Annotated in this window: 42 protein-coding genes (2 of these 42 running past the window's edge); 30 read left to right on the plus strand and 12 right to left on the minus strand. The window is 34.4% G+C overall.

Annotated features, from left to right (window positions below; all coding sequences use genetic code 11):
- Positions 1-786 carry the 3' portion of a hypothetical protein gene (locus OLM51_RS17360; protein ID WP_264551857.1) on the plus strand. 198 nt of this gene lie to the left of the window's left edge, so the window shows 786 of its 984 coding nt (coding positions 199-984); its start codon lies beyond the left edge, outside the window; its stop codon occupies positions 784-786.
- Positions 787-907: 121 nt separating this feature from the next.
- Positions 908-1,402, plus strand: a complete 495-nt coding sequence (locus OLM51_RS17365) for a DinB family protein (protein ID WP_264551858.1) — start codon at positions 908-910, stop codon at positions 1,400-1,402.
- Here OLM51_RS17365 and OLM51_RS17370 read toward each other — a convergent pair.
- On the minus strand, positions 1,399-1,833 hold the full coding sequence (locus tag OLM51_RS17370) for a hypothetical protein (protein WP_264551859.1): 435 nt from the start codon (positions 1,831-1,833) through the stop codon (positions 1,399-1,401). The two genes, OLM51_RS17365 and OLM51_RS17370, sit on opposite strands and share 4 nt — an antisense overlap.
- Positions 1,834-1,856: 23 nt before the next feature.
- Positions 1,857-2,483 carry a hypothetical protein gene (locus OLM51_RS17375; RefSeq protein WP_264551860.1) on the minus strand — a complete coding sequence of 209 codons (627 nt, stop codon included), beginning with the start codon at positions 2,481-2,483 and terminating at the stop codon, positions 1,857-1,859.
- 318 nt (positions 2,484-2,801) lie between these two features.
- On the opposite strand from OLM51_RS17375, the gene OLM51_RS17380 reads away from it, so the two are divergent.
- From OLM51_RS17380 to OLM51_RS17415, 8 genes are all read left to right on the plus strand, one after another.
- Positions 2,802-3,989 carry a hypothetical protein gene (locus OLM51_RS17380; RefSeq protein ID WP_264551861.1) on the plus strand — a complete coding sequence of 396 codons (1,188 nt, stop codon included), beginning with the start codon at positions 2,802-2,804 and terminating at the stop codon, positions 3,987-3,989.
- Between the two features lie 175 nt (positions 3,990-4,164).
- Positions 4,165-4,491 (plus strand): ArsR/SmtB family transcription factor, encoded by a 327-nt coding sequence (locus tag OLM51_RS17385; RefSeq protein WP_213259259.1) that lies wholly within the window; start codon positions 4,165-4,167, stop codon positions 4,489-4,491.
- Complete coding sequence (locus OLM51_RS17390; protein WP_264551862.1) at positions 4,481-4,981, plus strand: SRPBCC family protein; 501 nt, start codon at positions 4,481-4,483, stop codon at positions 4,979-4,981. Before OLM51_RS17385 ends, OLM51_RS17390 begins: the two co-directional genes overlap by 11 nt.
- A gap of 50 nt (positions 4,982-5,031) precedes the next feature.
- Positions 5,032-5,529 carry an SRPBCC family protein gene (locus OLM51_RS17395; RefSeq protein ID WP_264551863.1) on the plus strand — a complete coding sequence of 166 codons (498 nt, stop codon included), beginning with the start codon at positions 5,032-5,034 and terminating at the stop codon, positions 5,527-5,529.
- Between the two features lie 118 nt (positions 5,530-5,647).
- Complete coding sequence (locus OLM51_RS17400; RefSeq protein ID WP_264551864.1) at positions 5,648-6,685, plus strand: serine hydrolase domain-containing protein; 1,038 nt, start codon at positions 5,648-5,650, stop codon at positions 6,683-6,685.
- A gap of 108 nt (positions 6,686-6,793) precedes the next feature.
- Complete coding sequence (locus OLM51_RS17405) at positions 6,794-7,663, plus strand: alpha/beta hydrolase (RefSeq protein WP_264551865.1); 870 nt, start codon at positions 6,794-6,796, stop codon at positions 7,661-7,663.
- A gap of 3 nt (positions 7,664-7,666) precedes the next feature.
- Positions 7,667-8,104 carry a hypothetical protein gene (locus OLM51_RS17410; RefSeq protein ID WP_264551866.1) on the plus strand — a complete coding sequence of 146 codons (438 nt, stop codon included), beginning with the start codon at positions 7,667-7,669 and terminating at the stop codon, positions 8,102-8,104.
- 201 nt (positions 8,105-8,305) lie between these two features.
- Positions 8,306-9,895, plus strand: a complete 1,590-nt coding sequence (locus OLM51_RS17415; protein WP_264551867.1) for an ABC-F family ATP-binding cassette domain-containing protein — start codon at positions 8,306-8,308, stop codon at positions 9,893-9,895.
- Between the two features lie 177 nt (positions 9,896-10,072).
- Here the strand turns inward: OLM51_RS17415 and OLM51_RS17420 are convergent, their stop codons facing one another.
- A complete protein-coding gene (locus tag OLM51_RS17420; RefSeq protein ID WP_264551868.1) occupies positions 10,073-11,608 on the minus strand; it encodes a YifB family Mg chelatase-like AAA ATPase in 1,536 nt (511 codons plus the stop codon).
- A gap of 460 nt (positions 11,609-12,068) precedes the next feature.
- Here OLM51_RS17420 and OLM51_RS17425 point away from each other — a divergent pair, with 460 nt between their 5' ends.
- The gene (locus OLM51_RS17425) at positions 12,069-13,394 is read left to right on the plus strand and encodes an ammonium transporter (protein ID WP_264551869.1); all 1,326 of its coding nucleotides are present in this window, start codon (positions 12,069-12,071) and stop codon (positions 13,392-13,394) included.
- Between the two features lie 184 nt (positions 13,395-13,578).
- On the opposite strand, the gene OLM51_RS17430 is transcribed toward OLM51_RS17425, so the two are convergent.
- The 3 genes from OLM51_RS17430 to OLM51_RS17440 form a co-directional block, all read right to left on the minus strand.
- A complete protein-coding gene (locus tag OLM51_RS17430) occupies positions 13,579-15,675 on the minus strand; it encodes a protein-disulfide reductase DsbD family protein (protein WP_264551870.1) in 2,097 nt (698 codons plus the stop codon).
- Positions 15,675-16,985, minus strand: coding sequence for a tRNA lysidine(34) synthetase TilS (tilS, locus tag OLM51_RS17435; RefSeq protein ID WP_264551871.1), 1,311 nt, complete (start codon positions 16,983-16,985; stop codon positions 15,675-15,677). Before tilS ends, OLM51_RS17430 begins: the two co-directional genes overlap by 1 nt.
- Before the next feature lie 208 nt (positions 16,986-17,193).
- Positions 17,194-18,492, minus strand: coding sequence for an anthranilate synthase component I family protein (locus OLM51_RS17440; RefSeq protein ID WP_264551872.1), 1,299 nt, complete (start codon positions 18,490-18,492; stop codon positions 17,194-17,196).
- Between the two features lie 184 nt (positions 18,493-18,676).
- On the opposite strand from OLM51_RS17440, the gene OLM51_RS17445 reads away from it, so the two are divergent.
- Together OLM51_RS17445 and OLM51_RS17450 are read left to right on the plus strand one after the other, a co-directional pair.
- Positions 18,677-19,570 (plus strand): DUF4349 domain-containing protein, encoded by an 894-nt coding sequence (locus OLM51_RS17445; RefSeq protein ID WP_264551873.1) that lies wholly within the window; start codon positions 18,677-18,679, stop codon positions 19,568-19,570.
- Between the two features lie 212 nt (positions 19,571-19,782).
- Positions 19,783-20,160, plus strand: coding sequence for a DoxX family membrane protein (locus tag OLM51_RS17450; RefSeq protein WP_264551874.1), 378 nt, complete (start codon positions 19,783-19,785; stop codon positions 20,158-20,160).
- Between the two features lie 58 nt (positions 20,161-20,218).
- On the opposite strand, the gene OLM51_RS17455 is transcribed toward OLM51_RS17450, so the two are convergent.
- Both OLM51_RS17455 and lpdA read right to left on the minus strand, forming a co-directional pair.
- Complete coding sequence (locus OLM51_RS17455) at positions 20,219-20,761, minus strand: lipocalin family protein (protein WP_264551875.1); 543 nt, start codon at positions 20,759-20,761, stop codon at positions 20,219-20,221.
- Between the two features lie 174 nt (positions 20,762-20,935).
- Positions 20,936-22,339, minus strand: coding sequence for a dihydrolipoyl dehydrogenase (gene lpdA / locus OLM51_RS17460; RefSeq protein ID WP_264551876.1), 1,404 nt, complete (start codon positions 22,337-22,339; stop codon positions 20,936-20,938).
- A 302-nt stretch (positions 22,340-22,641) separates the two neighbouring features.
- Here lpdA and OLM51_RS17465 point away from each other — a divergent pair, with 302 nt between their 5' ends.
- The 6 genes from OLM51_RS17465 to OLM51_RS17490 all read left to right on the plus strand — a co-directional run bounded on the left by OLM51_RS17465 (position 22,642) and on the right by OLM51_RS17490 (position 26,920).
- Positions 22,642-23,394: a hypothetical protein gene (locus tag OLM51_RS17465; protein ID WP_264551877.1), complete on the plus strand. Its 753-nt coding sequence runs from the start codon at positions 22,642-22,644 to the stop codon at positions 23,392-23,394.
- A gap of 187 nt (positions 23,395-23,581) precedes the next feature.
- The gene (locus tag OLM51_RS17470) at positions 23,582-24,052 is read left to right on the plus strand and encodes a hypothetical protein (RefSeq protein ID WP_264551878.1); all 471 of its coding nucleotides are present in this window, start codon (positions 23,582-23,584) and stop codon (positions 24,050-24,052) included.
- 203 nt (positions 24,053-24,255) lie between these two features.
- Positions 24,256-24,834: a hypothetical protein gene (locus OLM51_RS17475; protein WP_264551879.1), complete on the plus strand. Its 579-nt coding sequence runs from the start codon at positions 24,256-24,258 to the stop codon at positions 24,832-24,834.
- 192 nt (positions 24,835-25,026) lie between these two features.
- A complete protein-coding gene (locus OLM51_RS17480; protein ID WP_264551880.1) occupies positions 25,027-25,749 on the plus strand; it encodes a hypothetical protein in 723 nt (240 codons plus the stop codon).
- Between the two features lie 35 nt (positions 25,750-25,784).
- Complete coding sequence (locus tag OLM51_RS17485; protein ID WP_264551881.1) at positions 25,785-26,348, plus strand: hypothetical protein; 564 nt, start codon at positions 25,785-25,787, stop codon at positions 26,346-26,348.
- A 125-nt stretch (positions 26,349-26,473) separates the two neighbouring features.
- Entirely contained in the window at positions 26,474-26,920 is a 447-nt protein-coding gene (locus OLM51_RS17490; RefSeq protein ID WP_264551882.1) for a hypothetical protein, read from the plus strand.
- A 176-nt stretch (positions 26,921-27,096) separates the two neighbouring features.
- Here OLM51_RS17490 and OLM51_RS17495 read toward each other — a convergent pair whose 3' ends face one another.
- Entirely contained in the window at positions 27,097-27,555 is a 459-nt protein-coding gene (locus OLM51_RS17495; RefSeq protein WP_264551883.1) for an Lrp/AsnC family transcriptional regulator, read from the minus strand.
- A gap of 257 nt (positions 27,556-27,812) precedes the next feature.
- On the opposite strand from OLM51_RS17495, the gene OLM51_RS17500 reads away from it, so the two are divergent.
- Both OLM51_RS17500 and OLM51_RS17505 read left to right on the plus strand, forming a co-directional pair.
- Entirely contained in the window at positions 27,813-29,015 is a 1,203-nt protein-coding gene (locus OLM51_RS17500) for an aminotransferase class I/II-fold pyridoxal phosphate-dependent enzyme (RefSeq protein WP_264551884.1), read from the plus strand.
- Between the two features lie 534 nt (positions 29,016-29,549).
- Positions 29,550-33,473, plus strand: coding sequence for a starch-binding protein (locus tag OLM51_RS17505; RefSeq protein WP_264551885.1), 3,924 nt, complete (start codon positions 29,550-29,552; stop codon positions 33,471-33,473).
- Positions 33,474-33,687: 214 nt separating this feature from the next.
- Here the strand turns inward: OLM51_RS17505 and OLM51_RS17510 are convergent, their stop codons facing one another.
- Positions 33,688-35,619, minus strand: coding sequence for an amino acid permease (locus tag OLM51_RS17510; protein ID WP_264551886.1), 1,932 nt, complete (start codon positions 35,617-35,619; stop codon positions 33,688-33,690).
- A 397-nt stretch (positions 35,620-36,016) separates the two neighbouring features.
- On the minus strand, positions 36,017-38,923 hold the full coding sequence (locus OLM51_RS17515; RefSeq protein WP_264551887.1) for an FAD-binding and (Fe-S)-binding domain-containing protein: 2,907 nt from the start codon (positions 38,921-38,923) through the stop codon (positions 36,017-36,019).
- A 700-nt stretch (positions 38,924-39,623) separates the two neighbouring features.
- Here OLM51_RS17515 and OLM51_RS17520 point away from each other — a divergent pair.
- From OLM51_RS17520 to OLM51_RS17550, 7 genes are all read left to right on the plus strand, one after another.
- A complete protein-coding gene (locus tag OLM51_RS17520; protein ID WP_264551888.1) occupies positions 39,624-42,704 on the plus strand; it encodes a SusC/RagA family TonB-linked outer membrane protein in 3,081 nt (1,026 codons plus the stop codon).
- A gap of 10 nt (positions 42,705-42,714) precedes the next feature.
- Positions 42,715-44,328, plus strand: a complete 1,614-nt coding sequence (locus tag OLM51_RS17525) for a SusD/RagB family nutrient-binding outer membrane lipoprotein (RefSeq protein ID WP_264551889.1) — start codon at positions 42,715-42,717, stop codon at positions 44,326-44,328.
- Between the two features lie 28 nt (positions 44,329-44,356).
- Positions 44,357-45,286, plus strand: a complete 930-nt coding sequence (locus OLM51_RS17530) for a hypothetical protein (protein WP_264551890.1) — start codon at positions 44,357-44,359, stop codon at positions 45,284-45,286.
- Between the two features lie 111 nt (positions 45,287-45,397).
- The gene (locus OLM51_RS17535) at positions 45,398-46,594 is read left to right on the plus strand and encodes a DUF1343 domain-containing protein (RefSeq protein ID WP_264551891.1); all 1,197 of its coding nucleotides are present in this window, start codon (positions 45,398-45,400) and stop codon (positions 46,592-46,594) included.
- A gap of 132 nt (positions 46,595-46,726) precedes the next feature.
- Positions 46,727-47,548: an N-acetylmuramic acid 6-phosphate etherase gene (gene murQ / locus OLM51_RS17540; protein ID WP_264551892.1), complete on the plus strand. Its 822-nt coding sequence runs from the start codon at positions 46,727-46,729 to the stop codon at positions 47,546-47,548.
- Between the two features lie 23 nt (positions 47,549-47,571).
- A complete protein-coding gene (locus tag OLM51_RS17545) occupies positions 47,572-49,077 on the plus strand; it encodes a sodium:solute symporter (RefSeq protein WP_264551893.1) in 1,506 nt (501 codons plus the stop codon).
- 19 nt (positions 49,078-49,096) lie between these two features.
- Complete coding sequence (locus OLM51_RS17550) at positions 49,097-52,096, plus strand: glycoside hydrolase family 3 N-terminal domain-containing protein (protein WP_264551894.1); 3,000 nt, start codon at positions 49,097-49,099, stop codon at positions 52,094-52,096.
- Between the two features lie 445 nt (positions 52,097-52,541).
- Here the strand turns inward: OLM51_RS17550 and OLM51_RS17555 are convergent, their stop codons facing one another.
- The gene (locus tag OLM51_RS17555) at positions 52,542-53,291 is read right to left on the minus strand and encodes a DeoR/GlpR family DNA-binding transcription regulator (protein WP_264551895.1); all 750 of its coding nucleotides are present in this window, start codon (positions 53,289-53,291) and stop codon (positions 52,542-52,544) included.
- 220 nt (positions 53,292-53,511) lie between these two features.
- Here OLM51_RS17555 and OLM51_RS17560 point away from each other — a divergent pair, with 220 nt between their 5' ends.
- The gene (locus OLM51_RS17560; RefSeq protein ID WP_264551896.1) at positions 53,512-56,574 is read left to right on the plus strand and encodes a SusC/RagA family TonB-linked outer membrane protein; all 3,063 of its coding nucleotides are present in this window, start codon (positions 53,512-53,514) and stop codon (positions 56,572-56,574) included.
- A gap of 15 nt (positions 56,575-56,589) precedes the next feature.
- Positions 56,590-57,671: the 5' portion of a RagB/SusD family nutrient uptake outer membrane protein gene (locus OLM51_RS17565; RefSeq protein WP_264551897.1), read on the plus strand. It continues 196 nt past the right edge of the window; the window shows 1,082 of its 1,278 coding nt (coding positions 1-1,082); the start codon lies at positions 56,590-56,592; its stop codon lies off the right edge, out of view.

Below are 57,671 nucleotides of genomic sequence, written 5' to 3' on the forward strand. Positions count from 1 at the left end.
TTTAGTCCTGCAAAAGATAAAGACACAGACAGTATTTATTCCGGTCTGGATTTATCGCTACATAAAGCAAGAATTAAAGAACTGGAAAACACCAATTTGTTTTCAAAAGATTTTATTGCAAACTATAATAAAATAGCGCTAAAACTTGAAAGCGAATTTAAAAATGGAACTTTGGTATGGAATGTTGGCGAACTCCCTCCATTTGGTTCAGACTCTAGTCCGTGGTGCAATTGTCAGGATACACCCAATAATTTTTTGAATAAAATCTGGATCATGCACCTTACCATACAAAACAATACAGCAAGCTATAATTGGAGCTGGGGCGATGGTGTAGTATATAACGTAAAAGCCATAAAAGAAAACAACGTTTGGAAAATCTCTTATCTCGAAGGTTTTGATTATGACAGTTATCTGGGAAGCTTTGCAAAAAACAATGATTTTACAGGAAAATGGCAAAATGGTATGGTTTCGCTTAATATTGGAGATCGTTCTTTAGCATTTGAATATCACGGACAGTGCGTTTACTTTTATCCGGTACGCAAAATAAGTGATACTGAGTTTGAAATGATCTGGTCCAGAGAAATGGATTGCAAATTTGATAATGGTACAGATAATACCTTTGGATTAAAAAATGTTCCTCAAATTGGAAAACCATTTTCAAAAATCACACTTAAGAACAACACTTTGCATGTTCAGTATTATTACAAAGAATGGGTAGAAAAATATAGTGCACAAATAGAAGATGTTTTTACCACCGAATATACAAGAGTAAGAGAAAGTTATTAAAGTAAACTATAAATTCTCAGTCTCATTTGACTAAACGAATACTTCTTTATCGATTGCCAATAGAGTTTAGAAAATTTAGTATTTTAGATTTCCGAAAAATAAAAATAATTTGTCACAAAACATGAGTAAAACATACCGACAAGGCGCAATTGGAGCTTTAATTGACGAATACGAAAGAGCCATTTTAGATTTAAGTCAAACCATTTCGGATTTTAATGAAGTTGAAATTACAACAATAGTTAGCGATCAGGTTCCAGGTTCAAAAACTGAATCGGTACAGGCAGTGCTTTCACATGTTGTACGTGCCGGATATTTTTATGCATCTTACATTCGGGAATTATCGGGTGAGCAGGTTTATTTTCCTGAGCTTATCTTAAGAAACACGATATCTGAATATCAAAAGGATATGACCGATTTTTTAATCTTCACAGAAAATACTTTTAAAAACCTTACAGATCAACAACTGGAAGAAAACGACAACCAGAAAAAAATATTGACCTCATGGGGACAAGTCTATGATTTTGAGCAAATAATGGAGCATGCTATAGTACACATTTTGCGCCATAGAAGACAAATTGAAAAATTTAAAATACTATTGCGCAACAATAAAACTTAATCGTTAAAATTTGATCTCTCTTCAAATTTCATAATATATCCCAATGTATTTTGAGTACTTTCGGTTAAACCATATTTAAACTGAATTTCAAGGTAAACTCCTGCGGTGTTAACATCTAGCTTTATTTTTCCTAAACCTTTTTCTATACCAACTATGGTAAATTCTTCATTTTTTTCAGGAATCTGAATATCGTACCATGTACTTGGTTTCAGAAGTTCTGTTTTGCAGGAAACGCCATTTGTATTGCAGGAATAATCAATCACTTCTACAAAAACAGAAACCAATTTTTGTGTATCGATTAAACGTGCAGACGAAATATAATTCGCATTGGCTATAATCTTTATTCCGTTATTAGCCAGTTTGTTGCCATTGCCATTGTTATTATAATTCCAATCACCAGAATGCCATATAAACTCCTTATAATTTTTCATTATTACTTCTTTTTTAAAACAAATTAAAGCCGATTAATGTTTTCTAATGCAACACTAAACGGCACTGATGCAGAACCTGTTCCGCCACCTTTCAATACAATATCAGCACTTGTAACACCAAACAAATTAATTTGTGAATTAATCTGAGTAATACTATTAGCGTACAAAATATCTCCTTGTTTGATGCCCGAAGCAACGCCAACAAATAATTGCGGCTTAAATTCAAAAAAAGCTTTTTCTCCCGGATTTATATTAGTTCTTGTAGCTAGCAAACTACCATCTCTGTAACAGTTTACACTAATTTCACCTGTTTTTAAAGAATTTCTTATTTCGATTTCTTCAGGATTATCTGCTGGTATTGATGAAATTTGAGGCATGATCCCATATCCGCCTTCAATTACATCATAAGTTGCTCCGTTGGAAGCTGGAATTTGTGGCGTATAATTTCTAAATGAATCAGCTATTGCAACACTATATCTTGTTGAATACTTAAATGATTCCTGATCCAGTCTCTCAGAGTTTTGGATTACTTTCCATGCTACAGCAATTTCACCAAATTCAATAGCAAAATTTCGCTGATAAAAAACCACGTCGATTTTATTCGCATAATCATCAGTTTTATTGATAAAATTTAAGTAAATATTTTTCATGATTTAATGATTAAAAATTATTGTAATGTCTTTACCAATCTAATCTCAGCACTCTTTTTCAGCTAATCAGAAATATCAAATTTGAAGTAAAAAAGAGGAATCAAATTCATCGAACAATTTAGTGCGAAAAACTAATTCCTATTAGCGTATTTATACCCTTTCTGAAATCTGGTAAAGGGGAAGTATCACAATAAGAAATAAAGATAAAAACGATACAATCTCTTTTTTAAAAACCTTTTCTGCTTCTAAAAAATCTTAAAAAAGGCATAGTTGTTGAAAGTTAAAAGAGATATATTTACACCCTCAAAAGGAATACCTATGCAAAAAATTACTATACTCTTTTCTATCTTATTTTTAACCCTTTCGTCTTGTGGCGTAAAAACAACACAATCACTTATTAGTGACGGTAATTATGATGCTGCAATAGATCGCGCCGTTGAAGCTTTGAGAACCAAAAAAGATTCTAAAGGAAAACAGGATTATGTTTTTTTACTTGAAGAAGCATTTGCAAAAGCCAAAGACCGTGATTTGCGCAATCTGGAAATGATGTCAAAAGAAGCCAATCCGTCAAACGCAGAACGCATTTATAATACTTATCTGCAATTAAATAACCGTCAGGAAAAAATTCGCCCTTTGTTGCCTTTGCCTTTATTAAAACTGGGAAAAAATGCAACTTTTCAGTTTGACAATTATTCAGATGCGATTGTAAACAGCAAAAATGCACTTTCAAAATATTTATATGAAAATGCTTCTGCCCTCTTGAAATCAAACAATAAAATGGATTTCAGAAAGGCTTATGATGATTTCTTTTATCTGGAAAGCATTAATCCCGGATATAAAAATGCAAAAAAACTAATGGACGATGCTCAGTTTAAAGGAACTGATTTTGTAGATGTTTATGCCAAGAATCAAACCAATATGGTGATCCCGAAAATGCTTCAGGATGATTTACTGGATTTTAAAACCTACGGACTAAATGATAAATGGACGGTTTACCATAATGCAAGACAAAAAAGCGTAATTTATGATTATAGTTTGATCATCAATTTTAGACAAATAAATATCTCGCCTGAACAAATTAAAGAGAAAGAATTCATCAAAGAAAGACAAATTAAAGATGGTGTAAAAACCCTTTTGGACAGTCGCGGAAGACCAGTCAAAGATAGTTTGGGCAGAGAAATTAAAGTAGATAATTATAAAATGCTCCGTGCAAATATTTATGAATTTAGACAATTTAAATCCTGCCAGGTTACTGCAGTGGTAGATTATGTCGATGTGAGAACAAATCAATTGTTACAGTCATTTCCTGTTACAAGCGAGTATATTTTTGAGAATATATATTCAACTTACAAAGGCGACCGCAATGCCTGCGAGGACAGTTATATTAATTATTTTACAAAACGTGCCGTTCCTTTTCCAAACAATGAGCAAATGGTCTATGACACAGGCGAGGATTTAAAAGCAAAAATTAAAGATATTATTGTTAGAAATAAATTTCGAGGATAAAACATCTTATTTCAGACGTACAACTGTACGTCTCTATACTATATAAAGACGCATTTTAATGCGTCTTTTTTATTTTCAATTCACTCACTTTCAAAAAAAATATCACTTTTTTTATTGCGCAACCAAAAAGTTGCGTATATTTGCAACTGATTAGTTGCTTAATTATAATAAAAAAATGAAACGAGATATTTTTCAGGCCATTGCCGATCCGACGCGAAGAGCAATTTTAGTTTTAATTTCCTCAACTGCATTAACACCAAATGCACTTGCAGAACAATTTAAAACCACAAGACAAGCTGTATCTAAACACATTAAAATTCTGAATGAATGTGATTTACTGGAAGAAAAAAAAATGGGAAGAGAAATTTATTATCAACTTAAAATTGACAAAATGAAAGAAATTGATCATTGGCTGGAACAATTCAAAGCCATTTGGGAAAATCGCTTTGATCAATTAGATCAGGTATTAATGAACTTAAAATCTAAAGAAAATGAAATCTAATCTTTTAATGAATTTTTCCGTAGATAAGGAAAATAAAATGGTAAGTGTAAAACGCGAATTCGATGCGTCATTGCCAAACGTTTGGGCCGCCTGGACTGAGGCTGATATTCTGGATCAATGGTGGGCTCCTGCTCCATATAAATCCAGAACCAAAAGCATGGAATTTAAAGAAGGCGGAAGAAGACTTTATGCAATGGTAGGGCCTGAAGGCGAAGAGCGATGGAGTACTTTTGATTATACTTCGATCTCTCCAAAAACCAATTTCAAACATACTGCTACCTTTTCTGATGCTGAGGGAAATCCGAATTCAGAATTTGGAAGCTCGTACTGGGATATCACTTTTTCTGAAGAAGGTGGCTTGACAGTTGTTGACATCGCCATAAAACGCGACAGTTTTGCCGAACTGGAAAAAATAATCGAAATGGGCTTTAAGACCGGATTTACAGCTGCAATGGAAAGTCTGGATAAAATCTTTGAAGCGCAAAAATAAAACCATTTCTATAAACCGAATTAAATCATACTAACTAAAAAATAAAAAAAATGAAATCCACACTTTTAATGAATTTTACAGTAAATAAAGAAAATAATACCGTTAATGTAAAACGCGAATTTAACGCACCATTGTCTAACGTTTGGTCTGCGTGGACAGAAGCTGAAATTCTGGATAAATGGTGGGCACCAGCTCCATGGAAATCCAAAACAAAAAATATGAATTTTAAAGAAGGAGGCCGCAGATTGTATGCTATGGTTGGCCCTCAGGGTGGAGAACATTGGGCAATTGCAGATTTTACTTCTATAAGCCCGAAAACAAATTTTAAATACCTGGATGCTTTTTGCGATAGTGAAGGAAATCTAAATACTGATTTTCCACGTTCTGACTGGAATGTAAATTTTACCGAACAAGGGAATTCTACTTTTGTTGATATCGTTATTAAACACGAAAAACTTTCTGACCTGGAAATGATTATAGAAATGGGCTTCAAAGAAGGTTTCACCATTGCAATGGAAGGTTTGGATAAGATCTTTGACAAGAAGTAAGAATACTGAATCTTATAGATATAATCCCGTTTCTGTTCAAAGCGGGATTTTTTTATATCATTTAGTTATCGCTTTAATTCGTATTTTCGGTAATCTGAAAATAACAAGATCAAATTTTATGACTAAACTAAGTTTATATCTAAGTTTTCTTTCACTTCTGTTTATTACTTCCTGCAAAGAGAAAACAGTAAAAGATCTTGTTACAGAATATCATAGTACAGGAAAACTAAATGGATCAGTACTTTTAGCAAAAAATGACACTATCCTTTGCGATACTACTCTTGGCTATAGCAATTTCAAAGAAAAAGTGCTTTTAAAGAAAAACACACCTATTTATATTGCTTCACTAAGCAAACCTTTTACTGCGATCGCAATAATGCTTTTACAACAAAAAGGAGCTTTAAACTATAATGACAAAGCATCTAAATACATCAAAGAACTACCCAAATACGCTCAACAAATAACAATATACCAATTACTTACTCATACTTCAGGACTAAAAGATTATGAAGACATTTTAAAACAAAACAAAAATTTGACAAATAAAACTGTTTTAAAATGGTTGCAAAATTTGTCCTCTTTAAACTTTCCTTCGGGAACTAAATACGAATATAGTAACAGCGGTTATATTCTTTTGTCCTTAATTATTGAAAACAGCAGCGGTAAAATCTTCAAAGAATTTATCGAAGAAAATATTTTAATACCATTAAAAATGGAACACACTTTTGTGTATGATGAAACTAAACCTGAAATTCTTAACAAAGCAACGGGGTTTAATAAAGAAAATCAAGCTGACGATTACAATCAGCTGACAACCGGCGACGGAGGTATTTACTCTACACCCTCAGATCTATACAAACTTGATAAAGCATTACGAAGCAGCACATTCATCAACAAAGAAAACCAAAAATTAATGTATGAAACACCGGAGCTAAAAAATAAAAAGAAAGGTGAGTACGGATTTGGCTGGTTTATTCTTAATGAAAACAACACCAAAATCGCAATGCACACAGGCGGTTTAAACGGCTTTAGAAGTTTGTTTTGGAGAGATTTAGATCACAACATTACTTTGATTACTCTAACAAATCAAGGCGATTCTTTTCCTGTTTATGATTTTTTAAACGATGTAAAAAAAGTACTTTCCAAGCAGCAATAAAAAACAATAATGCTGCATTATGATTTTTAATTCGTAATTTCACTTACAGAAAAACAATAAAAAGCACAACAAACCACAAACCCTTTGTGGATTATTAAATACCCTATAATGAACCGAATTATTACAATTATCTTCCTGTTATTTTCTTCAATTTCAATTTTTAGCCAAAACACTAAATCAAAATCAACTGAAACAACCAAACCTTTTGTACTTGGGGTTATTGATGAATTGCAATCTAAAGAATTAGGCGAAAACAGAATTCTAAATATTTATCTTCCAGAAGGCTATAATCCAAAAGACAACGAAAAATATCCTGTAATCTATCTGTTGGATGGTTCTGCCGATGAAGATTTTATTCATATCTCAGGCTTAGTACAGTTTAATAGTTTTGAATGGATTAATCAGGTTCCAAAATCAATTGTTGTTGGCATAGCAACAGTAGATCGAAGACGTGACTTTACTTTTCCCACTACTCTTGAAAAAGACAAAACCCGTTTTCCAACCACTGGGCATTCTGATAAATTTATTGCTTTTATCGAAAAAGAATTACAGCCGTTTATAGATAAAAAATACAAAACCACTACTTCTAAAACAATCATTGGTCAGTCTTTAGGAGGATTATTAGAAACCGAAATCTTACTCAAAAAACCTTTTCTTTTTAATAAATATGTAATTGTAAGCCCGAGTTTATGGTGGAATAATGGTTCTTTGCTTAATTCAGATTCTGAAATTCTGCATGAAAATTTCAATCAGCAAACTGAAGTTTATATTGCAGTAGGTAAAGAAGGACTTACGCCAACTGAAATTCCAAGAGTTATGGAAGTCGATGCTAATTTATTAGCCGAAAAAATAAAGGCATCAAAAAACAAAAACATCAGAGTCTACTTTGATTATTTACCGACAGAAAATCACGGAACAATTTTGCATCCGGCAGTTTCAAATTCTTTCCGATTCTTTTATCCTCAAAATAAAGAGTAAAAAATGAAGCTCCCAATAACAGCTGAAGACCTAAAAGATGATTTTTATAAATCAGTAGATTTGGTTGATAAAATTGGAGATCTAAGAATTAGGCAATTAATTCAAATTTTATCTAAAATAGAAGATCAAATAATTATTGAAGGGATTATTCAGATTTTTGAAAATGAAGAGAGAATTGATTCTATTTATACGGATCAAAAATATGCCGGAATGATCTTAAAAAATCTAAATCCAAAAACAAAAGAAAGTATAGAACTAATAATTATACGGATTCTAAAAAACTGGAATAAAAGTGTTGAAGAGCTCCCCTTTTGGCTAAGAGATAATTATGGAATTGACAACCTTAAAAAAGCACTTTCTGATATTGAAAAAAAGAATTTATCAGACTTAGAATCTAATAACTTAGAAACAATGAAATGGTTTTTAAGTATTAAAAATTAAGATCCAACATCAAATAAAAAACCATAAAAGCTAATTTAAAATCTGAACAAGTAAGGAAATAACTGGTAAAAAAATATTTTTGTATCTTTGCATCACTAAATAAACAACACAATCTCTATGTGAAAAATAATTTCTTTCGGAAAAAATAAATAGTAAACCTACTGCGGTTGGCTATGATTATACACTTTCAAAGAAGAAATTATGCTTTATTTACAAAACATCTCCTATATACATGGGAACAGAGATCTTCTGTTCGACAAAATCACTTTTACAGTTAACAAACACGAAAAAATTGCCTTAATTGGGAATAATGGTGTTGGAAAATCAACTTTATTAAAACTTATTTCAGAGGAATTAAAACCATCAGCGGGAGTATTAAAAACCGATTCCAAACCTTTTTACATCCCTCAGATTTTCGGACAGTTTAATCATCTAAGCATTGCTCAGGCTCTACAAGTTGAAGATAAACTGAATGCACTCCGGGAAATTCTTAACGGGAATGTTTCTGAAGAAAACCTCAACACTTTAAGCGATGACTGGACAATTGAGGATCGCTGCAGCGAAGCGTTGCAATACTGGCAGTTGCAGGATTTAGATTGGAACCAAAAACTCGAAACACTTAGCGGCGGACAGAAAACAAAAGTTTTTCTGGCCGGAATTTCAGTTCATCAACCTGAACTTGTTTTACTTGATGAACCAAGCAATCATTTGGATATTGCAGGAAGAGAACTGTTGTATCATTTTGTAAAAAATACTTCAGCAACTTTAATTATGGTAAGCCACGATAGAAAATTGCTGAATTTACTGAATTCTGTTTGCGAATTGAGTAAAGACGGAATTACCATTTATGGAGGAAATTATGATTTTTATACCGAACAAAAGCAAATCGAAACTAATGCTCTGAGTCATGATATTCAAAGCAAAGAAAAGGCTTTACGTAAAGCAAAAGAAAAAGAACGTGAAACTCTTGAACGCCAAAATAAACTGGACTCTCGCGGTGAAAAGAAGCAAAAGAAAGCCGGAGTTTCCCGAATCATGCTAAATACTTTACGCAACAGTGCCGAAAACAGCACGGCTAAAACAAAAGATGTTCACGCCGAAAAAATTGGTGGAATATCAAAAGACTTACAAAACTTACGGTCGTCATTACCCGATATTGACCAAATGAAATTTGGTTTTGACAAAACAGAGTTACACAAGGGTAAAATTCTTTTTACAGCAACAAATATTAATCATAGTTTTGAAGATCAATTGTTATGGAAAGAACCACTCAATCTTCAAATTTTAAGCGGAGAAAGAATTGCCATAAAAGGTGTAAACGGCTCAGGTAAAACTACTTTAATCAAAATAATAACCGGAGAACTTCAACCAAAAAACGGAACAGTTTACAACGCAAATACAAAAACAATCTATATTGATCAGGATTATTCTTTAATCGAAAATCAATTATCGGTTTATGACCAGATACAAAAGTTTAATGATTCCGGTTTAGAAGAACATACATTAAAAATGAAGCTGAATAAGTTCCTGTTTTCTCAAAATGACTGGAATAAATCATGCAGTGCTTTGAGTGGTGGCGAAAAAATGCGTTTACTACTCTGCTGTTTAACCATAAATAAACAGGCTCCCGATATTATTATTTTGGATGAGCCAACAAATAATCTGGACATCCGGAATCTTGAAATTCTCACTGCTGCAATCAATGAATATAAGGGAACTCTGATTGTGGTTTCGCACGATGGTCTGTTTTTGGAAGAAATAGAAGTTGAGAAATTTATTGAATTAAGTTAAGCATGTCATTTCAAGGAACGAGACTCGAGCGATAGCGAAGAGACGAAGTAAATCTCACTAGAAACTCAACAACAGCACGCGTTCAGCATGTGCGATTCCTCGTTCCTTCGGAATGAAAAGATTGCAGAAACTTTGTCAAAGTTTTAACTCCAAAGCATTACAATCTAAAACCTGAAATCATCCAAGCCATCCTTCCCTATCCAAACTTCTGTATTGTATCGCTTCTGCAATATGCAGCGAAATTACATTCTCTGAATTATCTAAATCTGCAATTGTACGTGCAACTTTCAAAATTCTGTCATAAGCTCTTGCAGAAAGATTTAAACGTTCCATAGCATTTTTTAGTAATTCTTTAGATTGTCCATCTAAGACACAAAACTCACGGATTAGCTTACTGCTCATCTGTGCATTGTAATGAATATTTTCGACGCTTTCAAAACGTTTAGTCTGAATTTCACGCGCGGCAGTTACACGTTTACGGATTTCGGCACTGCTTTCGGCTTTTCGGTCATCGGCTAATTTCTCAAAAGGAACCGGAGTAACTTCAATATGAATATCAATCCGGTCTAAAAGCGGACCTGAAATTTTACTCATATAACGCTGCATTTCGTGTGGAGATGAAGTATTTGGCATACTTGGATCATTAAAGAATCCGCTTGGACTTGGGTTCATACTCGCCACAAGCATAAATGATGAAGGATAAGTCACCGTAAATTTAGCCCGCGAAATAGTCACTTCGCGATCTTCCAAAGGCTGACGCATTACTTCTAAAACATCTCTTTTAAACTCCGGTAGTTCATCTAAAAACAGAACACCATTATGCGCCATCGAAATTTCTCCCGGCTGCGGATAACTCCCACCACCAACTAACGCAACATTAGAAATAGTGTGATGCGGACTTCTAAAAGGCCGCTGGTTCATTAAACCAACTTCTTTTAGTTTTCCGGCTACGCTATGAATTTTAGTCGTTTCAAGTGCTTCGCGCAAAGTCATTGGCGGTAAAATACTCGGAACGCGTTTTGCCAGCATTGTTTTTCCGGCTCCCGGCGGACCAATTAAAATAATATTATGTCCGCCTGCTGCTGCAATTTCCATATAGCGTTTTATACTTTCTTGTCCGCGAACGTCTGAAAAATCATGTTCAGGAAAATCCAGTGTTTTATAAAACTCAGCTCTTGTATCAATAACAGTTGGTTCTAAAGTTCCTTTTCCTGCAAAAAAATCAATTATTTCTTGTAGATTAGAAACGCCATAAACATCTAAGCCAGTAACAATTGCTGCTTCTTTTACGTTTTGAACAGGGAGAAAAAAACCTTTATAACCTTCTTCTTTTGCTTTTATAGCAATAGGCAGCGCACCTCGAATAGGTTGTAAACTTCCGTCCAGAGAAAGTTCACCCATAATAATATATTGCTCAATTTCGGGAGCTTTTATCTGATCTGATCCAACAAGAATTCCCATTGCCAAGGGCAAATCGTAAGCAGAACCTTCTTTTCGAAGATCAGCGGGTGCCATGTTTATCGTTATTTTTTTTCCAGGAAGACTTAATCCGTTATTTTTCAGAGCGGCGGCAATTCGGAAACTACTTTCTTTTATAGCATTATCAGGAAGCCCCACTAAATGATAACCAATCCCTTTATCCATATGTACCTCAATCGTAATTGTGGTTGCTTCTACTCCAAAAACTGCACTTCCGTAAACTTTTATTAACATATAATTCTTTCATTAAATATTTTTAAAGCTAATGAAAATTAATTAAATGTAAATATTTTATTACAAAATAAATTAAAATCTATTATAAACTGAACTGCAATATTTCCTACACCGATAATTTCATTTTTAACTTCCGATGTTTCAATGTTAAATCATAACAATTAAAAATGTTAAAACATTAAAATATAACCCACCAATTACAACATTTAATTGTTTTACAACAAACAAAACCATTTTTAACTAAAAATAACGCATTATAACTTCAACAAAAATAACATTCTAATGAAAAGAGCAAAAAAAACGTTGCCAAATTATAAATTTTAGGATCATTTTAACAACCACATGCAAATTTGATAGGGGTTAAATTTAAAAATTAACAAAAATTAAGCATTGTACTCTATTTTTTATAGGGGTGTTGAATGATTTTATACTTTTAACAAAAATTTAAAACTAAATAACTATGCGAAAAATTATTTTAAGTGTGATCCTCATCACGATTTTATTACTCTCTATTTTTTCTATCTCATTTGTTACTGAATCAAAAACATTAGGCGCTCATGTTGTCGAATTAAAACTGGACACAGGTGATACAGCATGGATGGTGGTTGCTACAGCATTTGTTCTATTAATGACTCCCGGATTAGGTTTTTTCTATGGTGGAATGGTAGGCAAGAAAAATGTAATTAGCACTATGCTTCAAAGTTTTATGGCCATGGTAATTGTTACCGTTCTTTGGGTAGTAATTGGATTTGGGCTTTGCTTTGGACCATCAGTTGGAGGTTTTATTGGAGATCCGTCATCAAATATATTTTTCAATGGAGTTAGCGCAAACACGGCATGGGAACTGGCACCAACAATCCCAATGATACTTTTTGCATTATTCCAGGCAAAATTTGCCATCATTACTCCGGCATTAATAACTGGAGCTTTTGCAGAACGTGTACGTTTCTGGGCATATTTATTATTTATGGTTTTATTTATTTTATTCATATACGCACCTTTATGCCACATGACCTGGCATCCTGATGGAATGTTCTTTAAATGGGGAGTTCTTGATTTTGCCGGTGGTACAGTAGTACACATGAGCGCTGGTTGGGCTGCTTTGGCCGGAGCAATATTCTTAGGCAAACGTAAAGTTCAAAAAGTAAATCCTGCAAGAATTACTTATGTATTACTAGGCACTGGTTTATTATGGTTTGGATGGTTTGGTTTTAATGCAGGTTCTGCCGTTGGAGCAAGTAGCCTTGCCGCTCAGGCTTTAGGAACCACTACAATCGCCGCTGCATCTGCTGCTATGGCCTGGGTTTTCCTTGACAAAATATTAGGGCACAAATTATCTGCAATGGGAGCTTGTATTGGAGCTGTTGTAGGTTTGGTTGCCATTACGCCGGCTGCAGGCTTTGTAAGTATTCCTCATGCTTTGGCAATTGGTATTATTGCTGCCGTAATTAGTAATCTTGTGGTTAGTAAATTCCCTAAAGGAAAAATCGATGATGCTCTTGATGTTTTTGCCTGCCACGGTGTTGGCGGAATGGTAGGAATGTTATTAACCGGAGTTTTTGCTTCTAAAAGTGTAAATGCAATAGTTGGCGATAATCAAGGACTAATTTTTGGTGATGCAACTTTATTCTTAATACAATTAAAAGCGTTGGTATTAGTTTCAATCTTTGCTTTTGTAAGTTCTTATATTTTATTCTTTATTGTAAATAAAATTACTCCGCTAAGAGTTACAGAAGAAAAAGAAGAATTAGGATTAGACATCTCTCAACACGGAGAATACCTATAAGAAAATTAATTTTCACTTTCCTTCCTGATAAAAAAAATCCCTCTAAGTTATTACCTTAAAGGGATTTTTATTTGAATTAATATCAACTTATTAGTCCTTGATGATTATTCACTATACTTTTAGTTTAGTTTATTAATCATTTACTCCATATAATTATAAAGAAAAAAAACTAGGAACTAAAAAACTATTTAAAATTTGCAATTCCTTCTTTTAACCATTTAAGATACTCTTCTACCCCAACATAACTGATTGTCGGTTTTGAGTCATGCAAATTATTACCTTCTAAATCTGTAATAACATACAAAAGCTGTGTATTGGTTTTATATTTTGAAATCATAAAATCAGTCCATTTATCTCCTACCGTAATAATTTCGTCACCTGCTTTGGTAACAAACTGCTCCTCTTTTGGTAATTCTCTCTTATCATCTACATATAAAGAAATCAGAACAACCTCATTTTTTAGGATTGGTAAAACTGCCGGATCAGACCAGACATTGTTTTCCATTTTTCTACAGTTTACACAAGCATATCCTGTAAAATCAAGCATTATAGGTTTGTTGATTTCTTTTGCGTAAGCTAATCCATCTTCATAATCATGAAAAACCATTATTCCATGTGGTCCTAATTCTGCGCCAGCCGGAAGTCCTTTTATATCTGCGCTAGCATTTGAATGTCCAGAACCTCCAACTCCAAATGGGCTTTCGCTATATTGTGGCGGTGGCGGGAATGCGCTGATTAATTTTAATGGCGCTCCCCAAAGTCCCGGAATTAAATAAACGGTAAAAATAAGTGTTAACAATCCCAAGTACAATCTTCCAACAGAAATATGCTGTATTGGACTATCATGAGGCAATGTAATTTTTCCGAATAAATACAACGTTAAAGCTGCAAAAATTGCAATCCAAATGGCAATGAAAACCTCTCTTTCTAAGAAATGCAATTGCAATACTAAATCAGCATTTGATAAGAATTTAAATGCCAATGCCAGCTCTAAAAACCCTAAAACTACTTTTACGGTATTTAACCAGCCTCCCGATTTTGGTAATGAATTTAACCAGCCCGGGAACATTGCAAATAACATAAACGGAAGTGCCAATGCTAAAGAGAAACCAAGCATTCCGATTATTGGAGCAATTCCTCCGTTTGAAGCCGCTTCTACTAATAACGTTCCAACAATTGGTCCTGTACAAGAAAACGATACAATTGCCAAAGCCAGAGCCATAAATAAAATCCCAATCAAACCACCTTTGTCAGCTTGTTGATCTGCTTTGTTTGCCCATGAATTTGGAAGCATAATTTCGAATGCTCCTAAAAATGAAGTTGCAAAAATGACCAAAATAACAAAGAAAATTAAATTGAACCAAACATCTGTAGACAATGCATTTAAAGCATCGGCACCAAAAATTTTAGTTACAATCAATCCAAGAATTACGTAGATTGCAATAATTGAAATTCCATAAATAATAGCATTCCTGATTCCTTTTGCCCTGCTTTTACTTTGTTTTGTAAAGAAACTTACTGTCATTGGAATCATTGGGAACACACAAGGTGTAAATAATGCCGCAAAGCCTCCTAAAAAAGCAAGGAAAAAGATCGACCATAAACTTCTTGAAGGTGCGGGTGCCGGCATATCGGCCTTAGAAATCGGTTCTTCAATATTTGATTTTACGACTTGTGTTTTTGCACTGTCAGTTGCTTTTTTTGCTGTATCAACAGCAATCCCTGCAACTTTTGTTTCGTCCAGTTTTGATTCAGTCAGTGCAGGAACTTCCTCCATTTTAAAACTGGATGGAATTGCGATCGAGAATTTTTTATTAGAATTAATACAAACCTCTTTACAAACCTGAAAATCAAATTCAACATCAACCGTTTTTAAATTTGGGTTAATAATTTTGATTTCCTGCGTTATATGTGCTTTCCCTTCAAAGAAAGTTTCATTTACTCCAAAAACATCATTAAAAGCGGTTCTGGTTTTTCCTTCTTTAGCTTTTCCTACTAATTCGTAATTTCCTTTTTGATTTTTGAATGCAATTTCTAATGCAAGAGGTCCGCCTTCAGGAGTAAATTGCGAATACATATGCCAGTCTTTTTCGATCGTTCCGTCAAAAACTAAAACAGCATTGTTTCCCGCTTTCTTTTCAATTTTAGCAGTCCATTTAACCGGTTCTAAAACCTGTGCATTACTTTTAGTAAATGCAAAGAAGAAAAACAGTAAAAATAAAATGGATCTACTCCAGGCACTTTTTGGCATTATCACTTGACGGTATTGATTAAAATTCATTATTGCAGTTCTATTTTAAGTATTTTATTTGTTGTATTATCAATTTTAAAACGTTCATCTTGTCTAAGTCCTACAACCCAGACGATTTGATTATCTGAACATAAAATCCATGTTTTTTCTTTTTCAATCAGAGATAATTTTTCATCTTTAAAAAGTTTGCTCACTTTTTTTGATTTCCCCTGCATTCCAAACGGATGAAAAACATCTCCCTCATTCCATCTACGCAAAATTAAAGGAAACCGGATTTTTTCAGCATCCACAAATATAGACTTATTTGATTCTATAGTTATGTGACCTACGTTACAAAGGCTTAAATTTAAGGGAAAATTAACTTCTGTTTCGTTTTCATTAATTTCAAATTCTTCTTTTTCTGACGTTTCTAAAAAGGGACTCAAAATCAAAATTTCTCTGTTTTTCAATAATCTAAACTCACCCGAAAGGACTTGTTTACCAGATTGTCCGTTTACTAAATCGTAAATATCACTCCAGGCAGTAAACCCAAATTCATTAAGCCATTGATACAAATACGATTTATAATTTGGAAGTTTTTTTAACTGATTCAGATCAAAGTGAATTTCCTCTCCCTCCTCTTTCGCTACCTGTTGATAAATCATAATAGAGGCATCTTCCACCATCTCCTGCGATTCCTGCAAATACGATTGTGTTTTTTGAAAAGCATCCAGAAAATTAGGATTGATTTCCTTTAAGATTGGTACTAAATCATGACGAATTTTATTTCGCAGGTACTTATTTGATGCATTGCTGCTGTCTTCACGCCATTCAATATTATTTTCCTCAGCATATTTTAGAATTTCATCTCTTGAAAAAGGCAAAAGCGGACGAATAATTTTATCATTTTGCTCCGGAATTCCGATTAATCCTTCTAATCCTGTTCCCCGGGTTAAATTGATAATAAAGGTCTCCAGATTATCATCAGCATGATGCGCCGTTAGAATATAATCGAAGTTTTGTTCTTCCAAAAGTTCATAAAACCAACTATAGCGAAGTTCTCTTGCCGCAACCTGTGTTGATAATTTATAATCTTCGGCAAAAGCTTCGGTATCAAACTGAGTAGTAAAAAATGAAATATTATGCTCACTACAATAATTCTGAATGAATTCCTGATCGCCAAAACTTTCTAAACCACGAAGCTGAAAATTACAGTGCAAAACAGCAATCTCATAAGGTAATTGCTTCAATAAATGCAGCAAAACCACACTATCTAATCCACCGCTGACAGCAAGAAAAAGTTTCTTATTTGCCAAAAATGGGAACCTTGATATGATATGATTTTGAAATTTTAAAAGCATGCGATAAAAGTAAAGAATTAAATTCTATCTATTTTTAAATGAAATGTTAAGCGTGGAGTTTTTTTTATTCGCCACGATTTATTTCTCACGCAGTCCCGATAGCTATCGAGAGCAGATTGAGCAGATTTATTTTAGCCACAGATTAAAAAGATTTGCACAGATTTTTAATCCTTTTAATCCTTTAATCTGTGGCTATAAACTTTAAAAACTACTGCAATACTTCATGCATTGCCTTAGCTTTCAGTAAACATTCTTCATATTCTTTTTCAGGAATTGAAAGCGATGTTATGGCACTCCCAACAGAAAATGAAACATATTTCTTTTCCTGATTGTATAAAATACTTCTGATCACGACATTAAAATCAAAATCTCCTTCGGGTGTAAAATAACCAACAGCACCGCTGTACAGACCTCTTTTGGTTTCTTCCAGATTTTCGATAATTTTCATCACTGAAATTTTTGGCGCCCCGGTCATGCTTCCCATAGGAAATGTTGTCTTTAAAACATCAACCACAGAATATTGAGGATCTAACTTAGAAGTTATCGTCGAAATCATCTGATGCACCTGCAAAAAAGAATAGATTTTGCAAAGCTCTGCAACCTCAACTGAACCCTTTTGAGCTGTATGCGACAAATCATTTCGAACTAAATCAGTAATCATGATATTTTCAGCACGTTCTTTTGAATCAGATGCTAAAAAAAGTTTTGATTTTTCATCCTCTAATGGATCCGAAAAACGTTTTGAAGTTCCTTTTATCGGCTGAGAAATTATGGTTTCTCCTTCTTTTTTTAAATATCGTTCCGGTGAAGCAGATAATAAATATTGCTTATTATTTTTAAAGAAAACAGCTAATGGTGCCTGCGAAATCTCATTGAGTTTCTGAAATTTTTCCAATGGATTTATAATCGCATTTTCTGAGAAAAACTCCATACAAAAATTCGCTTCGTACATATCGCCTTTATGGATATGTTCCAGTATTTTATTTACTTTTTCAACATATCGTTCTTTTGAAATTCGTTGTTGCACTTCTCCCGAAGCCTCGGGACCGCTCAGTGTGACAAATGGTTCAGACTGGATTTGCATAATTTCTTCAAAATCATCGTCGACCTCATCATCACACAATCGCAAATATTGAATTTCAAGCTGATCTCCTTTCAGCAGAAATATTTTTTTTGGCTGAAAGAAAAACATATCAGGAAAATCCAATCCGTCAAAATTAGTTGATTTTAATTCCTCAATATCATTCTTTAAGTCATACGAAAGATAGCCCAAAAGCCAGTCTTTGGTCGTTTGCTGATATTGTTTTAAATCATCAAAAGCATTTTGAAAATCTGTTTTTAGAGATGTAAAAGCATCAACAGCCAATAAACAATCGAAATTTGAATATTCTTGCGGATATGAATTACTATCCAGAAAAACAATCTCTCTAAATTGTTGTGACCAGCTTAATAATTGCTGTTTGAAATGCGCTGGATTTGAAATCTTTTTATGAATTGAAACTCTCAAAAATGAATGGATTTAAGACTTCAAAATTACGATAAAAAAAATCCTTCGATAGAAAGAATCTCTTAAAATTATTTGGCACGCTTTTTAGTATATCGATTTTAAGAGCATTCCAGAATAATTCAACCAATACATCAAATTTTTAACGAACAAACTTTTTAATTATCAATCAAACTTAAAAAACTTTATGAAAACAATTGCAAAACTAGGTTTAACCACCTTAACTTTTACTGTCGTATTATTTTCCTGTAAAAAAGCAGATTACGCTTCTTCAGAAAATGCTGATTTAAAAGCAACGGCTGACACTACAGCTATTTCATCATCTGCAGCGGTCGAGAAAAAAGACAGTAAACAGAAATTTATTAGAACTGCAGATATTAAATTTAAGGTTAAAAACGTTGTCAAGTCCACGTATGCAATTGAAAATGCTACTCAAAAATTTGGAGGCTTTGTAACATATACCAATTTACAAAGTAATATTCACGATCAGATTAAAACTAAAATTAGTCAGGATAGCACTTTAGAAACCACTAAATATTCAGTAGTAAACGATATCACTATTCGCGTTCCAAATACGCAATTAGACACCGTGATTAAAACGATTGCCAAACAAATTGATTTTCTGGATTTCAGGGTTATTAAAGCTGAAGATGTTTCTTTAAAAGTATTAGCCAACCAGCTTTCGCAGAAAAGAAGTGCTGTTACAGAAAAAAGAGTTGCACAAGCAATTGATTCTAAAGGAAAAAAAATAAATGATATTGTCGAAGCCGAAAATACGCTGGAAAATAAAAAAGAAGAAAATGACAATCGTACAATTGAAAACTTGTCTATGCAAGACCAGATTAACTTTAGTACTATTACATTACAGCTTTATCAAAACGAAACCATAAAGCAGGAAGTAATGCCAAGTGAAAAAGATAGTGCTGCATATAAACCCAATTTAGGAATCCAAACTATTGATGCTTTAAAAAGTGGCTGGTATATCTTGCAGGCGATTTTAGTTTTCATCATTAATCTTTGGCCTTTTATTTTGATAAGCATAGGAGGCTTTTTCCTTTACAAAAAATACGGAAAGAAATAAGAAAAGTGTTAATAAAATAGCAATATCGTAACAAAAAAATCGTTATATTTGATATACTATTCAATTAATCCTAAAACAAGGCTGTTTTGATTGTAAAATTCTCATTAAAGATCACTGAAAAGCTCCATTTTATAGTGCATTAGAGAATTAGATTAGACGATTTACAAGCGCATATTTTATTTTTTTAACCTTTTTAAAAAATCCTAAGTATTATGAAAATTGCTACTATTATTGTCCGTGTTTTAATTGGTCTTTTATTCCTTTTTGCCTCCATCAGTTTCTTTTTTCATTTAATGCCAGCCGAACCGGCAACTAATGATGATTTTAAAGCTTTCAATACAGGTTTAATGGCTTCTACCTACTTAATGCCTTTAGCCAAATCAATTGAGTTGCTTTGCGGAATAGCATTTGTAACAGGACGCTATGTCACATTAGCAAATATTTTGATCTTGCCTATTACGGTAAATATCTTGTTTATTAATTATTTCCTGACGCCAGACGGACTACCTCTTGCGGGATTATTGTTCATTGGCAATTTATTTTTAATTTACAGATATTGGGATAATTACAAAAGTGTTTTCACTGCTTAATTTTTTTTCACCCTAAAATAAAAACCCGACAGCTTCAAAACTGTCGGGTTTCTTTTTATCAATTCATCTTATCTTGTTTGACCCAGACTAAATCAGATATATTGTATCCAATTTCCCGAGCCTTGATAAGAAAATCTGCTTTTATACTTTCCGGGATTGTTTTTTCTCTAGAAAGTATCCACATGTATTTTAAACTTTCGCCTGCAACCAGAGCATATTTATAATCCTGATCTACTGCAATAACATTGTACCCGGCATAAAAAGGACCAAAAAACGAGACCTTAAGCATACCAATATTGTCCTTTTTGACAAATTTGGCTTTCCCGATGCTTTCTTCCCATTTGTCTTTTTTGACATCATAGCCCTTATTATTGACTTTTATGGTACCGTTATCATTCAGAGAATATTCGGCGGTTACATTATTTAAATCTTTTTCCCATTTGTAATCTAATCTTGCGATCTCATACCATTTTCCCAAATACTTTGCCTTATCAAAATTGGTAACGGCAACTGCTTTTTCAGGAATCGTTGAACCACAGGAATAAAGTACAGCTGCAATTCCCGCTCCAAGAAGAACTGGAGCTATATACTTATTTTTCATAATGTTATCTTTTAATTAAGATAAAGATACCATCTGAACAACACATCTAATTTACAAAATTTTTCTGAAAATTTATATTTTTTCAAACTTTTAAAATAGTAATAACCAAAAATAAAAAACCGTCAATTCTATAGTCTTAGAACTGACGGTTTTTAAATATAACTTACGTAAATGTTATACGTGTAATGCTCTGTTTTCTGTAGCTGCCAATGCTGCTTCTTTTACCGCTTCAGCAAAAGTTGGGTGCGCATGGCTCATTCTTGAAATATCTTCAGCAGAAGCTTTGAATTCCATTGCAGTAACTGCTTCAGCAATTAAATCTGCTGTACGTGCTCCAATCATGTGAACACCTAAAACCTCATCTGTTTTTTCGTCAGCAAGGATTTTTACGAATCCGTCTAAATCAGCACTTGCTCTTGCACGTCCTAAAGCTTTAAATGGGAAACTTCCTGATTTATATTTAACTCCTGCAGCTTTCAATTGCTCTTCAGTTTGTCCAACCGCAGCAACTTCTGGCCAAGTGTACACTACACCAGGAATTAAGTTATAATCGATATGTGGTTTTTGACCTGCTAAAATTTCAGCAACCATTACTCCTTCTTCTTCCGCTTTGTGTGCTAACATTGCTCCACGAACAACGTCACCAATTGCATAGATATTTGGCGTACTAGTTTGTAAATGATCATTTACTTCTACTTGTCCTCTATCAGAAATTTTAACTCCGGCTTTATCAGCGTTTAATCCGTCTGTATAAGGACGACGACCAACAGAAACTAATGAATAATCTCCTTCAAGAGTGATCGTTTCTCCTTTTGCATTTTCAGCCTGAACCGTAACAGCATCACCGTTTCTTTCTACTGATTTTACTTTATGAGAAACGTAGAATTTCATTCCTTGTTTTTTCAATACTTTAGTTAATTCTTTAGAAAGAGAACTATCCATTCCCGGAATAATTCTATCCATGAATTCTACTACAGAAACCTGAGCTCCTAAACGCAAGTAAACTTGTCCAAGCTCGATACCGATAACTCCACCACCAATAATAACTAAGTGTTTTGGAACTTCTTTTAAAGCCAAAGCTTCAGTAGAAGTGATGATTCTTTCTTTATCAATTTTGATAAATGGTAAAGAAGATGGTTTTGAACCTGTAGCGATTACAGCATATTTAGTTTCAATAGTTTCTGATGTTCCGTCAGCTTTTGCAACAGCAATGTGTGTTGCGTCTACGAAAGAACCTAAACCATTAAAAACAGTAATTTTATTTTTATCCATTAAGTAGTTGATTCCACCTACGGTTTGATCTACAACTGCTTGTTTACGAGCAATCATTTTCTCTAAATTGATTTTTACGTCTCCTGAAACTTCAATTCCGTGATCTGCAAAATGAGCAATTTCAGCATAATGATGAGAAGAAGATAATAATGCTTTTGAAGGAATACAACCTACGTTAAGGCAAGTTCCGCCCAATGAATTATATTTTTCTACAATGGCAGTTTTAAAACCTAATTGTGCGCAACGAATTGCTGATACATATCCTCCAGGACCTGAACCTATAATGACTACGTCAAATGAACTCATAGTATTTTGTTTTTATTTTTTAGCGGTTACAAAATTAAGCAATAAAGTTCTGTTTAAAGTTTAAATCTCAATGTTTTTTGTGTGAAATTTTGGGTGGGAGTTTTACCACGAAGAGCATGAAGAATTACGCAAAAAAACATAATTTACTAACCAGCATCACGTAATTCATAAAAAAATCACCTTCACTTTGATAAGTAAGAAATAACCCTATTTTTGTAATGCATTTAATCTGTTTCGAACTTCGCAACCACGCAAAATATTGAAAGATTATGCGAAACCTAATAACAATCACTATCACTAAAATGAAACAACTTCTAGTTATATTACTGACTTTTACAATTATATCCTGTAAAAATAAAACCCAAAACACTATTTCTAAGCCAAGTGAAACAGTGAAATTTACAAATTTAAAAAATAGCCAAAAATCAAATTCCGCGCATAAAGTCACAATTGACTTTAAAAAAAATAAAGACTTACTTGACATTATTCTACTTTTACCTGATAGTACTTTTTCAAGTTGGGAATGGAAACTTGAAGATCGAACTAAATGGTACAATGAAATCAAGGATCACAATTATTATATTGATAATGACCCTAACTTTTTTAATCAAAAATATTTTGAACCTCATAAAGCTGGCTTTTCAATTGTTGATGGTTTCTGGTCGATAAATATTTATAAGACTTCTGAAAACTCATACATTGTAATTACCGACGATATTGTTGGAGATGGTAATTCGCTAAATTTTTATGAAGCATACTCTAATATATTAAAGCAATATTTAGACGAAAAGACAATTTTTTCAGACTTCAAAGAACAATTAAAGAAAAAAGAAAACACTGAAAATTGCGAAGACAAATTTGAAGAAATGAATGATCCAATTTTCGAGTTTGATTTCACAACTTCTAATAAAGTTGAAATTGAAAGTTCCTGGTACTTAACAAAAGAAAATTACGAAAATTGTTTAACCGGAAACGCCATAACATACCATTTCAACCCAAAAACAAAGAAATTTGAAGTAGAAAAAATATATTGGAAACCTAAAAACGAGAACTAAAAAACATCACCTAAGAGCTATTCAGTGAGATTGCAAATTTTGCAATAAAATCACATTTCTGCTTTGCAGGAAATTTTATCTTTATCGAAAAACATATGGTTCTGGCCTTTGTTATCTAGTAAAACGACAGAACGTTATGCGTAATTGAAATTAACATATTAATACACTAATAGAAAATTTAAAAAAAATGGGAATTTACCTAAGCTTTAATTTTGTCAAAAAGGATAAAGAACTATTTGCAGGAGAACTTCCGTCTCTACGAATGTATGAAGCTAAGCTACCTTTAGTAGAGAAGAATTTTTATAATAATGGTAATGATAGTGTTTCGTTTTACGGCGGGGGATACATTTTTTCTGAATTTGAACAAAATGCTGGAAATAGATGGGAATATTATCAATACCACAATGATTGCTATTTTATCAATATGGTAAATACACTGTGCGGGATTGACCAAAGAGACTATGATGACCGAACAGTATTCTTGTTTGAAATGGATTTAATTAAAAATGCATTTCAAAACGTAATTAAATATGCAAAAAATGGCGGATTCACTAACAAAGAATATTACGAAGAGGATATGAAACTTCTGAATATATTTCTTGAGAATATTATAAAAAACGAGGAGAAAAATCTTTTGATTTCATGCTGGATTGGGTAATAAAAAACTACACATAACAGCTTTACTAGATTTAGAAAATAGGCTAAATGGAAAAAAATGTTTTGTGTTTATAATGATTTAACAAATCCAAAAATGGGCCTAATTTAATCCCAAACCTTCTGTAGTACAAAAACACCAGGCATTAGCAACGAAAGTGAGGTCGATAACTAAACGGAAAAATGAATGAGAAATAAAATCATAAAATGAACAAGAAAACAATCCAAGAAATATTGAATGGTATTTCAATCGAAACAGAAGAGGCTCTATTAGAAATTTCGGATGAAATTTCCATCAAAGAATCAATTGGAGAAATAAAAAATAAAGCAACACTAGAAGCATTTACAATTTTCATTGGAGTTCAAACAATTGGCTGTTGGAAATCTGGTGGTTGGGCTACTGGAATTTTTGGGAATTATCCGGAAATTGTCCCCTATATTCCAAGTGCAATGAAAAGTTTACAATTAGAAAATGTAGCCCAACTTGTAGAAAAAGCAATCCATTTATTTCCTGAAAAAACAGACTTTACTGAGAATGACCAAGACTATTGTGATGTAATTAATTTTCTAGAGGGACACGACCGATTTATTAAGAATAAACAAAAATTTGAGCAATATTCTTCTGAAGAAAAATCTCAAATTCGAGAAAATTATCACAATGCAATAGAAAAACTTGAAAAAGAAGTAGATCCAATATGGGGATATGACGCGCCAAATCAAGAAGGTTGGGGAAATATTATACATTTCTTGAAAAGTAATCTCAATGCGAAAATTTGGAAAGAATAAAAACATGATGACTGAGCGCCACAAGCGAGCCGGGTATTTGGCGAAATTTAAAGATGGTTTTGTATTTGAGACCATTTATTTCGCCTGTACAGTATATCGCTCGAGTGGCAAATGCAAAAATAAAACCTAATTTAGTCCCAAACCCGTTGTAGTACCAGAACGTTAAATCAATTTTAAAAACATACCAATTATATGGAAAACAATAATATTAACCCTTTAGAGGGATTTCAAAAAATGCTATTACAGCAACATGAAAACGCAAATGGAAGTATAGATAAAAAATTATACGATGAAATTATCAAAACTGCTGAAATAATTGAAGGAAAAGGAGATAAATCAAATCTAAAAGAAATAATAGACAATTTAAGAGAGAGATTTAAAAATGAAGACTTAAATCAAGTCACAAATTTGTTTATTTATTGTCAAAGTTTTTTAACTACCAACGAAGAACCTTTACCATTGCCTTCTCAACTATGTATAGCTATAGGTAAATTATTCACTCATGAAAACCTTCATTATACAGCAAGTAAAATTTATAGTGATGATGAAATCGACGGAGGAAGTGCATTATCTTTTTTAGGGTATTTAGCAATGCACGAACAACATACACCATATATTCTTAATTTTATCAAAGAAAACTTCAGTGGATTTTCTAAAAACAAAAAGACAGAATGTGTATTTCAACTAAAAGAAATACTCCCGGAAAATGAAATAGCAAAACAAATAATAGAAGATAGCGGGATTACTAAATATGAACTAATTTTTAGCACAGAAGAAGACTCAACTTCCAGACCTATTACCTTTAAAAGAGATAATTTTAAGAAAGCAGACAGTAATGTAAACCCGAATTTCCAAGAGCAAAAACCGGATAATCAAGAACCTAAACCTAAATTACCTTGGTGGAAATTTTGGTAAAATAACTACCCCATGAGACCAATAAAAATACAGAAATGAAAAATGAATTAATCTTATTCCCCAAATTAGAAGACGTCTTCAACAATGTTACAGACAGACATTCCGAAATATTCTTACCCGTTGTTGCAATTCCCAAAACAATGATTAACGAAAATTGGGAAGGCTACTTTTTTGTCATTCAATTTAATGAGGATCCATACAACAGAGAAACTGTACAATATTTCACTGAATATTGTACTGATACAATGATTTCTTTTACGATCGAAAACGGCAAATATAATTTCGACACAAATTTAGGTTATTTTAATACGACAGACGATTGGGAAGAATATCAAGTCGAAACAAAAGAGAAATTTGAAGAATCTAAAAATGATTTTTTCAATACCGGAAATCAATTCAATATCGCCGAAATCAAAATTGGAGGAGAACCTGAGTGGTGGCAAGGAGATGCAACACCAAACGACCCAAGCGGAAATCCAATGATATTTGTTACCGAAATCGAAACAGATCCATTTTGTGCAGACTCTTGCGACAAGAAAATTTTTGTTTTTTACAGTAAAGAACATAACCTAATCGTTCATTTATACCAAACAACATAAAAAAGCCAAACACAACATCTTTTTTCAAAACCGGCACAAAAAACTTATAGACAAACAATGACAGTTTTGAAACTAAAAGTAAATAGTGGAAATTTTGGTAAGATAATCACCCAGAAGACAATAAAATGAAACAACTACTCAAACTTATAATTATTGCTTTTGCATTTATTCCAATTTTTGGATTTTCACAAACAAACAAAAACTACATTACTGTTGGTTATTCCAGCATTTGTTGCGGAACGCCATCAGAAAAACCTGTGATGGATTTTGTCAAAAATTTTGAAAAGAAAAACAAATTAAGACCATTCGAAATGTTTGTTGAAAATGGTTTAGGAAAAGAAGGCGAACACGCTTTTTATATTGGAATAGATAATTTGAAAAGTAGCCTTTTAAAATCTTTTCTAAACGGACTAAAAACTACAACTTCCAACCAAAATAAAAAACGTTCAAAAAACAGAGACGGATATGTAAATTTGGACGAAAACCTTACGTCAAATTCTACCTTGAAAGACATAAAAGCCAAACCAAGAACCAGAATTAGTTCGCTGGAAGTTTATAATTATAAAAAATAAAATACCTATTTTCTCTTTGAAGTAAAATGCAGTTAAAATCATATTCTGCCAACTTTGTCATTTTGACTGCAAGTCACTGATCACGGAAAAAAAACTTAGTCCCGAAGCTTCGGGATAGCAACTTAGAACCTTTAAAAAAACCTTTTTCCCTTTGCTACTATGAACCTTTGAACCTCCTAAAAAGAAATCACCGTCGAATTTTTCACTTCACTAATCATAAACATACTTTGAGTACTTCCAATGTGCTGCAGCGAAGTTAATTTGGTTACTAAAAACTCGCGGTACGCTTCCATATCTTTTACCAATACTTTTAGAATATAATCGTAATCCCCACTTACGTGATGACATTCTAAAACTTCATTTAGTTTGATGACTTCGCTCTCGAATTTGGTCAGGAATTCCTTTGTGTGCTGAATTAACTTTAAATGACAGAACACTACAAATCCTTTTTCGATTTTAGACTTATCAACTAAGGCTACATAGTTTTTAATAATTCCTTCCCGCTCTAATTTTTTGATTCGTTCATAAACGGCGGTTACAGATAAATTAAGTTTTAGAGATAATTCTTTGTTAGTCTTTTTACTGTCGGTTTGAAGTAAAACGAGAAGCTTTTTATCGATGGCGTCTAAAATCATTATAGTCGATGGTTTATAGTTAATAGCTGGTAGTTTCTTATAAGTGAAAGAAAATCTATTTAATTACTTTTTGCGAATCAAATTTAGATTAAAAATCATAAAAATCACATTTTTATAATTTTAAAATCTAAATAATAGACAAACACTTGATTAATTTTCTAATTCAGTTTTATTTTGGATAAAGAAAAAGAGATTCTATGTTCAATCAACTTGAAACCTGAAACCTTAAACTTGAAACAAAACAAAAACTAACTATAATGAAAGACTTTAACCCTGCTGATAAAATTCAGGATTTACAATATTTTGGCGAATTTGGTGGTGTAAACCCATCTATTTCAGATTCTTCTACTTATACTTTTCTATCGGCTAAAACAATGTTTGACACTTTTGAAGGAAACATGGAAGGCTGTTATTTGTATTCTCGTCATTCTTCACCTAGTAATTTATATTTAGATCAGGCTTTGGCAGCAATGGAAGGAACAGAAACAGCAAATGTTTCGGCTTCAGGAATGGGAGCTATCACGCCTACTCTATTGCAATTATGCGGTGCAGGCGATCATATTGTTTCAAGTAGAACAATCTATGGCGGAACATATGCCTTTTTAAAGAATTTCACTCCGCGTTTTGGCATTGAGACGAGCTTTGTTGACATTACAAAACTGGATGTTGTAGAAAAAGCTATCACTCCAAAAACCAAAGTTTTGTATTGCGAAACCGTTAGTAATCCGTTATTGGAAGTAGCCAATATTGCTGGTTTAGCGCAAATAGCTAAAAAACACAATTTAAAATTAGTAGTCGATAATACATTTTCGCCTTTATCCGTTTCTCCGGCAAAACTAGGCGCTGATATTGTGATTCATAGTTTAACGAAATACATTAACGGAAGCAGTGATACTGTTGGTGGTGTAACTTGTGCATCGAAAGAATTTATCAATTCACTAAAGAATGTAAACAGTGGTGCGAGTATGCTTTTAGGACCAACAATGGACAGTTTGCGTTCTGCAAGTGTGATGAAAAATTTAAGAACACTTCATATTCGTATTAAGCAACACAGTCATAATGCACATTATCTGGCAGATCAGTTTGAGAAAGACGGTTTGAAAACGGTTTATCCGGGATTAAAAAGTCACCCAAGCCATGAATTATACAAAACGATGATTAATCCTGAATATGGTTTTGGAGGAATGATGACAATTGATGTGGGTTCTTTAGAAAAGGCCAATCAACTAATGGAGCTGATGCAAGACCGAAATTTGGGTTACCTCGCTGTAAGTTTAGGATTCTACAAAACATTGTTTAGTGCACCGGGAACCTCAACTTCAAGTGAAATTCCTTTAGAAGAACAACACGAAATGGGATTAACGGATGGTTTGATTCGTTTTTCTATAGGTTTGGATAACGATATTGAGCGTACTTATAAAATGATGAAGGCTTGTATGGTTGAGCTTGGAATTTTATAGAGCTATTTCACAGAGACTTATAAAGTTTTCACGCAGATTAAAAATGATTTAAGCAGATGCTCGCAGATTTCATTCATAGCTAAATTCAAACTAAATCTGCCTTAATCTGCAATCCCGATAGCTATCGGGAGCGTGAAAAGAACTTTACGCCTTTGCGGCAAAAAAAAAACATAATCTGGGAGGCAAAAAAGTTTATACCTTCTTACAAAATCGCAACAATTCTTTATAAATAAATTTGCAAGATTTTTTATTAGTTTGTTTGAAATCCGCTGGAGATCTTTTTCTCTAAGCGGATTTTTTTTGCTTTTTAAAAAATTCTTATCCATTCATTTACAACAAATTAAAAACAGACCTGAATTATTCGCAAAAAAAATAACAAATTCCGCGAATAAAGTTTTTTTACTATTTGTTTCAGAAAAAGTTTTAAACACTAAAACGTTGTAGTCACTGAACTTCAGATTATTACATAATTTCAATGTTAATTAAATATACTTTTATCAAAAAAATAACCACTTAACTAACTAAAATGAAATTATGAAGAAAAACCTACTTTTGTTGTATGCCCTGGTACTTCCCTTTGCTTTTTTGCAGGCACAAGTGAATACTTCTTATTTATGGCATCTCCATCAGCCCACTTATTGGGGCGATGTGAGTAAAAAAAATCCTAACCGATACCAAATTGTAAAAGAGTCACAAGACCTGAAACTTTCGGGAGCGAATAATGATAAAAACGGACTGGCTCATCCTACAAATAATCTTGAGGAAATTTTTGGAACCGGAGATCGTGTTGCTGCTTATCAGTTTGCTCCAAAAAATGCTATTAATTCTATTCGTGATTTAGCAAAAGCCGGAGCGCAAATTACATACGGAGGATCCTTGATGGAAAATGTAAATGAACTTGCACAAGCTAATCAATGGGGATATTCGAATTCCTGGACTCAAAACATTAAAGATGCAAAGTCATGGAAAACTTCTAGCGGGTTCTCGCGCATGGAAGTTGTTTCTTTTACAATGCATCACGCTCTTTCGCCATTATTAAGCGACGAGGCACTAAAGAAAGAAATTAAAGCACATCAATATTACAGTGCTCAATTATTTGGAACGCACGACTCTAAAGGATATTGGCCAGCTGAATGTGCTTTTTCTGAACGAATTATAAAAACCCTGACGGAGTGCGGAATCGAATGGTCTGTAATTGCCAACAGCCATTTATCCAGAACGCTGGCTGATTATCCTGTAAAATATGGCTCAGGTGGAACTATGTGTGATGTTCCTAACAAAGCAGACCAGGTAGAAACTATAGGCGGTACATGGTTTTCTGCACAAAAAGATGCTCGCGGAGGACAGTTTGCTGTTCCTTACTCTTATCTTCCTTATAAAGCAAAATATGTTGATCCGGAAACTGCTCAGGAATATAAAATTACTGTAGTTCCTATGGCTGATTACGAAAGTTATGAAGATGGTTACGCTACGATTGGCACCTCGTTAATTGCTCCAATTGTTGCAAAAGCATCGACTTCGCCAAGACCTCCATTAGTTTTATTTGCGCATGATGGAGATAATGCCTGGGGCGGTGGCTCATCGTATTACAACGAATCGGTTACAGGGTTTTCGCATGCATCTGCTGCCAATGGAAACATCCCAACTACAATACCACAATACCTGAGTGACAATCCTGTTCCTGAATCGGCGGTTGTGCACGTTGAAGATGGTGCGTGGGTAAATGCAGATGGAGATTTTGGGCATCCTCAATTTACAAATTGGTTATGGCCGTTTTTTGATCCGGTCTCTAAAAAATTCAATCCAAATGGCTGGACAGAAGATATGATGAATCAGGCTATTACTACTGCCGGAGAAAATCACGCTATCATGGCAGAACAACTGGAAGGCAACAACTTAAGAATGAGTGAAATTGTAAATCCAACATCTGCAGTGAGTCCTGCTGAAAAAGCATGGCATTTTTTGATGGCTGGATATGATAGTGGAAATGCATATTACGGTCTGGCAGAAGATCTGGAAATTAAAACCACACTAGCCGTTAACAGATGCGTGCAATATGCAAAACCTACTCTGGATGCGCATCCGGGTGTCGATGCTACAAAACCTTCTGTTTTTATTCCGCAGCGCTGGCCTTATAATCCGGGAGAAAAAGGATACGGTGCGCCTTATGCTTATAAAGACTTCCTGAATTCGGCAGATTTTACAGTTTATACTTTTGCCTATGATGTAAGCGGAATTGAAAAATCTGAATTAAAATACAGAATTGATGTTGACGGAAAAAACAATCTAAGTTCTAACCAAAATGAAACTTATGCGGGAGGCAGCGAAGTAGGAAGCTGGATATCGTTGCCAATGGCGGAAAGAGTTTTCCCTAAAGGGAATGTGACTAATAGTACGCAAGCTGATTTATATATGCTTCCGGACGTAATTGCTAATCAATATTCGGCAGAAATTGCAGGCATATCAGAAAAGCTGTTAGACTATTATGTTGAAGTAACGGATAAAAAAGGAAACATAACCAAATCTAAAATTCAGCATGTATGGGTTGGAAAAAACCTGGATGTTGCACCAAAAATTGCTTTTACGCCAGACACCGGCAATTCTACCACTGCAATTGATGTAACGATTACCGCTACAGACAGTACAGACCCAAAACCAAAATTGTATTATACTACTGATGGTTCTGCACCAACGCTTACTTCACCATTTGTAGAATCTACTAAAACAATCAACGTTACGCAAACAACAACGATAAAAGCATTTGCAGTAGACAAAGACGGAAATCAATCTGATATCGTGACTAAAACATACACAATTGGAGCGATTCCTGAATTTACAGTATATTTTAAAAAACCGGCTAATTGGAATTCAGCTGTAAAAGTTTATTACTGGCTTCCAACGGGAACTGCTCCTGCAGTGACTTATCCGGGAGTGGCCATGACTCAGGATTGTGGAGATTGGTATAAATATACTTTTCCGTCAACAGTAACAGCTTCTAATTTATTATTTAATGATGGTACTTTAAAAACTGCCGATTTGAATGCTACTGGCGGAATTAAATATTATGATGGCGCATGGTTAAGCGCAGAACCTTTAAACAGATGTCCTTCGGTAGCTCCTGATTTTACTTTTTCGCAGGCTGGAGGAACTTTTACAACGGGAACAACTGTAAATCTTACATTAACTGCAAACGAGAGTACTTCAACTATATATTATACTTTAGACGGAACGGTTCCAACAACAGCTTCAACTTCTGCAGTTGGCTCTAAAACTATTGCAATAACAAGCACAACTACACTTAAAGCTTTTGTAAAAAATGCTGCCGGAGCAGTTTCTGCTGTAAAAACAGAAAACTATACTTTTAGTACACCGACCACTTTTACTGTATATTTTAAAAAACCAACTAACTGGGGTTCTGCCATAAAAATTTATTATTGGTCACCAACCGGAACTGCTCCCGCTGTAACCTATCCGGGAGTTGTAATGACTCAGGATTGCGGAGATTGGTATGCTTATACATTCCCATCGACAGTAAGTGCTTCAAATTTGTTGTTTAATGATGGTAATCTAAAAACAGGGGATTTAAGCACTACTGCAGGGATTAAATATTATGACTCAGGCTGGTTAAGCGCTGAACCTGCAAACAGATGTCCTGTTATCGCTCCTGATTTTACAAATTCTAAAACTGGCGGTACTTTTACGACGGGAACTACGGTAAATGTTGTTTTAACTGCAAATGCGACAACCTCAACGATTTATTACACTTTAGACGGAACAACTCCTACTACAAGTTCAGCCTCGGCTATTGGCACAAAATCATTTGCTTTTACTGCAAACACAACTTTAAAAGCTTTCGTAGTCAATACTGCCGGAGTTTCATCAGCAGTCAAAACGGAAGTTTATACTTTTACTGCAGTTCCAACGCTTACGGTATATTTTAAACCTCCAACAAACTGGACTGGTGTTCCAAAAGTACATTACTGGAATGCTGTTCCATCGGGAAGTGCGGCAAATACAACCTGGCCAGGCGTTGCAATGACTGCCGATACAAATGGCTTTTATAAATACACCATTACTGGTCCAACTGCTATAAATGTAATTTTTAACAATGGTTCTAGTGGTTCTGCTAATCAGACTGCCGATTTACTAAACAAGACAGATGGCTATTCTTATACATGGGGTTCAACTACTTCTAAAATGGCTGTAAATACTGAGACTGAGGAAACACAAACTTATGCAGTACGTCTGTACCCAAATCCTGTTGAACAAACCTTGCAAATAAACTCCACTATTCCGATAAGCGAATACAGTATTATTTCGGCACAAGGAAGTATTGTTCAGGAAGGAAAATCTAATACAAGTACGATTGATGTAAGTCGATTAAGCAAGGGACTTTATTTTATTACTATCAGATTGGAAAATGGTGTGGAAACCATGCAAAAGATTATCAAAAAATAAAGTTTTTTAAGTCTTTATTGAAGAAAGAAAAAAGCCGTTCTGAATTTCAGAACGGCTTTCTGTTTAGAAGATTTTAATTTTTTACCGCCACGAATTCACAAATTTTTAGATTATTAATTCGTGAATTCGTGGCGGAAAACTTTACACAAAATAAAAAACCGTTCTGAACAATTCAGAACGGCTTTTATTTATCACTTCTTATAATAGACAACCTCTAACTTTCAGGTGTATTCAGTTTACTATTTTTTCGGCTATATGTAAAGTAGATCAATAATCCGATTAATAACCAAATTGTGAAATAAATCCAGTTCCAAACACTTAATTCGGCCATCATGTAAAGACAGCAGATTAATCCTAAAAGCGGAATCAGTGAAAGATTTTTTCTGAAAGCCCAAACCGTTAATCCGGCTAAAACCAATAAGAAAATCCACATTGGAATTTTGTGTTTAAACAAACTAAACCCTGATTCGTATTTTGCCGAATCACTAATTGGCAATCCTTTTACAACCTCAGCATATTTAACCTCATCATCTTGATATTGGCTTAATAAATGTTCCAAATCTGAAGTCTCAGAAGTTTTATTATTTACATCAACGCTTTTTAAATAATTGAAAACTTTTTCAGAATCTTCTTTATTTAATGATGTTACAATTGTTGTCGCATCAAAAGTCTGCGCCTCGTTATTAATAAAAGCCATTGTCGCTTTATTATTGAATGCAAAAGCATAATACAATCCAACAATAATTAAAGCAGGAAGTATATATTTTGAATTCACATAAGGTGTTTTGAATTTTCCTCTTGGAATATCCGGTTTGTTCTGCAATACCAAAACTCCCGCACAAACCAATACAAAGGCAAACAAAGTTCCGATACTGCATAAATCTGTAACCATTGTCAGGTTTAAAAATAAAGCCGGTACTGCTACCACAAAACCAGTTACTATAGTTGCAAAAGACGGTGTTTTGAATTTTGGGTGTACTGTAGAAAATTTCTTTGGTAATAAACCGTCACGGCTCATACTCATCCAGATACGAGGCTGTCCCATCTGAAAAACCAATAAAACACTTGCCATTGCAATTACTGCACTTACAGCAATAATTCCGGACATCCATTTTAAGTGTAATTTATCAAAAACAAATGCAAGCGGATCACCCACATTTAATTCGCTATAACGTACCATTCCGGTTAAAACCAAAGCAATGGCAATATATAAAAGTGTACAGATAATAATTGCCCACATCATTCCGCGTGGTAAATCACGTTGCGGATTTTTACATTCTTCTGCAGTAGTCGAAATAGCATCAAAACCAATATAAGCAAAGAAAACTGCCGAAACTCCTTTTAAAACTCCGCCAACTCCATTTGGTGCAAAAGGATCCCAGTTTGCTGTATCTACATAAAATATACCAACAGCAATAACCAAAAGTACAATACAAAGTTTTACAACTACCATTGCGTTACTCGCATTACGAGATTCTTTCATTCCTCTGTAAACCAAAGCTGTGATTAAAATAATGATAAACAAAGCAGGCAAATCGGCTACAAAATGAAAAGAACCAATTGTTGGTGCTGTTGTCCATGCTGTATAAGAAGCCTGTAATGATGCACTTAAGTTTTCGAATGATTTTCCGCCATGCATTAAAGCTGTAGCATCATTAAATCCGTTTGAAGCTGTTAGGTAATCCATCTGAATCCATTGTGGTAAATGGATTCCTCCACTCTGGAGCAGCGTGGTAAAATAATCGCTCCAGGATATTGCGACCGTTATGTTTCCAACGGCATATTCCATAATTAATGCCCAACCAATAATCCAGGCAATGAGTTCCCCAAAAGCAACATACGAGTACGTATAAGCACTTCCTGAAACCGGAACCATTGAAGCAAATTCTGCATAAGCAAAAGCAGCAAAACTACATGCCAGTGCTGTAAACAAAAACAAGAAGATTACCGCCGGACCTCCATCTGCACTAGCTTTTCCGATTGTACTAAAAATACCGGCTCCAACGATTGCTGCAATTCCAAAAGCAGTTAAATCTCTGGTTGTTAAATGCTTTCCTAATGCATTATGACCGTCTGCTTCGTTTTTTGCAACTTGTTTCAGAATATCCTGTACCGTTTTCTTTCGGAATAAACCTGATAATGCCATAAATGTTTTGCTATTATAAATTAATATATTTCAATTGTGATGGTTTTATTTTGCAAATAATGCAAAAATTATCCTGATTTCAAATATATAAAACGATTTTGTTTTATTGCTATTTATTTTTTGCCACAAAAGCACTAGGACTCAAAGTTTTTTTGCCACCGATTAAAAGGATTAAAGTGATTTTTCAATCTTTATCTAAATAATTTTTCACGCAGATTTCGCAGATTTAGGCAGATTTAATTTTAAATTAGATATAAATAAAATCTGCATGAAATAAAAATCATTCTAATTCTTTTATCCCGATAACTATCGGGAGTGGTTAAAATTAAAATAAAACAAAAAATCCGTGCACATCTGCGTTTTCACGAAGTGAATCCGTGCCATCCGTGTGCCATTCTCACTTAAGACAATTTCTCAAAATACTTACCGGATGCTGTGCTTCTCTGCTTGTTCCGTCAAAAATCTGATGACGACAACTTGTTCCTGCTGCAGCAATTTTTACGTTTTCGGCAGTAGCACGCACTTTTGGGAATAACGTATCCTCTCCCATTTGCATACTCACGTTATAATGTTCTTTTTCATAACCAAAAGAACCCGCCATTCCGCAGCAACCCGAATTGTAAATGGTAACTGTATTATTTTTTGGCAGATTTAACATGGCAAAGGTCGCTTCAACAGAACTCAAAGATTTCTGATGGCAATGTCCGTGAATTTTTATCTCTTTAGTTTCTTCCGAAAAAGAATCAGCTTTGATTTTTCCGTCGACAATTTCTTTTTTAAAAAATTCCTCAATCGTAAAGGCATTTCCTGCTAATTTCTCTGCAGCTTCTTTATCATCCGCTAAACGAAGATATTCATCTCTAAAAGTCAAAATAGCCGAAGGTTCAATGCCAATTAAAGGCGTATTACCCGAAACCAGATCTTTAAAAACCTTTACATTATGATTGGCAATTTGTTTCGCCTCTTCCAGAAATCCTTTAGAAAGATAGGTTCTTCCGCTTTCTTCATGATCTACAATCAAAACCTGATATCCTAGTTTTGTCAACAATTCAAATGCGTCAATTCCAATATTTACATCATAATAATTCGTGAATTCATCCACAAACAAATACAATCTTCCATTTGGAAAATCGGTCGTTTTAGGTTTATTATTTTCGTGCCATTTTCTGAAGGTCTTTTTAGCCAATAACGGTACTTGCCTTTCCGGTGCAATTCCCATTGTTTTTTTCACCAAAGCCTGATTCGATATAAAATTGGTAATCGACGGGAATTTACTTCCCATTTTATTCAGCTTGGCATTGTTGGCAAAAATCTTATTTCGCGTAGAAAATCCGTTTGCTTTTTGATATTGGTATAAAAATTCTGCCTTTAAAGTAGCTACGTCTACGTTACTCGGACATTCGCTCGCGCAGGCTTTACAGCTTACACACAACTCAAAAACTTCGTATAATTCTTTCTGGTCAAATTTATTTTCTTTTTCAGAATAAGTAAGATATTCTCTCAGCGCATTGGCTCTCGCACGCGTTGTTTCCTTTTCATTTTTAGTCGCCCGATAACTCGGACACATAGCTCCTCCTGCCGATGGTAATTTCCTGCAATCACCCGAACCGTTGCATTTTTCAGCAGCACGCAAAATCCCCATACTATCCGAGAAATCCTGAAACGTTTTAATATCCGGTTCTACCCTGCCCGAAACGACACGATGATTTTCGTCCATTTTCAAAGCATTTACAATCTTTCCAATATTCAAAACCGAATTAGGATCGAATGCTATTTTTAGTCTTTTCAGTAACTCATAATTTTTATCCCCAATCATAAACGGAATAAACTCACCACGCACAATTCCGTCACCATGCTCTCCGCTTAACGAACCTCTGTATTTTTTTACCAAATGCGCTACATCAGTTGCAATGGTTCTAAACAATTTTAAATCAGCAGTTTTCTTCAAATTCAAAACCGGACGCAAGTGCAATTCTCCGGCACCGGCATGTGCATAATAAATCGCTTCCTGACCGTGACTTAACATCATTGCCGAGAACTCTGCAATATAATTGGGTAAATCGCTCAACTCAACCGCCGTATCTTCAATAGAATCTGCCGCTTTGTTATCACCAACAATACTTCCTAAAAGTCCCAGACCCGCTTTTCTCAGTTCGTTGGCTTTATCAATATCAGCACCATAAATTTTTACCTTAGCATAACCAAAATTATATTTTTCCAGATCGGCAATTAAATCATTAGCCTGTTTTTCAGCATCCTCCAGCGTATGTGCTGCCACTTCAAACAACATAATTGCTTTAGGTTCTCCTACCAGAAAAAAACGATTTTTAATATGTTCACGATTTGTCTTCGTGCAATCCAGAATCGTGTCATCGATCATTTCACAAGTGTACAAATGATGCTTCATTGCCACCACGACAGATTCCAGCGATTCCTGAATCGTATGATAATGTCCCACCACCATAATATTATGAACAGGAGGCAAATCATCTACTTTTAAGGTAACCTCGGTAGTAAAAGCCAAAGTTCCTTCACTTCCGCAAAGCAGTTTTCCTAAGTTAATGGTAGATTCAGTTCCGCCAAATAAATCTGATTTTAGCAGGATATCAACCGCATAACCTGTATTTCTTCTATGAATTTCTGGTTTTGGAAACTCTTTTACAATTTCGTCCTGCACTTCTTTAATCGAAAGCTCGTCGTAAATCGTTTTGTATATTTTATTTTCTAAAGTGTCCCCTTTTGTTTTCTCTATAAATTCTTCGGCAGTCAGGTCTTTAAAAACTACTTCAGAACCATCGCTTAATATTGCTTTAACCTCAGCAATTTTATCACGTGTGACACCATATCGAATCGAAGTCGTTCCAGACGAGTTATTCCCTACCATTCCGCCAATCATCGCACGATTTGATGTTGATGTAATTGGGGCAAAAAATACACCATGAGGTTTTAAAAATAAATTCAGCTCATCGCGAATTACACCTGGCTGAACTGTAACGGTTTTCTTTTCGGCATCATACGAAATGATTTTTGTAAAATGCTTCGAAACATCAATAACCAATCCGTCTCCTACTGCCTGCCCTGCCAATGATGTTCCTGCAGTTCTTGGTGTAATCGAAATATTATGCTCAGCTGCAAACCGTATTAATTTAACAATATCGGCTGTCGTTTTAGGCAATGCCACTGCATTTGGCCTTATTCGATACACCGACGCATCTGTAGAATAAAGTGTTTTATGAAGTTCATCATATAAAAGTGTACCCTCGAGAGTACCAGCTAATTGCTCTAAATGAGATTGGGTCAACATGGAAGTGGTGCTTTTGTGTAAAAATATATTCTGAAAATACTGAGTTAGCAAATATAAAAATATAGCAGTTTAAATTGATATTAATTGTGATTTTATCCCATTTTCCTATTGGATCTTATAAATTTCTAAGAGAATCCTGTAAAGTATTCCACTTTTAAAATCTCCAATTTTAGGATTTTACTTTCTTATGTCTTTCTTATTAAAGAAAATTTTCTGCGATTTATAATCTACGACGTTATCACAACTAAATTCTCACAATAAAAAAACAATTAAAAGTCAATTACTTTTCACAATTCAAAAAACGCATAAAAATGCAAATAAACATCTTCCCAACCTTTGAATTCAATGAAAATCAGTTTTAAACTACCTAAATCAGTTTTGTTTTATCTTTTACAAAAATACAAATCTAATTCAAATATAAGGCTCCACAATTTTTTTTTAGATAATCAAAACTAACCCTAAACAAAACAATCCCTCTTAAATAAACCACTAAAACAATGAATATCAATTAGTTAACTATAAACAAATTTAAGAAAATTCTTAAATCACAGCTTGAAAAACTTACTAAAACCAAATCATCTCAAAACAAAAACTGCATTATTATGCATTATTAAGGAAATTTTACAAAATTTCGACATAAAATTGCTATGTTTTAAAAATATTTTATACATTTCGGCCCTCTAACCATTAATTAACCCTTATGAAAAAAAAGCATTTAGTTCTTTTACTTTTCATTTTTGGAATACTAACCAGTTATTCGCAAAACAATCTAGTAAAAGGTAAAGTTACAGACGCCAGTGGCAACACACTACCAGGCGCAAATATTGCAGTACAGGGAACCAAAGATCAGACCTCAACCGGGACTGACGGTACCTTTTCTATCAAAGCAAATCAAGGACAGGTACTTCTTGTTTCTTATATTGGCTTTAATACCAAAGAAGTCATAGTAAATGGCAGCAATATGAATATCGTAATTTCAGAAAGCGCCCAGACTTTAAACAATGTTACAATTGTAGGTTCTATGGGTATTGTTAGAAACAAATCATCTTTAGGATATTCGGTACAGGAAGTAAAAGGAAAAGAAATTGCCGAAACGCAGCGTCCTAACTTTGCAACAGCGCTACAAGGGCGTGTTGCAGGTCTTACGGTAACCAGTACTTCGGGTGCTCCGGGTGCTTCTGCCGCAATTCAGTTAAGAGGTGTAAATTCGCTTAGCGGAAGCAACTCTCCTTTGTATGTTATTGACGGTTTACCGGTGAGTAACGAAACTATGAATCAGAATTTAACTATTTCTGATGCTCCAAACAGAACTCAGGATTATACCAACAGAGGTGCCGATATTAATCCGGAAGATATTGAATCTGTAGTAATCTTAAAAGGTCCGGAAGCTGCTGCACTTTACGGAATGCAGGCCGGAAACGGAGCAATTGTTATTACGACCAAAAAGGGAAAAAAAGGAGTTGGAAGACTTACTTACTCTACCAATACCCGTTTTGATAATCTATACCGTTTTCCGGAAATACAGAGAGTTTACCAAAGAGGTTCTGACGGAGTAAACAATCCGGATTACAGAAGACAATTTGGAACGGCTTACGATCCGGGAACTAAATTTTACAACAATGTAGAAAACTTCTTTAAAACGGGAGTATCAACTACTCATAATTTATCGTTTGAAGCCGGTACAGAAAGTACTTCATACCGCTTATCTATCTCAAATTTAGATCAGGAAGGCGTTATACCTAATACAGGCTACAGCCGTCTGACTGCAAATTTGAATGCTTCTGCAAAATTATCTTCAAAATTAAGATCTGAGGCTTCTTTTAATTTCACAAAATCAGACAATCAAAAAGCAGCCAAAGGAGCCGGACAGGCAGTACAAATTCCAGGTATTTCAGGCGCAGGATATTTACTTTCGTTATTAACCTGGCCAGCAAATGACGATGCCAGCGTATATTTGAATGCTGACGGAACCAGAAGAAAAATTACAAGTGGTGCTTTGGATACCGAAACAGATAATCCGTTTTGGGATGTAAACAAAAACTTGTCTGAAGATTTCAATAATCGTTTTATTACCAATGTTGGTTTAGTTTACGATCCAACTTCATGGCTTAACTTTACCGGTCGCGTGGGCTGGGATGTAAATTCTGCTCAGGGTTACAGAGCAATTCATCCGGAATCTGCTGCCGGAATCTCTTCTCAGGGGTATATTGAATCCTACTATTCTAATACGAGTAATTTAAACACTACTTTATTAGCTACAGCTAAAAAATCATTCGGAAAATTCAACACCAAAATTATGGTGGGTAATGCTGTAAACGATAACGATTTTAGAATTTTATCTACAACAGGAAGCAAATTCTTTGATCCTAATTTTTATTCAATCAATAATACAGATGCTTCTACGCAAAGATCTCAGGAAAGAATTATTCAGAGCCGAATTATAGGTTTCTTCTCTGAGATGAGTTTTGATTATGACAAACTTGTTTATCTAACTTTAACAGGGCGTGAAGACTGGACTTCTGTATTACCGGATCCGTTTTTCTATCCTTCTGTTGCATCAAGTTTTGTTTTCTCAAACTTAAATGGACTTAAAGACAAAGAAACATTTTCTTACGGAAAATTCAGAATTTCGTATGCTGAAGCTGCTAATATTCCGTCGCCATATTCTGCAGAACCGGTTTTTACTCCTCAAGGTACAACAGACGGAGGTTATGCTTATGGTGTTACGGGAGCAAATGCCTATTTGAAACCTGAATTTCGTAAATCATTTGAATTGGGTACAGAATTAAAATTCTTCAAAAATCGCGTTGGACTGGATGTTGCAGTATATAGCACCAAAACAATCGATCCGATTTTGAAAAATATGCGTTTAAGCTACGGAACCGGATTTGTGGTTACGTCTGCTAACTTTGGAGATTTAAAAAATGAAGGTTTAGAAATCACCGTGAATGCTACGGCTGTGAAAAAGGAAAATTTCTCATGGGATGTAAGCGCTAACTTTAGCAAAACACGTTCAGAATTATTGAATCTTCCTTCTGTAATTTCAGAATATTATGTTTCTGATACCTGGCTTTACGGGAATGTTCGCGGAGGTGTAACTGTCGGAAATCCATTAACAACTTTAACAGGGAATGATTATTTAAGAAACAATGCCGGCGCACCTTTAATTGATCCAAACACAGGTTATCCTTTAAAAGATCCGAACTTTAAAATTGTAGGAGACAGAAATCCTGATTTTATGCTTGGTCTGCAAAATACATTTGTATACAAAAACCTAAGTTTATCTTTCTTATTAGACATTAGAAAAGGTGGTGATATTTACAACGCAACAGAATTCTATTTGTACCAAAACGGTTTGTCTACCAAAACTCTGGACCGCGAACAAACCAGAATTGTAAAAGGTGTTTTGAGAGACGGTTTAGAAAATTCGGCTAACCCTACGCAAAACAATATTCCGGTACGTCCAAGTGTACAAAACGAATATTACAGAACAGGTGCGATCGATGCCGATTTTATCGAAAAAGACATCAACTGGCTAAGAATGAGAGACATTACTTTAAGCTATCAAATGCCTTCAGAAATCCTGAAGAAAACGTTCATCAACAATCTTTCTCTATACCTGACTATGACAGATGCTTTTATTATTACCAATTATACCGGAGCAGATCCTTCGGTTAACGGAACTAATGCATCAACCGGAGGTGCCGGAGGAACAGGTTTTGACTTTGGGGTAACCTCTACTCCACGAGGTTTGAACTTAGGATTAAAAATCGGACTTTAATTAACTGACCATGAAAAACATAAAAACATATATAGCAGCATTAGGTCTTGTAACTACAATGATTTCCTGCAATGATTTAGAAGATATAAACGTAAATCCAAGTTTTCCTGTTGATGTTTCGGCAACAGCATTAATGCCGCCAATTGAACAGCAAATGGCGGTTGGATTACAATTTGACAACCGTTGTTTAGGGCGATACACTCAAAATTTTAGTATTGCAACTGTTGGTGCAACAGGAAGCGAATGGGATCGCTTTGGTTATCAAGCCAGTAGTGATACCGGAGGAGAAATCTGGAAAATGACCTATTTTGCCATTGGTCTAAACTTAAGCAAACTACAGGAAAAAGCAATTGCTGAACAACGTCACGATATTACTGGTATTTCAAAAATTATCAGAGCCTGGACATGGCAGGTTGCAACCGATTATCACTCTGAATTAATTGACTTTGATCAGGTTTTTACGCAACGTCTTTCTTTTGATTATGTTTCGCAGGAAAAAGTATATGCAGAGGTGGTACGTTTATTAAATGACGGAATGACGGATCTGGCGCGTACAGACGGAAATATTTCGCAGACTTATACAGCCGGAGGAGACAAAATGTATGGTGGTGACCGCTCAAAATGGGTTAAATTTGCCTATGGTGTTTTGGCCAGAAACCTTAACAATCAAATCAATAAAGCAACGTATGACCCAAATAAAGTAATTGAATATTGCGATAAATCATTGGCTTCTAACGCAGACAATGCTGTAACAAAATATAACGGAACTGTTTCTGCCGATATCAACTTTTATGGCCCGGGAAGAAACAACTTTAATACGTTTCGCCAATCTGATTTTGCAGTAAGAACTATGAATGGAGTAATTTTTAATGGTGCAGTCGATCCAAGAATGGCACGAGTTCTAGCGCCTTCTGTTGGACTTTCTGAAACTGCCCCTGCATCTGCAGCAAATCCGGATCCGAGTAAATATACTTTTAATGGAAATCCGTTAAACACGACAGCTTCAACCGTTGCAACAAACCTAAGCAGAATTCCAAATTTTTACGGAACATATGCAGCAGGAACGATTTCAACTCCGGGAAGATATCTTTTTAGAGATAAAGCCAATTTTCCGATCATGACTTATTCTGAAATTCAGTTTATTAAAGCCGAAGCAGCTTTCATTAAAGGAGATAAAGCAATGGCCCTTGAAGCTTACAAAAAAGGAATTGATGCCAGCATTGATTTTGTAAATTCAAATACGGTTGTAAGTACTACTTTTCCAATTACCTCAACTATCACAGCTGCAGAAAAAGCTGCTTTCTTAGCCAACGTAAATATTGTTCCTGCCGCTGCAAATTTGACTATTGCACAGATTATGCTTCAAAAGTATGTGGCTTTATACGGTTTTGGATTATTGGAAACCTGGACTGATATGCGTAAATATCATTACAACACAGATATTTATAAAACAATGACTTTTACTCCAAACGGAGGATTGTTTGTTGACAACAACGGAAAATTGCCCTACAGAGTTCGTCCGAGATTTAACTCAGAATATGTTTGGAACTTTGATGCTTTAAAGGCCATTGGCGCTGACAAAGTAGATTACCATACCGAAGAAATGTGGTTTTCTAAACCGTAATTTTTTATAAATTAAAAAGCTAAATCAAATGAAAAATATATTTAATAGTTTTAAAAAGTGCCTGATTCCGGTTCTGGGTGTACTGGCACTTACCTCTTGTGGTGACGAAAATGATTTTACCCCTTATCAGACTAAAGACGGAATTGCAAATGCCTCTAATGTAAAATTTGTACATGCCGCTGTTGGTCCAAACGGAACTAATTTTCAAATCAATTATTTTACAGGTTCTGAAAAAATCTCCGCTGTAGGTGTTACAACCGGTATACCTATCGGAATGGGCTATGGAGCACAATATCCGGCGCCGATTAATTATACTCTAATGAAACCCGGAACACAGCCTTTAAGCATTTTAACGCCTGTTGTTCCGGCAACTGCAACAAAACCGGAAGTTCCGGCAGTGACTATTTATGATGGAAATATCGTAACCGAAGCCGGAAAAAATTACACTAGTTTCTTATTGTCGACGCCACCATCAGTATCGCCGCCTGTTTATTCTCTTTATCAGTTAAATGATGATTTATCGGTAGCTAATTTAGATCCTTCAAAAGCTTATATTCGCTTTATAAATGTAATCAGTAATTCTGCTCCTGTTGGATATGATTTAGGCATTCTAAAAGAAACATCTTTAAGTGGTGCAGTACCTGTTACAACAAAGGAAATCTACACCTATAGAAATGTAACTTTTAAAGGAGGAGACGAAAAATACATTGCCATAGAACCACAAAGTCCAATAGATACTCGTGGTTATCAGTTACAGCTTCGTGTGGCGGGTTCTCCAACAAATGTTCCGGGAACCATTACAGGTACAACAATTGCAAATCTTGCTAATACACCTGCAGGTACCGCTTTTGTTCCAAGAGCAGGCAGAATTTATACCATTTTTTGCCGTGGAATTGTTGGTGGAATACCAAACGCAACAACAAATATTCCAACGCTTGCCTTTATTACCAATAAATAATTTTAAAAATTCGAACCACTTATAAATCAAAAGTGGTTCGAATTTAATATTCAATTTTTCTTTTTATGCTTTATTAAACGTAATTTTAATTGCAATTTAAACTTTTGTATTATGTTTCAATCCTTCAAAAAAATCACTTTTATTTTATTTTTGATCATTTGTAATTTGTCGAATGCATGTTCTTCAACAAAAATTATTAAAAGTAAAATCAATAGTATCAATAGCGAAATCAAAACAGGAGCTGATAATTTCGAAAAATATATTCCTTTACTAAAAGGCAAAAAAGTGGGTGTTATCACCAATCAAACCAGTATTTTAAGCAATAAAACACATTTGGTAGATTTTTTACTGGAGAAAAAAATAACCATCAAAACCATCTTTGCTCCCGAACACGGATTTAGAGGAACTGCCGATGCCGGCGAACATGTCGTAGATGGAAAAGATGCCAAAACCGGGCTTTCAATCGTTTCACTTTACGGAGATAACAGAAAACCTAAAAAAGAACAACTAACCGGAATTGATGTAATGGTTTTTGATCTGCAGGATGTTGGAGCGAGATTCTATACCTATATTTCGTCTTTGCATTATGTGATGGAAGCTTGTGCAGAAAACAATATTCCGTTAATTATCTTAGATCGCCCAAACCCAAACGGAAGCATTGTTGACGGACCTTTACTTGAAAAAGAATTTACAAGTTTTGTAGGAATGCACCCAATTCCTATTTTGCATGGAATGACAATTGGGGAATATGGTAAAATGATTAATGGCGAAAAATGGCTTAAAGACGGAATACAATGCAAACTGACTGTAATCCCTTGTTCCAATTACAAAAGAGATATGCCGTATAGTCTTCCGGTAAAGCCTTCACCAAATCTTCCGAACGATCAGGCAATAAATCTCTATGCCAGTTTATGCTTATTTGAAGGAACGAATGTAAGCGTTGGAAGAGGAACCGAAAAACAATTTCAAATTTATGGTTCTCCCTTTTTAACCAAAGGAAGTTTCTCCTTCACTCCAAAACCTAATTTTGGGGCAAAAGAACCTGTTTACAACGGACAGGAATGTTATGGTGAAGATCTTTCTGCTGCTTCAAAAGTAACGCAGTTCGAATTGCACTGGTTGCTAAAAGCATATCAAAACACGAGCGACAAATCTAAGTTTTTTAATGCCTTTTTTACAAAACTGGCAGGAACAAAAAAGCTACAGCAGCAAATAGAATCGGGCGTTTCAGAGAAAGTTATTCGCGATAGCTGGAAAAAAGATCTGGACGCTTTTAATACCATGCGAAAAGCGTATCTGCTTTATTAAACCAATCTTTTTAACCTCATTTTAATCTTATCTAATTTTCTGTTTTTATATAAAACGGTAGTTTATAATACAAAATATCAAAAGCATTCAATCAAAAAATATTGGTTTTAAAAATCCACAAAAAAAAGAAAAATGAATAATAAAAATCCTGAAACTGAACAAGAGTCTTTATACAAAGACCTGGATCAAATGAGTGTTAAAGAGTTACTCATCAACATTAATACAGAAGACAAAAAAGTGCCGGATATTATCGAACAGCAGATTCCGAAAATAGAAAAACTGGTAAAAGCAATTGTAAAAAAAATGCAATTGGGCGGCCGGTTATTTTATATTGGAGCCGGAACTTCGGGACGTATCGGGATTTTGGATGCTTCAGAATGTCCACCAACTTTTGGTGTTCCGCATGATATGATTATTGGGATTATTGCCGGCGGCGACACCGCTATCAGAAAAGCGGTTGAAAATGCTGAAGATGATACCGAACAAGCATGGAAAGATTTAGCTAAATTTGAGATTTCGAGTCTGGATTTTATTATTGGAATTGCGGCTTCAGGAAATACCCCTTATGTTTTGGGTGCTCTTAAAAAAGCTAAAGAATATAATATCAAAACAGGAAGTATTTCCTGCATCAGTAATGGACTTATTGCTCAGGAAGCAGATCATCCGATTGAGCTCATTGTTGGCCCGGAATTCCTGACCGGAAGTACAAGAATGAAAGCCGGAACAGCTCAAAAACTGACTTTGAACATGATTTCGACTTCGGTAATGATTAAACTCGGAAAGGTGAAAGGAAACAAAATGGTAGACATGCAATTGTCTAACGAAAAACTGGTAAAACGCGGCATCAAAATGATTATGGAAGAACTTGGAATCGAATATGAAATAGCCGAAGAATTACTGCAAAAACATAAAAGTGTACGCGCCGTGTTGTTAGACCACAACAGCAAAAAATAAATTAATTTCTAAATCTCAGCCAAATGTCATCAACCACAATTCTAATTTTCATATTTGTATATTTTGGTCTTCTGCTTTTAATTTCTAATGTAATTAGCAAAAAAGGACAAGACAATGATTCTTTCTTTAAAGCAAATAAAAATTCTAAATGGTATTTAGTTGCTTTTGGTATGATTGGAACTGCACTTTCCGGGGTGACCTTTATTTCGGTACCGGGTGAAGTAGGTTCGCCAAACGGAGAACAATTCAAATATTTTCAGTTTGTTTTAGGAAATGCAATTGGATTTATCATCATTGCAAAAGTCCTGCTTCCACTCTATTACAGAATGAATCTAACCTCGATATATAGTTATATAGAACAACGAATGGGAGTTAAAAGTTATAAAACTGCCGCTTCTATATTTTTAGTAAGCAGAACCGTAAGTTCAGCATTTAGATTGTATTTGGTTGTGATTGTTTTACAACGTTACGTTTTCAATGATTTTAATATTCCGTTTCCGGTGACGGTGCTTTTAGCTCTTATGCTGATTTTTCTATACACTTTCAGAAGTGGTTTAAAAACAATCATTATTACAGACACTTTACAAACGTTCTTTTTAGTAAGTTCTGTTTTTATCACTATTTATTTTGTTTGTGACAGTTTAAATTTAACTGTTCTTGAGTCGGTTTCAACCATTCAGAAAAGCAACTATTCTAAAATATTTTTCTTTGATGATTTCTTTACCAGCAAATATCATTTTGTAAAACAAATTTTAGGAGGAATGTTTGTTACTATTGCAATGGTTGGACTGGATCAGGATTTAATGCAAAAAAATCTGAGTTGTAAAAACATTGGCGAAGCTCAAAAAAACATGTTCACTTTTACGGGAATTTTTGTGGTAATCAATATCATATTTTTAAGTTTAGGAGCATTATTGTATATCTATGCCGAAAAAAACGGTGTATCAATTCCTCTGGATACAGCAACAAATAAACCAAGAACCGACTTGCTTTTTCCCGAAATTGCCTTAAATCATTTGTCAATTGTCCCTGCATTTGTTTTTCTTTTAGGAATTATTGCAGCTACTTTTGCCACTACAGATTCCGCTTTAACCGCTTTAACAACCTCTTTTTGCGTAGATTTTCTTGGAATGGATAAATCTGAAAATCTGGACAACAAAAGTAATGTAACCAAAAGACACTGGGTACATTTTGGATTTTCAATCTTACTTTTTGTAGTCATTATTATTCTTAATTCATTTAATGATGCTTCTGTAGTAGCTTTAATTTTTAGAGCAGCATCCTATACTTACGGTCCATTGTTAGGATTATATGCTTTTGGATTGTTGCAAAAATCACGATTAGTAAACGATAATCTGATTCCGTTAATCTGTATTATTTCTCCAATACTAACTTACTTTTTAAGTGAACATTCCGCACAATTGTTTGGCTATACCTTTGATAATGAATTAATCATCATAAACGGATTGTTTACCTATATCGGAATATATTTTACCAGTAAACGTTCCAGCGAAAGAATCTCTTTTTAATTGCCCAAAATACCATTTCATGAAAAATGCCATTATTAAAATAGGTTTATTTGCTGCTATGCTTTTTTTTATCATCAATTGTGGTGTTTCTAAAAAAAGCAAACCAACAGTTGTAAAAAATCAACCTGTTTCTACAGAGAACAAAGAAGTATATACGCCAAAAAACAAATCCGAAAAGAAACCTTTTGTCAAAAATTCTGATGCCGAAAATCGTTGGACAGACAGTATTTACAGCATAATGACACTGGATGAAAAACTGGGGCAGTTATTTTTTGTTTCAGCATATTCCAATAAAGATTCCGTACATGTCAATAAAATAAAAGATTTAGTTGCCAACTATAAAGTAGGTGGTGTAATATTTTTTCAGGGCGGACCGGTTCGTCAGGCGAAATTAACCAACGAATATCAGGCAAAAGCCAAAATCCCGTTGTTTATTGGGCTTGATGCCGAATGGGGATTGAGTATGCGTTTAGATTCTACTTATGCCTATCCCTGGAACATGACTTTGGGAGCGATTCAAAACTTAGATTTAATTGAAAAAGTAGGACGAAATATGGGTAGCGAATGTAAAAGAATGGGAATCCATTTCAACTTTGCTCCTGTTCTGGATATCAATACCAATCCTCTGAATCCTATTATTGGCAATCGTTCTTTTGGCGAAAGCAAAACAAATGTTGCCAACAGAGCCACTGCAATAATGAAAGGAATTCAGAGTCAGGGCATTTTATGTACCGGAAAACACTTTCCCGGGCATGGAGAAACCTCAGCAGATTCACACAAAACACTTCCTACGGTTTCTTCGACCAAAGAACATATTGACGAAGTGGAGTTGTATCCCTACAAACAGCTTTTTGATGAAGGTTTAGCTTCTGTTATGGTCGCACACCTAAATATTCCGAGTTTAGAATCCCGCGAAAACATACCTTCTTCTGCTTCTTATAACATTGTAACAGAACTGCTTCAAAAACAATTGGGTTTTGACGGACTGATTTTTACGGATGGTTTAGGAATGAAAGGCGCCAGTAATTTTAAAGGTGTTGGTGATCTTGAGTTAGCCGTTTTACAAGCTGGAAATGATATTTTCCTTTGTCCGGACGATGTTCCGCTTGCATTAGAAAAACTAAAAACTTTTTATACAAACGGAGAAATTACAGAAGAACGCCTCGCACATTCCGTTAAAAAAATTCTGCATTATAAATTTAAAGCTGGTTTGAATAAATACAAAGCAGTCGATCTGAAAAATTTACAACAAGATTTAACGAGCCCGGATAAAGACGCACTTCAATACACTTTATTTGAAAATGCTGTTACCGTTTTAAAAAATGAAAAAGAGATTCTTCCGATCAAAAATCTGAATCAGAAAATTGCTTATGTAAAGTTGGGAGAAGATGTAAATAGTGATTTTATCACCACTCTAAAAAAGTACACCAATATTACAGAAGTTTCAAATACCAATATCGATTCATTAAACACCGAATTAAAGAAATATGACTTGGTGATCGTGAGTTATCACAAGGTAAATAAGGCATGGGAAAAACAGGATTTTAATTCAACCGAATTGTTTTTTCTCAACAAAATAGCCGAAAACAACAAGGTAATTCTTGACGTTTTTACCAAACCATATTCATTGCTTCCAATTCAAAATTTTGATGCTATTGAAGGATTGGTCGTATCGTATCAAAATACTCCTATTTCTCAGATTGTTTCTGCTGAAATTCTATTTGGAGCAAAAGATGCTAAAGGAAAACTACCTGTTTCTATCAATGATAATTTTAAAGTAAATGACGGTTTAATTACGGAAAAAGTAGATCGTTTAGGTTTTGAAACACCGGAAAATGTAGGAATGAATTCTGCTATTCTTTCTAAAATAGATGCCATTGCCCAAAAAGCAATCGACGGAAAAATGGCACCGGGAATGCAGGTTTTAATAGCCAGAAAAGGAAATGTTGTTTTTCAGAAATCATATGGATATCATACTTATAATAATGATGTAAAAGTTTCAAATACTGATTTGTATGATGTTGCTTCGATTTCAAAAATGATTTCTACGCTCCCTAATGTGATGCAATTGTATGATAAAAACAAAGTCACGCTGGACACAAAACTGGGAACGATGCTGCCGCTTTTTGCAAAATCGAATAAAAAAGACATATCGTTTAAGGATTTACTAAATCATTACGCAGGATTAATTGCGTGGAGTCCGTTCTATAAAGCAACAATTGATGCCAAAGGTTTTCCGCTAGAAAAATATTATCGAAAAATTCAAGAGAAAAATTTTACTACCAAAGTAGCCGATAGTCTTTTTATTCGAAATGATTATCATGATACAATAATGAAATTTATCGCCAACTCGCCAGTTTCTATTAAAAAAGAATACAAATACAGTGATTTTACTTTTATTATTTTAAAAGAATATCTGGAAAGAATTACGCATCAAAAATTGGAGGATTTAAGTCAGGAAAACTTTTTCAATTCTATTGGAATGAATTATACCACCTATAATCCATTATTGAAATTTGACCGAAATGTTATTGCTCCAACAGAAATTGACACCTATTTCAGACATCAGCTTATTCAGGGGTATGTGCACGATATGGCCGCTGCCATGGAAGGCGGAGTTGCTGGTCATGCCGGAATTTTTTCGAATGCCATGGATGTTGCTAAAATGATGCAGCTTTTTCTGCAAAAAGGAAGTTACGGTGGAGAACGCTATTTTTCGGAAGCTACATTTGACACCTTTAATACCTGTTTTTACTGCGCTCAGGGTGTTGAACGTGGTTTAGGTTTTGACAAAAGATTAGGAAAAGATGGTCCAACTTGCCAATGTGCTTCAGCTTCGAGTTTTGGTCATACCGGTTTTACTGGAAATATGGCCTGGGTTGATCCGGCAAATGAAACCGTTTATGTTTTTTTATCCAACAGAACTTATCCGGAAGTTGGTGAAGAAGGAAACAAACTGGCAAAAGAAAAAATTCGGGAAGACATTCAGAAGATTATTTATGAGTCTATCATCAAATAATGTTTGAAAAACGCAATAATCTAACACATAGTCCCGACGCTTCGGGATAGATTTTATACATGCAAAAGAATACAAAAAGAAATCCATTTCTTTCACATAACCAGTCCCGATCCCGCAATGTCATTAAGGTAAGCTTTTAGAAAATAAAATTATTGCAAATCAAATCCGTGTTTATCCGTGTTTTTACGAAGTAAATCTGTTTTATGCGCGTCAAAATTAAACACTGATTTTACTGATTCGCTAAAGCGAAAACGCTGATAAAAACTGATTTTTCTAATTACTTTCTTAATTAAACTGTTAAGTAATTTTATAAATTTCCTCTTAACTTAATGACATTGAACTATCGGGAGCGTGAAAAAATATTTAACACATAGATTTAATTTGGAAATCAACACGGAATCTATGCGTTAAAACTAATTACATCCAACGCGTTAAAATTCAATTTTTAAAACATTTTTGCACCGCTATCAACAAACTTTTTGATTTTGGGACTTTTAGGATTTAGCTCTGTTACGATAGCATCTATTTTGTCAAGACCACAAACTTTATGCGGCATAGTACCATTTATTTTGTCTGAAGTGGCCAGAACAATTATTTTGTCTGAAGCGCTGATCATTTCTTTTTTAATAACCGAAACTTCATACCCCATTTCTGTAAGCCCCTGATTTACATCTAAACTACTAACACCCAAAAAGCAAACATCGGCCTTAATTTTAGACAATACCTGAACTACATCGATACCAATTGTGACCATCGCTTTTTTTTGCAGTTTTCCGCCAATAAAAATCAACTCGATGTTGGGGTGCTGAGACAGTTGCATAGCGATTGGTAAACTATAAGTATATATTGTAGCAGTAAAATCTATTGGAATGAGTTTACAAAAAGACAAATTTGTAGTACCTCCACTCATTATAATCACCTGTCCTTCACTAAGAAACGACAGTGCTTTTTTACCCACTGCCATTTTTTTATCCTCATTGATAATGGTAATATCAAATACATTTTTAGACTTATCTTTTACCAGAAAAGCGCCGCCGTATACTTTATCAATCAGTCCTTTGTTATGTAATTCGTTAAAATCCCGGCGTATAGTATCTTCAGAAATGTTTAGTTCCAAAGCCAAATCAATAGTATTGATTTTTTCTACAGTATTAAATTTACCCAGTATAAATTGATGTCTCTCTTTTTTTAGCATTTTAATTTTTTAATAAATTTAAAATTAACGCATTACGAAAATCAATATCAAAAATACATTTTTTCAGAAATCGACTTGCGTATCAAATATAAATAAAAAAAATATAAATCAATGCGTTATTATGCATTTTATTATAATTCAAACAAATAAGTTGCATAAACTGGCATTATTTAAAAATAATTCCTATTTTTAGAATCTCTAACCAATCAAATATTTTAAAATGAAAAAACTGTTATTTATTTTATTTGGAATTATTTTATTTGCGCAGCCCATTTTTGCCCAGACAAAAACCGTAACCGGAACAATTAAAAGTGAAACAGACGGACTTTCTCTGCCAGGAGTATCTGTTCTGATCGAAGGATCATCTAAAAGTACCGTAACCGATTTAGATGGAAAATTTAGTATCGCGGTAGACGAAAATGAAACACTTGTTTTTAGTTTCGTTGGATTTACTACTAAAAAAGTTAAAATTTCTTCTGGTACTTCTGTAGTTAATCTTAGAATGGCTGAAGAACTCAATACACTTTCTGAGGTTGTAGTACTAGGATCAACCGTTCGTGCCACTCGTAAAGAGCTTGGTAATGCGGTTACAAGTCTAAAAGCAGAGGATTTAGTAAAAGCCCAGCCAGTTGGCCTTACCAGTGCTTTGCAAGGAAAAATCGCAGGCGCACAGGTTTCTCAAAACTCAGGTGATCCGGCAGGAGGTTTCAGTATTAAACTTAGAGGAACTTCTTCTATTTTAGGATCTTCAGACCCTTTATATGTAATTGATGGTGTAATTTTAAATAATGCCACGACCAATGTAACCAACTTAAATGTAACGACAGGAAATTCTAATATGCAGATTGGTCAGAACAGATCTTCAGACATTAACCCTAACGACATTCAAAGTATCGAAGTATTAAACGGTGGTGCAGCTGCCGCCATATATGGATCGAGAGCTGCCAATGGTGTAGTTTTAATTACAACTAAAAAAGGTGTTGCCGGCGAAACAAGATACACGTTCGCAACCAGCGTAACCTCAAACCATATCAGAAAAAAAATAGACATGAATATGTCTGACAAACAATTTGTAAACAGTTCGCCTGCTTTATTCCCGATTCAGGGAAATCCGGCGAGTCCAACTACAGTAAATGTTTTGGGAAGAAATCTTGAAACAAGAACTATAGACGTAAAACGATACGATTATCAGGATGATATTTTCACTACCGGAGTTGGTACAGATACTTACTTCTCTTTACAAGGTGGAGATGACAAAACAAAATATTTTGGATCACTTGGTTACTTATCCAATGAAGGAATCATAAAAAACACTGATTTTAAAAGAATTGGTGCTAAATTAAGGCTAAAACATGAATTCAATGCCAAATTATCTGCAACTGTAGGATTGAATTATGTAAACTCAAGTTCAAACGAAAAGCCAGATGGAAACGTTTTCTGGAGCCCTATAAACTCTATAAATATTACCAACAATACTTACGACATTAATCAAAGAGATATAAATGGTAACTTATTAGCCGTTGATCCAAACAGGGTAAATCCGCTTTCTATTATAGAAACCTTTAAAATCAAGCAAAATACAGATCGTATCATATCAGATCTTCAACTGAACTATGTGCCTTTTAAAAACTTCAATGCCGATTTAATTTTTGGTATTGATAATTACAACCAACGAGGAAATGTGTACATCCCAAGATATCCTTACACGGTAAATCCTGCGTATTACAACGATGGTTATGTATCTGAAGCGACAAACAGAGTGGTACAATTCAATAACGATCTGAACTTAAGATATCTTTGGAATATTGATCAAAATTGGAAATCTACCACTTATGGAGGTTACAACGTTCAAACCTATCGTGATGATTTTGGAGCTATTGAAGGCCGAAACTTAAAACCGTTTATTGAAACTATTAACGCTTTTAATACTTTAATTCCGGGTTCACCAAGTGCAAGCCAGTCCAAATACAATTTATGGGGTTTTTATCTTCAGGAAACTGTTGGATTTAGAGACCGATTATACATGACTTTGGCCATCAGACAAGATGCTTCGACTATTTTCTCCAGCGATAACAGATCTCAATTTTATCCAAAAGCGAGTTTAAGTTATGTTCTTTCTGATGAAAAATTCATGGCAGGAATTCATGATGTTGTAAGCTCAGTAAGATTAAGAGGATCTTGGGGGAAATCTGGAAGTTTAACTGCTATTAAACCTTATGCACGTTTTACAAACTATTCTACAGGAACACTTTTAGGAAATAGTACCTTTACTATGGAAGGACTTAAACAAGGAAACTTAGATTTAAGACCAGAACAAAGTGTTACGTATGAAATTGGTGGAGATTTTGGTTTCATCAAAGACCGTTTAAACTTATCGTTTAGTTATTACAATGCCGATATAGATGATTTGTTGTTACCAGTTCAGCTGGCAGCGTCTGAAGGTGCTACGAATACCATTAAAAATGTTGGACAAATGAACAACAAAGGATACGAAATCAATCTGAAATATGACCTTATCAAAAAAGAAAATGTACATCTTGATGTTTTTGTAAACTATAGCAGCAACCGAAATAAAGTAACAGGTTTACCGCAAAAACGCTTTAAATTAGACAGTAACTTAGCCGGTGCACCCGTTTTTGTCGAAATGGACAAACCAATCGGAATTTTCTACGGCACTTATTTTGCCCGAAATGCTGATGGAAGTTTATTGCTAACACCTACCGGATATCCGCAAACTGAAAAAGGTGATGTAAATACAGGAACTCCGCAAAGAGATGCTTCCGGACAACCTACCGGAACTATTCTGAACAAAGAAATCGGAAATCCAAATCCGGATTATATCATCGCATTTGGCGCTAATATGAATTACAAAAAATTCGGCTTATCTGTATTATTTGACGGCGTTCAGGGTGTGGATGTTTTTGATGCCGATTACAGAACCAGACAAGGTGTAGGTTCAGGAACTTTAGTAACAAAAGAACTTAACGGAGAATTACCACGTGGTTACATCTGGTCGGTTTATAATGTAGAAGAATTTAGAGTTGTTGATGGAAGCTACTTAAAACTAAGAGAAGTTTCTTTAAACTATTCTTTTGGAAAATTAAATAATTTCTTTGATGATTTAACCATTACAGCAAGTGGAAGAAACCTTATTTCATGGGATAACTTCACTAGTTTTGATCCGGAAACCAATTCAGGCGGACAATCTTCTGTTGCGAAATATAATTTTGGAACGGTGCCAATTCCTAGCTCATACACTTTAGCTGTAAAAGTTCAATTTTAATCTAATAAAAACATTATGAAAAAGATATTCATCCCTATAGTAGCCCTTTCATTACTTTTTATCAGTTGTAATGAAGATTATTTAGACCCGACCAAACCCTCTCAGGAGTTAGTTTTTGGAACCAGAGACGGAATTATTGGTGCGGCAAACGGTTTACAACAACTTTGGACCATAGACAGAACAAGTCCGGTTTATAATACCATTACCGGAAATGGTTTCACAACAAAAGAATTGCGATTACTAAACGCAGGAAACGTTGACGAAGGTGAACTTTCTGTTGGTGGCGAAGTTCTTTCAACAAAAAACAACGTTGTAAATAATTTATGGTCACAATGCCTTGTGATTAAGTCAGAATCTCAAAAAGTAATTGATCATGTTGATGTTTTAACCACAGAAAATGAGAAAGCAAGTGTTTTGGTTCATGCCTCTATTTTCAAAGCAATGGCCATCACTACTCTTGTGCAGTATTTTCAGGCTGTCCCTTTAAAAACAGCAAAAAACGCCACTTTTGACACCAGAGCTGATGTACTAAGCGAAGCTATTAAAATTCTGAAAGCGACAGAACCTTTATTGGATAAAGCAACAGGATTTTCAGGCTTAGTAGCCGGTATTAACTACAAAAATACTGTTTATGCACTTTTAGCCAGAACCTATTTAATGGCGGGAGATTATGATAATGCTATCACCTATGCCGGAATGGTAGATCTTTCTGCAAAATCAGTATTTGGTTTTGATCAGATAAGTGCAAACCCGATTGCCTATATTTCGATCACGACAAACAATGTTTTTCAGCCTGTTGATCTGACTTTAGGATTACCGGCAGATTTAGCACCTATAAGTTCTGACGGAAGGCTGAATTTTTACATCAAACCAGGCTCTAACCCTACAACTGCAACCGGTTTTTTTGATTCAAATTTAAAACCAATACCATTATACTTACCAGGCGAAATGATATTGATTAAAGCAGAAGGATATGCGCGAAAAGACAATTTACCTCAGGCCATTATAGAATTAAACAAAGTGCTGACTAAAACTGCCGCAGGAGATACCTATGGAATTGGAGCTAATCTTGCTCCTTATGCCGGAGCGGTTACAAA

The organism is Flavobacterium sp. N2038, assembly GCF_025947185.1.
Classification (GTDB): domain Bacteria; phylum Bacteroidota; class Bacteroidia; order Flavobacteriales; family Flavobacteriaceae; genus Flavobacterium.

Coding starts and splice junctions, on each gene's coding strand:
- OLM51_RS17365 (WP_264551858.1), top strand. CDS start 908: ATGAGTAAAACATACCGACAAGGCGCAATTGGAGCTTTAATTGACGAA.
- OLM51_RS17370 (WP_264551859.1), bottom strand. CDS start 1,833: ATGAAAAATTATAAGGAGTTTATATGGCATTCTGGTGATTGGAATTAT.
- OLM51_RS17375 (WP_264551860.1), bottom strand. CDS start 2,483: ATGAAAAATATTTACTTAAATTTTATCAATAAAACTGATGATTATGCG.
- OLM51_RS17380 (WP_264551861.1), top strand. CDS start 2,802: ATGCAAAAAATTACTATACTCTTTTCTATCTTATTTTTAACCCTTTCG.
- OLM51_RS17385 (WP_213259259.1), top strand. CDS start 4,165: ATGAAACGAGATATTTTTCAGGCCATTGCCGATCCGACGCGAAGAGCA.
- OLM51_RS17390 (WP_264551862.1), top strand. CDS start 4,481: ATGAAATCTAATCTTTTAATGAATTTTTCCGTAGATAAGGAAAATAAA.
- OLM51_RS17395 (WP_264551863.1), top strand. CDS start 5,032: ATGAAATCCACACTTTTAATGAATTTTACAGTAAATAAAGAAAATAAT.
- OLM51_RS17400 (WP_264551864.1), top strand. CDS start 5,648: ATGACTAAACTAAGTTTATATCTAAGTTTTCTTTCACTTCTGTTTATT.
- OLM51_RS17405 (WP_264551865.1), top strand. CDS start 6,794: ATGAACCGAATTATTACAATTATCTTCCTGTTATTTTCTTCAATTTCA.
- OLM51_RS17410 (WP_264551866.1), top strand. CDS start 7,667: ATGAAGCTCCCAATAACAGCTGAAGACCTAAAAGATGATTTTTATAAA.
- OLM51_RS17415 (WP_264551867.1), top strand. CDS start 8,306: ATGCTTTATTTACAAAACATCTCCTATATACATGGGAACAGAGATCTT.
- OLM51_RS17420 (WP_264551868.1), bottom strand. CDS start 11,608: ATGTTAATAAAAGTTTACGGAAGTGCAGTTTTTGGAGTAGAAGCAACC.
- OLM51_RS17425 (WP_264551869.1), top strand. CDS start 12,069: ATGCGAAAAATTATTTTAAGTGTGATCCTCATCACGATTTTATTACTC.
- OLM51_RS17430 (WP_264551870.1), bottom strand. CDS start 15,675: ATGAATTTTAATCAATACCGTCAAGTGATAATGCCAAAAAGTGCCTGG.
- tilS (WP_264551871.1), bottom strand. CDS start 16,985: ATGCTTTTAAAATTTCAAAATCATATCATATCAAGGTTCCCATTTTTG.
- OLM51_RS17445 (WP_264551873.1), top strand. CDS start 18,677: ATGAAAACAATTGCAAAACTAGGTTTAACCACCTTAACTTTTACTGTC.
- OLM51_RS17450 (WP_264551874.1), top strand. CDS start 19,783: ATGAAAATTGCTACTATTATTGTCCGTGTTTTAATTGGTCTTTTATTC.
- OLM51_RS17455 (WP_264551875.1), bottom strand. CDS start 20,761: ATGAAAAATAAGTATATAGCTCCAGTTCTTCTTGGAGCGGGAATTGCA.
- lpdA (WP_264551876.1), bottom strand. CDS start 22,339: ATGAGTTCATTTGACGTAGTCATTATAGGTTCAGGTCCTGGAGGATAT.
- OLM51_RS17465 (WP_264551877.1), top strand. CDS start 22,642: ATGAAACAACTTCTAGTTATATTACTGACTTTTACAATTATATCCTGT.
- OLM51_RS17470 (WP_264551878.1), top strand. CDS start 23,582: ATGGGAATTTACCTAAGCTTTAATTTTGTCAAAAAGGATAAAGAACTA.
- OLM51_RS17475 (WP_264551879.1), top strand. CDS start 24,256: ATGAACAAGAAAACAATCCAAGAAATATTGAATGGTATTTCAATCGAA.
- OLM51_RS17480 (WP_264551880.1), top strand. CDS start 25,027: ATGGAAAACAATAATATTAACCCTTTAGAGGGATTTCAAAAAATGCTA.
- OLM51_RS17485 (WP_264551881.1), top strand. CDS start 25,785: ATGAAAAATGAATTAATCTTATTCCCCAAATTAGAAGACGTCTTCAAC.
- OLM51_RS17490 (WP_264551882.1), top strand. CDS start 26,474: ATGAAACAACTACTCAAACTTATAATTATTGCTTTTGCATTTATTCCA.
- OLM51_RS17495 (WP_264551883.1), bottom strand. CDS start 27,555: ATGATTTTAGACGCCATCGATAAAAAGCTTCTCGTTTTACTTCAAACC.
- OLM51_RS17500 (WP_264551884.1), top strand. CDS start 27,813: ATGAAAGACTTTAACCCTGCTGATAAAATTCAGGATTTACAATATTTT.
- OLM51_RS17505 (WP_264551885.1), top strand. CDS start 29,550: ATGAAGAAAAACCTACTTTTGTTGTATGCCCTGGTACTTCCCTTTGCT.
- OLM51_RS17510 (WP_264551886.1), bottom strand. CDS start 35,619: ATGGCATTATCAGGTTTATTCCGAAAGAAAACGGTACAGGATATTCTG.
- OLM51_RS17515 (WP_264551887.1), bottom strand. CDS start 38,923: ATGTTGACCCAATCTCATTTAGAGCAATTAGCTGGTACTCTCGAGGGT.
- OLM51_RS17520 (WP_264551888.1), top strand. CDS start 39,624: ATGAAAAAAAAGCATTTAGTTCTTTTACTTTTCATTTTTGGAATACTA.
- OLM51_RS17525 (WP_264551889.1), top strand. CDS start 42,715: ATGAAAAACATAAAAACATATATAGCAGCATTAGGTCTTGTAACTACA.
- OLM51_RS17530 (WP_264551890.1), top strand. CDS start 44,357: ATGAAAAATATATTTAATAGTTTTAAAAAGTGCCTGATTCCGGTTCTG.
- OLM51_RS17535 (WP_264551891.1), top strand. CDS start 45,398: ATGTTTCAATCCTTCAAAAAAATCACTTTTATTTTATTTTTGATCATT.
- murQ (WP_264551892.1), top strand. CDS start 46,727: ATGAATAATAAAAATCCTGAAACTGAACAAGAGTCTTTATACAAAGAC.
- OLM51_RS17545 (WP_264551893.1), top strand. CDS start 47,572: ATGTCATCAACCACAATTCTAATTTTCATATTTGTATATTTTGGTCTT.
- OLM51_RS17550 (WP_264551894.1), top strand. CDS start 49,097: ATGAAAAATGCCATTATTAAAATAGGTTTATTTGCTGCTATGCTTTTT.
- OLM51_RS17555 (WP_264551895.1), bottom strand. CDS start 53,291: ATGCTAAAAAAAGAGAGACATCAATTTATACTGGGTAAATTTAATACT.
- OLM51_RS17560 (WP_264551896.1), top strand. CDS start 53,512: ATGAAAAAACTGTTATTTATTTTATTTGGAATTATTTTATTTGCGCAG.